General features: G+C 59.4%; 63 protein-coding genes (2 of these 63 running past the window's edge). 7 read left to right on the top strand and 56 right to left on the bottom strand.

Annotated elements, in window-relative coordinates:
* From H6M51_RS02865 to H6M51_RS02830, 8 genes are all read right to left on the bottom strand, one after another.
* Positions 1–90, bottom strand: partial view of a DUF2778 domain-containing protein gene (locus tag H6M51_RS02865; protein WP_185808355.1) — the start only. It extends 1242 nt beyond the left edge of the window; the window shows 90 of its 1332 coding nt (coding positions 1–90); it begins with the start codon at positions 88–90; its stop codon lies off the left edge, out of view.
* Positions 91–275: 185 nt separating this feature from the next.
* The gene (locus tag H6M51_RS02860) at positions 276–980 is read right to left on the bottom strand and encodes an SDR family oxidoreductase (RefSeq protein WP_185808354.1); all 705 of its coding nucleotides are present in this window, start codon (positions 978–980) and stop codon (positions 276–278) included.
* Between the two features lie 122 nt (positions 981–1102).
* A complete protein-coding gene (locus tag H6M51_RS02855) occupies positions 1103–1510 on the bottom strand; it encodes a hypothetical protein (RefSeq protein WP_113459857.1) in 408 nt (135 codons plus the stop codon).
* A 152-nt stretch (positions 1511–1662) separates the two neighbouring features.
* The gene (locus tag H6M51_RS02850) at positions 1663–2751 is read right to left on the bottom strand and encodes an ABC transporter ATP-binding protein (protein WP_185808353.1); all 1089 of its coding nucleotides are present in this window, start codon (positions 2749–2751) and stop codon (positions 1663–1665) included.
* A gap of 14 nt (positions 2752–2765) precedes the next feature.
* Entirely contained in the window at positions 2766–4421 is a 1656-nt protein-coding gene (locus tag H6M51_RS02845; RefSeq protein WP_185808352.1) for an alpha-glucosidase family protein, read from the bottom strand.
* A gap of 40 nt (positions 4422–4461) precedes the next feature.
* Entirely contained in the window at positions 4462–5604 is a 1143-nt protein-coding gene (locus H6M51_RS02840) for a carbohydrate ABC transporter permease (protein WP_246780359.1), read from the bottom strand.
* Position 5605: 1 nt separating this feature from the next.
* Positions 5606–6616: a carbohydrate ABC transporter permease gene (locus tag H6M51_RS02835; RefSeq protein WP_185808350.1), complete on the bottom strand. Its 1011-nt coding sequence runs from the start codon at positions 6614–6616 to the stop codon at positions 5606–5608.
* Positions 6617–6738: 122 nt separating this feature from the next.
* On the bottom strand, positions 6739–8097 hold the full coding sequence (locus tag H6M51_RS02830; protein WP_185808349.1) for an ABC transporter substrate-binding protein: 1359 nt from the start codon (positions 8095–8097) through the stop codon (positions 6739–6741).
* A 277-nt stretch (positions 8098–8374) separates the two neighbouring features.
* On the opposite strand from H6M51_RS02830, the gene H6M51_RS02825 reads away from it, so the two are divergent.
* Positions 8375–9400 carry a substrate-binding domain-containing protein gene (locus tag H6M51_RS02825; protein ID WP_185808348.1) on the top strand — a complete coding sequence of 342 codons (1026 nt, stop codon included), beginning with the start codon at positions 8375–8377 and terminating at the stop codon, positions 9398–9400.
* 24 nt (positions 9401–9424) lie between these two features.
* Here the strand turns inward: H6M51_RS02825 and folD are convergent, their stop codons facing one another.
* From folD to flgF, 38 genes are all read right to left on the bottom strand, one after another.
* The gene (gene folD, locus H6M51_RS02820) at positions 9425–10324 is read right to left on the bottom strand and encodes a bifunctional methylenetetrahydrofolate dehydrogenase/methenyltetrahydrofolate cyclohydrolase FolD (RefSeq protein ID WP_185808347.1); all 900 of its coding nucleotides are present in this window, start codon (positions 10322–10324) and stop codon (positions 9425–9427) included.
* A gap of 124 nt (positions 10325–10448) precedes the next feature.
* Positions 10449–11270 carry a WecB/TagA/CpsF family glycosyltransferase gene (locus tag H6M51_RS02815; protein WP_185808346.1) on the bottom strand — a complete coding sequence of 274 codons (822 nt, stop codon included), beginning with the start codon at positions 11268–11270 and terminating at the stop codon, positions 10449–10451.
* Between the two features lie 122 nt (positions 11271–11392).
* Positions 11393–11932 carry a flagellar basal body-associated FliL family protein gene (locus H6M51_RS02810; RefSeq protein ID WP_185808345.1) on the bottom strand — a complete coding sequence of 180 codons (540 nt, stop codon included), beginning with the start codon at positions 11930–11932 and terminating at the stop codon, positions 11393–11395.
* Positions 11932–12297 carry a hypothetical protein gene (locus H6M51_RS02805; protein WP_006726389.1) on the bottom strand — a complete coding sequence of 122 codons (366 nt, stop codon included), beginning with the start codon at positions 12295–12297 and terminating at the stop codon, positions 11932–11934. The genes H6M51_RS02810 and H6M51_RS02805 overlap by 1 nt, the downstream gene beginning before the upstream one ends.
* 29 nt (positions 12298–12326) lie before the next feature.
* A complete protein-coding gene (locus H6M51_RS02800; protein ID WP_185808344.1) occupies positions 12327–12887 on the bottom strand; it encodes a rod-binding protein in 561 nt (186 codons plus the stop codon).
* A gap of 33 nt (positions 12888–12920) precedes the next feature.
* A complete protein-coding gene (locus tag H6M51_RS02795) occupies positions 12921–13274 on the bottom strand; it encodes a hypothetical protein (protein ID WP_407073545.1) in 354 nt (117 codons plus the stop codon).
* A gap of 67 nt (positions 13275–13341) precedes the next feature.
* Positions 13342–14091 carry a flagellar biosynthetic protein FliR gene (gene fliR / locus H6M51_RS02790; RefSeq protein WP_185808342.1) on the bottom strand — a complete coding sequence of 250 codons (750 nt, stop codon included), beginning with the start codon at positions 14089–14091 and terminating at the stop codon, positions 13342–13344.
* Positions 14088–16175, bottom strand: coding sequence for a flagellar biosynthesis protein FlhA (flhA, locus tag H6M51_RS02785; RefSeq protein WP_185808341.1), 2088 nt, complete (start codon positions 16173–16175; stop codon positions 14088–14090). Before flhA ends, fliR begins: the two co-directional genes overlap by 4 nt.
* 108 nt (positions 16176–16283) lie before the next feature.
* Entirely contained in the window at positions 16284–16550 is a 267-nt protein-coding gene (gene fliQ / locus H6M51_RS02780) for a flagellar biosynthesis protein FliQ (RefSeq protein WP_113459870.1), read from the bottom strand.
* 58 nt (positions 16551–16608) lie between these two features.
* On the bottom strand, positions 16609–17067 hold the full coding sequence (gene flgD / locus H6M51_RS02775) for a flagellar hook assembly protein FlgD (RefSeq protein ID WP_185808340.1): 459 nt from the start codon (positions 17065–17067) through the stop codon (positions 16609–16611).
* Entirely contained in the window at positions 17058–17507 is a 450-nt protein-coding gene (gene flbT / locus H6M51_RS02770) for a flagellar biosynthesis repressor FlbT (protein ID WP_185808339.1), read from the bottom strand. Before flbT ends, flgD begins: the two co-directional genes overlap by 10 nt.
* Positions 17504–17851, bottom strand: a complete 348-nt coding sequence (flaF, locus tag H6M51_RS02765) for a flagellar biosynthesis regulator FlaF (RefSeq protein ID WP_185808338.1) — start codon at positions 17849–17851, stop codon at positions 17504–17506. The genes flbT and flaF overlap by 4 nt, the downstream gene beginning before the upstream one ends.
* Before the next feature lie 36 nt (positions 17852–17887).
* Positions 17888–18952 carry a flagellar hook-associated family protein gene (locus tag H6M51_RS02760; protein WP_185808337.1) on the bottom strand — a complete coding sequence of 355 codons (1065 nt, stop codon included), beginning with the start codon at positions 18950–18952 and terminating at the stop codon, positions 17888–17890.
* Between the two features lie 6 nt (positions 18953–18958).
* A complete protein-coding gene (gene flgK, locus H6M51_RS02755; RefSeq protein ID WP_185808336.1) occupies positions 18959–20413 on the bottom strand; it encodes a flagellar hook-associated protein FlgK in 1455 nt (484 codons plus the stop codon).
* 21 nt (positions 20414–20434) lie between these two features.
* On the bottom strand, positions 20435–21664 hold the full coding sequence (locus H6M51_RS02750; RefSeq protein ID WP_185808335.1) for a flagellar hook protein FlgE: 1230 nt from the start codon (positions 21662–21664) through the stop codon (positions 20435–20437).
* A 141-nt stretch (positions 21665–21805) separates the two neighbouring features.
* Positions 21806–22477: a transcriptional activator Rem gene (gene rem / locus H6M51_RS02745; protein ID WP_185808334.1), complete on the bottom strand. Its 672-nt coding sequence runs from the start codon at positions 22475–22477 to the stop codon at positions 21806–21808.
* A 280-nt stretch (positions 22478–22757) separates the two neighbouring features.
* On the bottom strand, positions 22758–23339 hold the full coding sequence (locus tag H6M51_RS02740) for a transglycosylase SLT domain-containing protein (RefSeq protein ID WP_185808333.1): 582 nt from the start codon (positions 23337–23339) through the stop codon (positions 22758–22760).
* Positions 23263–24702 (bottom strand): flagellar hook-length control protein FliK, encoded by a 1440-nt coding sequence (locus tag H6M51_RS02735; RefSeq protein WP_185808332.1) that lies wholly within the window; start codon positions 24700–24702, stop codon positions 23263–23265. Before H6M51_RS02735 ends, H6M51_RS02740 begins: the two co-directional genes overlap by 77 nt.
* Before the next feature lies 1 nt (position 24703).
* The gene (gene motC, locus H6M51_RS02730) at positions 24704–26035 is read right to left on the bottom strand and encodes a chemotaxis protein MotC (protein WP_185808331.1); all 1332 of its coding nucleotides are present in this window, start codon (positions 26033–26035) and stop codon (positions 24704–24706) included.
* A 2-nt stretch (positions 26036–26037) separates the two neighbouring features.
* The gene (locus H6M51_RS02725; RefSeq protein ID WP_185808330.1) at positions 26038–27366 is read right to left on the bottom strand and encodes a MotB family protein; all 1329 of its coding nucleotides are present in this window, start codon (positions 27364–27366) and stop codon (positions 26038–26040) included.
* A complete protein-coding gene (locus tag H6M51_RS02720) occupies positions 27363–28016 on the bottom strand; it encodes a GTPase (RefSeq protein ID WP_185808329.1) in 654 nt (217 codons plus the stop codon). Before H6M51_RS02720 ends, H6M51_RS02725 begins: the two co-directional genes overlap by 4 nt.
* Before the next feature lie 263 nt (positions 28017–28279).
* Positions 28280–29242 carry a flagellin gene (locus H6M51_RS02715; protein WP_185808328.1) on the bottom strand — a complete coding sequence of 321 codons (963 nt, stop codon included), beginning with the start codon at positions 29240–29242 and terminating at the stop codon, positions 28280–28282.
* A gap of 304 nt (positions 29243–29546) precedes the next feature.
* On the bottom strand, positions 29547–30503 hold the full coding sequence (locus tag H6M51_RS02710) for a flagellin (RefSeq protein WP_185808327.1): 957 nt from the start codon (positions 30501–30503) through the stop codon (positions 29547–29549).
* A 224-nt stretch (positions 30504–30727) separates the two neighbouring features.
* Positions 30728–31642 (bottom strand): flagellin, encoded by a 915-nt coding sequence (locus tag H6M51_RS02705; RefSeq protein ID WP_185808326.1) that lies wholly within the window; start codon positions 31640–31642, stop codon positions 30728–30730.
* A 406-nt stretch (positions 31643–32048) separates the two neighbouring features.
* Complete coding sequence (locus tag H6M51_RS02700; RefSeq protein ID WP_185808325.1) at positions 32049–32957, bottom strand: flagellin; 909 nt, start codon at positions 32955–32957, stop codon at positions 32049–32051.
* A 237-nt stretch (positions 32958–33194) separates the two neighbouring features.
* The gene (gene fliP, locus H6M51_RS02695) at positions 33195–33932 is read right to left on the bottom strand and encodes a flagellar type III secretion system pore protein FliP (RefSeq protein ID WP_185808324.1); all 738 of its coding nucleotides are present in this window, start codon (positions 33930–33932) and stop codon (positions 33195–33197) included.
* Positions 33929–34450: a flagellar basal body-associated FliL family protein gene (locus H6M51_RS02690; RefSeq protein WP_185808323.1), complete on the bottom strand. Its 522-nt coding sequence runs from the start codon at positions 34448–34450 to the stop codon at positions 33929–33931. The genes fliP and H6M51_RS02690 overlap by 4 nt, the downstream gene beginning before the upstream one ends.
* A gap of 17 nt (positions 34451–34467) precedes the next feature.
* Positions 34468–35187 (bottom strand): flagellar basal body L-ring protein FlgH, encoded by a 720-nt coding sequence (flgH, locus tag H6M51_RS02685; RefSeq protein ID WP_185808322.1) that lies wholly within the window; start codon positions 35185–35187, stop codon positions 34468–34470.
* The gene (locus tag H6M51_RS02680; protein WP_185808321.1) at positions 35184–35720 is read right to left on the bottom strand and encodes a MotE family protein; all 537 of its coding nucleotides are present in this window, start codon (positions 35718–35720) and stop codon (positions 35184–35186) included. The genes flgH and H6M51_RS02680 overlap by 4 nt, the downstream gene beginning before the upstream one ends.
* A complete protein-coding gene (locus H6M51_RS02675; RefSeq protein WP_185808320.1) occupies positions 35717–36838 on the bottom strand; it encodes a flagellar basal body P-ring protein FlgI in 1122 nt (373 codons plus the stop codon). The genes H6M51_RS02680 and H6M51_RS02675 overlap by 4 nt, the downstream gene beginning before the upstream one ends.
* The gene (flgA, locus tag H6M51_RS02670) at positions 36835–37311 is read right to left on the bottom strand and encodes a flagellar basal body P-ring formation chaperone FlgA (RefSeq protein ID WP_185808319.1); all 477 of its coding nucleotides are present in this window, start codon (positions 37309–37311) and stop codon (positions 36835–36837) included. Before flgA ends, H6M51_RS02675 begins: the two co-directional genes overlap by 4 nt.
* A 17-nt stretch (positions 37312–37328) precedes the next feature.
* Positions 37329–38117 carry a flagellar basal-body rod protein FlgG gene (gene flgG / locus H6M51_RS02665; protein ID WP_185808318.1) on the bottom strand — a complete coding sequence of 263 codons (789 nt, stop codon included), beginning with the start codon at positions 38115–38117 and terminating at the stop codon, positions 37329–37331.
* A gap of 15 nt (positions 38118–38132) precedes the next feature.
* Positions 38133–38471 carry a flagellar hook-basal body complex protein FliE gene (locus tag H6M51_RS02660; protein WP_185808317.1) on the bottom strand — a complete coding sequence of 113 codons (339 nt, stop codon included), beginning with the start codon at positions 38469–38471 and terminating at the stop codon, positions 38133–38135.
* Positions 38468–38890 (bottom strand): flagellar basal body rod protein FlgC, encoded by a 423-nt coding sequence (gene flgC / locus H6M51_RS02655; protein ID WP_185808316.1) that lies wholly within the window; start codon positions 38888–38890, stop codon positions 38468–38470. The genes H6M51_RS02660 and flgC overlap by 4 nt, the downstream gene beginning before the upstream one ends.
* Complete coding sequence (flgB, locus tag H6M51_RS02650) at positions 38890–39285, bottom strand: flagellar basal body rod protein FlgB (RefSeq protein WP_185808315.1); 396 nt, start codon at positions 39283–39285, stop codon at positions 38890–38892. The genes flgC and flgB overlap by 1 nt, the downstream gene beginning before the upstream one ends.
* Before the next feature lie 75 nt (positions 39286–39360).
* The gene (locus tag H6M51_RS02645) at positions 39361–39924 is read right to left on the bottom strand and encodes a flagellar protein (protein WP_185808314.1); all 564 of its coding nucleotides are present in this window, start codon (positions 39922–39924) and stop codon (positions 39361–39363) included.
* A gap of 2 nt (positions 39925–39926) precedes the next feature.
* On the bottom strand, positions 39927–41315 hold the full coding sequence (fliI, locus tag H6M51_RS02640; protein ID WP_185808313.1) for a flagellar protein export ATPase FliI: 1389 nt from the start codon (positions 41313–41315) through the stop codon (positions 39927–39929).
* A gap of 18 nt (positions 41316–41333) precedes the next feature.
* Positions 41334–42068 carry a flagellar basal-body rod protein FlgF gene (gene flgF, locus H6M51_RS02635; protein ID WP_185808312.1) on the bottom strand — a complete coding sequence of 245 codons (735 nt, stop codon included), beginning with the start codon at positions 42066–42068 and terminating at the stop codon, positions 41334–41336.
* A 223-nt stretch (positions 42069–42291) separates the two neighbouring features.
* Between flgF and motA the strand changes: the two genes are divergently transcribed.
* The 6 genes from motA (at position 42292) to H6M51_RS02605 (ending at position 47604) form a co-directional block, all read left to right on the top strand.
* A complete protein-coding gene (motA, locus tag H6M51_RS02630; RefSeq protein ID WP_185808311.1) occupies positions 42292–43170 on the top strand; it encodes a flagellar motor stator protein MotA in 879 nt (292 codons plus the stop codon).
* The gene (locus H6M51_RS02625; protein WP_185808310.1) at positions 43167–44120 is read left to right on the top strand and encodes a FliM/FliN family flagellar motor switch protein; all 954 of its coding nucleotides are present in this window, start codon (positions 43167–43169) and stop codon (positions 44118–44120) included. The genes motA and H6M51_RS02625 overlap by 4 nt, the downstream gene beginning before the upstream one ends.
* A 60-nt stretch (positions 44121–44180) precedes the next feature.
* Positions 44181–44825 (top strand): flagellar motor switch protein FliN, encoded by a 645-nt coding sequence (fliN, locus tag H6M51_RS02620; protein ID WP_185808309.1) that lies wholly within the window; start codon positions 44181–44183, stop codon positions 44823–44825.
* A 28-nt stretch (positions 44826–44853) separates the two neighbouring features.
* Positions 44854–45894, top strand: coding sequence for a flagellar motor switch protein FliG (gene fliG / locus H6M51_RS02615; RefSeq protein ID WP_185808308.1), 1041 nt, complete (start codon positions 44854–44856; stop codon positions 45892–45894).
* A 181-nt stretch (positions 45895–46075) separates the two neighbouring features.
* Positions 46076–47158, top strand: coding sequence for a flagellar biosynthesis protein FlhB (gene flhB / locus H6M51_RS02610; protein WP_185808307.1), 1083 nt, complete (start codon positions 46076–46078; stop codon positions 47156–47158).
* Positions 47159–47163: 5 nt separating this feature from the next.
* Positions 47164–47604: a hypothetical protein gene (locus tag H6M51_RS02605; RefSeq protein ID WP_185808306.1), complete on the top strand. Its 441-nt coding sequence runs from the start codon at positions 47164–47166 to the stop codon at positions 47602–47604.
* 116 nt (positions 47605–47720) lie between these two features.
* Here the strand turns inward: H6M51_RS02605 and visR are convergent, their stop codons facing one another.
* The 10 genes from visR to H6M51_RS02555 all read right to left on the bottom strand — a co-directional run.
* On the bottom strand, positions 47721–48470 hold the full coding sequence (visR, locus tag H6M51_RS02600) for a transcriptional regulator VisR (RefSeq protein ID WP_185808305.1): 750 nt from the start codon (positions 48468–48470) through the stop codon (positions 47721–47723).
* Between the two features lie 10 nt (positions 48471–48480).
* Positions 48481–49230, bottom strand: a complete 750-nt coding sequence (gene visN / locus H6M51_RS02595) for a transcriptional regulator VisN (protein ID WP_185808304.1) — start codon at positions 49228–49230, stop codon at positions 48481–48483.
* A gap of 270 nt (positions 49231–49500) precedes the next feature.
* Positions 49501–51195 carry a flagellar basal-body MS-ring/collar protein FliF gene (gene fliF / locus H6M51_RS02590; RefSeq protein ID WP_185808303.1) on the bottom strand — a complete coding sequence of 565 codons (1695 nt, stop codon included), beginning with the start codon at positions 51193–51195 and terminating at the stop codon, positions 49501–49503.
* Positions 51196–51354: 159 nt separating this feature from the next.
* Positions 51355–51744: a hypothetical protein gene (locus H6M51_RS02585; protein ID WP_185808302.1), complete on the bottom strand. Its 390-nt coding sequence runs from the start codon at positions 51742–51744 to the stop codon at positions 51355–51357.
* 13 nt (positions 51745–51757) lie between these two features.
* On the bottom strand, positions 51758–52312 hold the full coding sequence (gene cheD, locus H6M51_RS02580; RefSeq protein WP_185808301.1) for a chemoreceptor glutamine deamidase CheD: 555 nt from the start codon (positions 52310–52312) through the stop codon (positions 51758–51760).
* A complete protein-coding gene (locus H6M51_RS02575; protein WP_006726293.1) occupies positions 52309–52698 on the bottom strand; it encodes a response regulator in 390 nt (129 codons plus the stop codon). Before H6M51_RS02575 ends, cheD begins: the two co-directional genes overlap by 4 nt.
* Positions 52698–53744: a protein-glutamate O-methylesterase CheB gene (gene cheB, locus H6M51_RS02570; RefSeq protein ID WP_185808300.1), complete on the bottom strand. Its 1047-nt coding sequence runs from the start codon at positions 53742–53744 to the stop codon at positions 52698–52700. Before cheB ends, H6M51_RS02575 begins: the two co-directional genes overlap by 1 nt.
* Positions 53744–54646, bottom strand: a complete 903-nt coding sequence (gene cheR, locus H6M51_RS02565; RefSeq protein WP_185808299.1) for a protein-glutamate O-methyltransferase CheR — start codon at positions 54644–54646, stop codon at positions 53744–53746. Before cheR ends, cheB begins: the two co-directional genes overlap by 1 nt.
* Entirely contained in the window at positions 54643–55113 is a 471-nt protein-coding gene (locus tag H6M51_RS02560) for a chemotaxis protein CheW (protein WP_185808298.1), read from the bottom strand. Before H6M51_RS02560 ends, cheR begins: the two co-directional genes overlap by 4 nt.
* A 4-nt stretch (positions 55114–55117) precedes the next feature.
* Positions 55118–55377, bottom strand: partial view of a chemotaxis protein CheA gene (locus H6M51_RS02555; protein ID WP_185808297.1) — the final stretch only. Its footprint extends 2008 nt past the window's final position; the window shows 260 of its 2268 coding nt (coding positions 2009–2268); the start codon falls outside the window, past its right edge; the stop codon is at positions 55118–55120.

Here is a 55377-nt window from a genome sequence, read left to right as displayed (position 1 = left end):
CAGGCTGGAGCCGCGCGTCTTCCTGCGCGACTTCATCGTTTGAACGGCGACGCCATTGCCGCCGGTGACCTTACGGGTCGAGGACGCCATGATACTTGAACTCGCTTACCAAAACTCTGGGAGCCGGCGGCCTAACAACAGAAACCGGCCTTACTGAGACAGGGTTGTGGCAAGGCCGTCCTGTCGACTGCCCTAAAGAATGAAGAAGTTTGGTAACCAAGAGGTTTACACCGGGCGGATTTCGTCACATTCCGAGCGCCCGGCGCAAAATAGTCTCAAACGTGACGGGTTAACCCGCCGTCGACCTTCAGGTTCTGACCGGTGATGTAGGCTGCGCCTTCGGAGGCGAGGAAGGCGATGGTGGCCGCAATCTCCTCGCTGGTGCCATAGCGTTTCATCGGCACGCCATCGCGTCGTTCCTCGGTTGCGGGCAGGCTGTCGATCCATCCGGGCAGCACGTTATTCATCCGGATGTTCTCGGCCGCATAGGTGTCGGCGAAGATCTTGGTGAAGGATGCGAGGCCCGCGCGGAAGACGGCCGATGTCGGGAACATCGATGAGGGCTCGAAGGCCCAGGCGGTGGAAATGTTGATGATCACACCGGATTTTTGGCGCTGCATGATCGGGGTGACGAGACGCGTCGGGCGGATGACATTGAGCAGGTAGACATCCATGCCCTTCACCCACTGCTCGTCGGTGATCTCGAGGATCTGCGCACGCGGCCCGTGACCGGCACTGTTGACGAGCACGTCGATGCGACCGTAGCGCTCCATGGTGCCGTCAACGAGGCGGGCAAGGTCTTCCGGAGACTGATTGGAGCCAGTGACGCCATAGCCTCCAAGCTCGGCGGCAATCGCCTCTCCCTTGCCGGAAGAGGAAAGGATGGCGAGCTTGAAGCCATCGGCGGCCAGCCGGCGTGCTGCCGCCGCCCCCATGCCGCTTCCCCCTGCCGTGACGATGGCTACCTTTTGAGTGCTCATTCGATATTCTCCCTTGAATGTGTCCGGAAGATCGAAGGTCCTGGTGCCGAAGTCCAGTCAGAAATGCTGAAGGCCGGTGCAGCTTGCGCCACACCGACCTTCAGAACGGGGCTCGTCCGATATTACCAGCTGCGCACGTCGAGGACGCGATCCTTATGGGCGGGATGCGTGGAGAACACGAAGATGCGGTCCAACTCCTTCTGCGTCAGCAGGCGCAGGAAGCGGATCTCGGCTGTGTTGTTGGCGAAGGTCTTCATCAAAACCGCGCCTACCTTGTTGATACGGGCATCCGGGATGTCGAGGTAAAACTGCTTGGGGAGATTGACCTGGGTGATGAGACCGATCACGGCGCCGCTGAGCGAGATGCGCAAGACGTCGCAGCGCCGCGCCGCCATGTGTGTCATGCCGTTTTCGGTGTATTCGAGGCGTCCGGCATTCATTGTATCCTCCATGCGATACCGGTTCTCCCGGTCGTACATGAAGGATTCCTCTTTCTTCAGGAAATGAGACCCGCCACTTGCCGTTCTCATCGCTCAAGCCCTCGTCTTTTGTCAGTTGTTATGAGCAAAAGACTAGCAGTGACAGCTTAACAGTCGGTGTTGCGAAGAGGGCCATTCCCTGCCACCAAAAGCCCCGCTATCGGTAAGGATAACAGGGCCTTAAGCAAGTTGATCGAATGCCATCACCGGCGGTAGGTCTGGCCTGCAGCGTCGAACAGGTGGAGCTTGGTCTTGTCTGCGGAGAAGCGCAGCTTCTGGCCCTTCCTGACATCCACGATGCCAGGAAGCTTGACGACAACAGGCTCTTCCTCGACCGGACCGTTGACATAAAGCAGCGTAACTTCGCCCAGCGCCTCGACGATCTCGACATCCCCCTCGAAGAGGAACTCGTCGCCGGTGGCAATCGCCAGATCTTCAGGGCGCACACCGAAGCTTGCGGTCTTGCCCTGTTCGGAGGCTGAGGTGGCCACATCGACCGTGACTTCCGAGCCGTCCTTCAGCTTGATCTTTGTTTCGGCCCCCGTGCCAATGACGGTGACCGGCATGATATTCATGGCAGGCGAGCCGATGAAGCGGGCGACGAAGAGATTGGCGGGGCGCTCGTAGAGCTCGAGCGGCGGTCCGACCTGTTCGATGCGACCGGCCGAGAGCACGACGATGCGGTCCGCCAGCGTCATCGCCTCGACCTGGTCGTGGGTGACGTAGATCATCGTCGTATCGGCCATCTGCTCGTTGAGCTTGGCGATCTCGATCCGCGTTGCGACACGCAGCGCTGCGTCAAGATTCGACAAGGGTTCGTCGAAGAGGAAGACCTTGGGGTTGCGGCAGATGGCACGGCCGATGGCCACGCGCTGGCGCTGGCCACCGGATAGCGCCTTGGGAAGGCGATCGAGATAGGGGCCGAGCTGCAGAATGTTGGCGGCCGAGCGGACGCGACGGTCGATCTCTTCCTTGCTCTCTCCGGCGATCCGCATTCCGAAGGCCATGTTGTCGTAGACCGTCATATGCGGGTAGAGCGCGTAGGACTGGAAGACCATGGCGATACCGCGCTTGGACGGCGGCACATCGTTGACGAGCTGGCCGTCGATATACATCTCGCCGCTGGTGATGTCCTCAAGACCGGCGATCATGCGCAAGAGCGTGGACTTGCCGCAGCCTGACGGGCCGACGAAGACCACGAACTCGCCTTCCTTGATCTCCAGATCGATGCCGTGCAGGACCTTGACCTGCCCGTATGCCTTGCGGATGTCCTTGAGAACCAGACCCGTCATGCTTACCTCCCCTGTCAGGCGTGACGCGCGAAATAGGCGCCCCAAGCCGGCAACTCTACCTTGTTATCGTTGACTGCACTGTCGAAGCCATGGCCCTCAAGGGCAACCCACTCCCCGGCCGGCAGGGCTATCGACGTCGCCCCTGCGCTCATGTTGAAGATGCAGAGCAGCTTCTCGTTGCCGAATGCGCGGGTATAAACCAGCTGGTCCTCGCCGGCGTCGTGGAACACGATGTCGCCCTTGGCGAAGGCCGGATACTGGCGGCGGAAGGCGAGAAAGCGGCGATAGTGCTCCAGCACCGTTTCCGGCTTGCCGACCTGCGTGTTGACGGCGCGCAGCACATGCTCGACCGGGATCGGCAACCAAGTCTTCTGAGCAGTCGAGAAGCCGGCCTGGACGGCATGATCGTCCCAGACCATCGGTGTGCGGCAACCGTCGCGGCCCTTGAACTCCGGCCAGAACTGGATGCCATAGGGATCCTGCAGATCTTCAAAGGCAATGTCGGCTTCGGTCAGGCCGAGTTCCTCACCCTGATAGATGCAAACCGAACCGCGTTGGGTCAGCAGCAGCGCCGAAGTCATCTTGGCGTAGCCGTCGCGATCAAGCACGCTTGCACCCCAGCGCGACACGTGGCGAACCACGTCGTGGTTGGAAAAGGCCCAGCATGCCCAGCCTTCGGGAGCTGCATTGGCGAATGCGTTCTGCGTGTTGCGCACAACTGACGGCGTGAGCGGCTCAGGCGCCAGGAACTCGAACGCATAGCACATCTGCATCTTGTCATTGCCGGACGTGTATTCGCCGACGATTTCCAGACCACGCTGGCTGTCGCCGACTTCGCCGACGGCGGCAATTGCCGGATACTCGTCCAGGAGCGCACGGAAGCGCTTGAGGAAGGCGATGTTTTCCGGGCGGTTCTTGTCGTAGATGTGTTCCTGGAAATTGTAGGGGTTGACGGCCGGTGCGGTCGACGCGTTGCGACGCTCGGGGGCAAGCGGCGGGTTGTCCCTGAGTTCCTTGTCGTGGAAATAGAAGTTGATCGTGTCGAGGCGGAAACCATCGACGCCGCGATCGAGCCAGAAGCGTGTGGCAGCAAGCAGCGCATCCTGAACCTCGGGATTATGCAGGTTCATATCCGGCTGCGATGTCAGGAAGTTGTGCAGGTAGTACTGCATGCGGGTGGGATCCCACTGCCACGCAGAACCACCAAAGATCGACAGCCAGTTGTTCGGCGGTGTGCCATCCGGCCTGGAGTCCGCCCAGACGTACCAGTCGGCCTTGGGGTTGACGCGGCTCGAGCGGCTCTCGACAAACCAGGGATGCTGGTCGGACGAGTGCGACATGACCAGGTCGATCATGACGCGTATGCCAAGCCGGTGGGCTTCGGCGATTAGGCCATCGAAGTCCGTCAACGAACCGAACATCGGGTCGACGTCCACGTAGTTCGAGACGTCGTAGCCGAAGTCCTTCATTGGCGAGGTGAAGAACGGCGAGATCCAGATCGCATCGGCGCCGAGATCGGCGATATGCGCCAGACGGGCGGTGATGCCCTTCAGGTCACCGATACCATCGCCATTGGAGTCCTGGTAGGAGCGTGGGTAGATCTGATAGATCACCGCACCGCGCCACCAATCCTTGTCGGCGACCAGCGTCGATTGCGTCGTGGAACTCATTCTTGATCCTCATGCATGTCAGTGTGTTTAAAGGCTCCGCTCAACCACCCTTGACCGAGCCTGCCAACAAGCCTCGGACGAGGTAGCGCTGGAGACCGAAGAAGACGAGGAGCGGAACGATGATGGTGATGAAGGCGGAGGCCGTCAGGATTTCCCAGTTGCCGCCGCGCGAGCCAAGCAGGTTGACGAGGCGACCGGTCAGAACCAGTTCGTCATTGCCTGTCCCGAGGAAGACCATCGCCACCAGCAGGTCGTTCCAGGTCCAGAGGAACTGGAAGATCGCGAAGGAGGCGAGTGCCGGATAGGAGAGCGGCAGGACGATCTTGATAAAAATCTCGAAATCGGAGGCGCCGTCGACGCGGGCCGATTCCATGATCTCGCGCGGCAGGCCGGCGATGTAGTTGCGCAAGAGATAGATGGCGAGCGGCAGGCCGAAGCCCATATGGGCAAGCCAGATGCCGACATAGCCCTTGGCAGGGACCCCGAAGAAGGCGCCGACGTCGTTATACATCTTCAGAAGCGGGATGAGCGACATCTGCAGCGGCACGACAAGCAGGCCGACGATGACGGCGATCAGGATCGAGCGACCGGGAAACTTCATCCAGGCGAGCGCATAGGCCGCGAAGGCCGCAACCAGGATCGGGATGATCGTGGAGGGGATCGCAACGGTCAGCGAGTTGATGAAGGACTGGCCGATGCCTTCGGCCGTCAGAACCGTCTGGTAGTTTTCCAGCGTAAAGCGCGGCGGTGTCTCGGCCGTGAAGAAGATGCGCTGGCCGCGCGATCCCTCAAAGGCTGTCGGCGATTCCAGACGGAAATCGCCATTTTCCTGGACGGTCAGTTTCTGCCCGTCGCGGATATCGGCAGTCGCACCCGCTTCGAAAGCCGACGGCTGCTGGCTGGTCGCACCGAAGGCGGAGACTGCACCAGGTCCGCCTTCAAAGACATTGCCCTTGATGACGTAGACGCCATTTTCCTGGACCTGGGCTTCCGGGCCGGGGGCACGGTAGATCTCGTTGCGGGTCGAGGACGACAGGGCCGTCCACCAGCCGGAGGCGACGATCTGGTCCTTGTCACGCAGGGACGAGATCAGGAGGCCTGCGGTCGGCAGTGTCCAGAGAGCAACCAGGACGAGGACGGTGAGGTTGACGACAATCGTCAGCGGCGAAAGCTTGCGCGTCATGTCAGCGTCCTTCCATTTCCCGGCGGGCATTGCGGATGTTCCAGATCATGATCGGGATGACCATGACCATGATGACGACGGCAATCGCCGCGCCACGGCCGAAGTCACCGCCGCCGCGGAACATCCAGTCGAACATCAGGTTTGCGAGAACCTGGCTCTGCCACTGGCCGTTGGTCATCGCCAGAACGATGTCGAAGACCTTCAGGACGAGGATGGTGATGGTGGTCCAGACCACCGCAATCGTATTCCAGATCTGCGGCACCTTGATCTTGATGAAGATCTGCCACGGATTTGCGCCATCGATGACGGCCGCTTCGATGGTCTCTTCCGGTATCCCGCGAAGGGCGGCAGAGAGCAGCACCATGGCGAAACCGGTCTGGATCCAGATGAGGATGACCATCAGGAAGAAGTTGTTCCAGAGGGGCATGGCGATCCAGATCTGCGGATCACCGCCGAAATAGACCACGAGCGCGTTCAGGATGCCGATCTGGTCGGAGCCGGCGTCACGGTAGTCGTAGACGAATTTCCAGATAACCGATGCGCCGACAAAGGAGATCGCCATCGGCATGAAAATCAGAGACTTGGCGATGTTGCCCCACCAGATGCGGTCGGTGAGTGCTGCGATGATCAGGCCGAAAAAGGTGGAGGCAGCAGGCACCACGATCAGCCAGAGCATGTTGTTGAAGATCGACTGGCGGAACTCCGCGTCATTGACCATCCAGCGATAGTTCGCGAGGCCGACGTAGTTCTGACCGCCTCGGTCCATGACCGAGTAGAGGACCGAAGAGAACAGGGGGTAGATCAGGTAGATCGTTAGTGAGATCAGTGCCGGACCAAGAAAAAGCCAGGGCCGGATCAGGGCTGCGCGCCTCAAGTTCCTCGAGGCCTTTTCCGTATCGGCGATGCGGGACGGGAAAATCAGGTCCAGCAAATAATTCGAGCCGAAAAAATATCCGATCGCTGCCGCAACGCCGACGATGATCGTCAGCAAGGCAAAGAGTAACTGCTCCAAAGACGTCCCCTCCCTGTCGATTGCTCCGGATCACTGGAAAGCGCCGGATGCATTTTTTCTTCTTCATCGACGTCCGGGCCGCATCCTGTTGAATGCGGCCCGTCATGCATTTCGGGAAAAGCTTACTTCAAGCCGTCCCAAGCCTTCTGGATGTCGCCGGCGACGTCAGCCGCAGCCTTGCCACCGGAATAGTCAACCATACCCGTCCAGAATGCACCAGCGCCGATCTTGCCCGGCATCAGGTCGGAGCCATCGAAGCGGAAGGTGGTCGCATTCGTCAGGATCTCGCCCTGCTTGCGCAGTGCATCGTTGGCATAGGTTTCCGGCTTGGCAGACTTGAACGGTGTCAGGAAGCCCGACTGTGCCATCCAGACTTCATGGGCGATCGGGGTCTTCAGCCATTCGATGAAGGCTCGGGCGGCAGGCGTGTCCTTGGTAATCGAGACCAGGGTGCCGGCGCCGAGAACAGGGGTGCCCAGGTCCTTCTCGGCATAGGCCGGGAAGTAGAAGAAGTCGGCATCCACGCCCAGCTCAGTGCCTTCCGGGAAGAAGGACGGGATGAACGATGCCTGGCGGTGCATGAAGCACTTCGGCGGCGAGGAGAACAGACCCTTCGGGCTGTCGCGGAAGTCGGTCGAGGCTACGGCCTTGGAGCCGCCATCGACGAACTTGTCGTTGCGGGCGAACCAGCCGAACTCTTCGATCGCGCCGACGACGGCCGGATCGTTGAACTTGATCTCGTTGGTGACCCACTTGTCGTAGACGTCGGGAGCCTGCGTGCGCAGCATCATGTCCTCGACCCAGTCGGTGGCCGGCCAGCCGGTTGCACCACCCGAACCAAGGCCGATGCACCACGGCGTACCGCCGTCAGCGACGATCTTCTCGGTCAGAGCCTTCAGCTCTTCCATGGTCTTGGGGACTTCATAGCCGGCGTCTTCAAAGTTTTCCGGCGAATACCAGACCAGCGACTTCAGGTCGGCCTTGTAGGGGAAGGCAAAGAACTGTTCGGCGCCGTCCTTGTCCTTGTACGTGCCAAGGCTGACCCAGCTATCGCCTGCAGCATAATTGGTCTTCATCCAGTCAGCCGATTCAGCGCCGAGCGGAACGAGGAAACCCTTGGAAGCGAGGTCGGCGAGCAGACCCGGCTGCGGCAGGACTGCGATGTCCGGCGGGCTGCCGGCCTGGGTGTCGATGACGATCTGCTGTTCGTAGTTTTCCGAGGACGAGTAGTTCACGTCGATGCCGGTGGCATTCTCGAAGTAGGCAAGCATGGATTCGACCAGAACCTGGTCGTCGCCGCGCCACGGTCCGAAGATCTTCAGGGTCTGACCCTTGAGGTCGCCGTGCGCCTTCTTGAAGTCTTCGAAGGTCGACCAGCTGAACTTTGCATCCTCACCCGGAGCAAACTTCAATTCCTGCGCGCCAACCGAGCCAGCCACAAGCGCGGCAGCGGCCACGGTCATCAAAAACATTTTCTTCATGTGATTTACCTCCCATCACATCGGACGGCCAATCGTCCTTGGTCAGCGCGTTTTCCTCAAAGCGCTTTGGCCCCTATTTCATCACATTGGGTTCCATCCCGAGTCAAGGTCTTTTCTGCGTCTGCTGCATTTCGTTGCAACGGCAGGCCCAAAGCTGAGCAAATGCCTCTTCAGCGGTCAGATTCCACTTGTCGCCGAGCGCCGGTCTGCTGCATATTCGAAGCGCTTTGGTCGTTGGCGGGGAGGTCTCCGGCCGGGTGAGGAGAGGAAATCCGCGGTGAATCTGAAAGAATTATCAAAGATGCTCGGTCTGTCGCAGACGACCATCAGCCGCGCGCTGAACGGTTATCCCGAGGTCAACGAGGAGACGCGGCTCAGGGTTCAGAAGGCCGCCAAGGAGACCGGCTACCGGCCGAACCGTGCCGCGCAACGTCTGGCAACCGGCAAGGCCGGATCGATCGGCCTGATCATGCCGATCTCGCCCGACCACAGCTCGGACATGCATTTCGCCGAATTCCAGAGCGGGCTTGCCGAGGCCTCGATCGCCCAGGATTTCCACTTCGTCATCATGCCTTCAAAAGCCGAGGACGAGGAACAGGCCATTCGATGGCTGGTCGCAAGCGGTAGTGTCGACGGTTACTACCTCGCTTATGTACGGGAAAAGGACCCACGGATCGCGATGGCAAAATCGCTTTCGCTGCCCTTCATCGTCCATGGCCGCTCCTTCGGGATCGACCTCGACTACCCTTTCCTGGATGTCGACAACGAGGGCGCCTTCTTCGATGCCACGCGCTTCCTGCTACAACTCGGGCACAAGCGCATCGCATTGCTCAACGGTCAGGCCGACCTGGACTTCGCGCATCGGCGGCGGCTTGGGACCGAAAAGGCGCTGGCCGAAAAGGGCCTGTTGCTCGACCCACGCCACACCAGGCACAGCTTCATGGGAGACGAGCAAGGCTATCGAGGCATGAAGGAGATCCTTGCCGGCCCCGAGCGACCGACGGCCGTACTCTGCGCCAGTACGGTGCTTGCGCTTGGTGCCGTCAGAGCCATGAACGAGCTTGACCTGAAGCTTGGCGTGGACATCTCGCTGATTGCCCATGACGACGAGCTTCCACTTCTGAAGCCCGAGAACTTTTCCACGCCTCTGACAACCACACGCTCTTCCCTGCGGGCTGCCGGCAAGCGCATCGGCGAGCGGCTGATCGCGATGATCAACCAGAGCGAACCGGCGCCGCCGGACCAGGAACTCTGGAAGGTGGAACTGGTCGTCAGGGCATCCACGGGACCGGCACCCGCCTGAACCGGCTCCTCGCGGCGGTGGCCATCAGAAGCGCGGTGCAGCCAGCCCCGCGCGGCGATGCGCGGCAATGACCGTGTTGGCCATCAACATGGCGATCGTCATCGGACCGACGCCGCCCGGAACCGGAGAAATGGCCTTGGCAACTGGCTTGCACTCGGCGAAGGCGACATCGCCGACGAGCTTGAACTTGCCCTCGCCCTTTTCGGGCGCTGCCACGCGGTTGATGCCGACATCAATGACCGTGGCGCCCGGCTTCAGCCAATCGGCCTTGACCATTTCCGCACGACCGACAGCGGCAACCAGGATATCCGCCTGACGGGCGAGCTCCGGCAGGTCGCGGCTGCGAGAATGGCCGATCGTGACGGTCGCGTTGGCATTGAGCAGGAGCTGCGCCATCGGCTTGCCGAAGAGATTGGAGCGGCCGATGACGAGTGCATTCAGGCCAGACAGGTCGTTGCCGTGGATCTGGCGGACCAGGATCATGGCACCGGCCGGCGTGCAGGAGAGAAGACCCGTCTTCAGATCACCGGTCGCCAGCTTGCCGGCATTGACGATGTGCAGACCGTCGACATCCTTTTCCGGCAGGATCGACTGGATGACCGGCTCGCTGTCGAGATGTTTGGGAAGCGGGAGCTGGACGAGAATGCCATCAACTTCAGGATCAGAATTCAAGGACGCGACGAGCGCCATCAGTTCTTCCTGCGAGGTCTCTTCGGGCAGGGTATGCTGAATGGAATTGAACCCACACTGCTTGGCCATGCGGCTTTTCGCGCCGACATAGGCATGGCTCGCCGGATCGTCTCCGACGATGACGACTGCGAGACCAGGCTTGCGGTGGCCGGATGTCTCAAGCGTCGTTGCTGCTGAGGTTACCGCTTCGATCACCGAAGCAGCGGCTGCCTTTCCATCGATTACCGTGGTCACTGTGCTCAATCCCCGTCTTCAACTGGCAGCAAGCTAGCGCCTATAGCGCGGCGCCATTTGCCTGTTGCCGTCCTATGCTGTCAAATTGCGGCATATTGCAAGGCAGGATTTCAAAGGGCTGGCTTCAAGTGGCAGGGGCGTTTGACTGACGCAGACGGTGGCGGAGCACATGTGCCAGGAAGACGGGGATTCCGAGAACGTAGCGTCGCCAAAGCCGCGAGGGCTCCAGCCACAGTCGGAACAGCCATTCGGATCGCAGATGTCTGATCCATGGAGGGGCGCGCCTGATGCGGCCCGAAACGAAATCAAGCAGGGCGCCGACACTGATCACCACCCTAGCGTGATCCGCAGTCAGGTGCTTGTCTACCCATTTCTCCTGAAGCGGCGTGCCCATCGCGACCAGGAGAAGGTCGATGCGCGCATTCTCAATGCGCTTGAGGATCAAGCCCGGATCGGCACGATCGAAGTAGCCGTCCGAGATCTCGACGAATTCATGCCAGGGCGTATGTTTCCGGAAGTTGACAGCCGCATCGCGCAGCACGTCGGACGAGGCTCCGAGCAAGCCGACACGAAGGGGCTTGGTGATGAAGCTCAGAGCGGCCGGGACGAAGTCGGTGCCGTTCAAATTGGCCGTGAAGCGGCCCCCATGCAGAAATTTCGCTGCGATATCGACACCGATTCCATCCGGCAGGATCAAGCAACGCGCAAGAACGTCACGATAGTGGCGGTCGCGCATCATGACATTGGCATTATGCGCATTGAGAAACGCTATGTGGGTCAGGCCCTGGCCCGCAACCAGCTTTTCCTCAAGCAAATCGAGCGCCGGCTTCCAACCCATGTCGTGGACGGGCAGGTCAAGGATCGGCAGAACGGGGACTGCGCTTCGCCCGGCCCTGCGCTCATCGTGGTCCGCGGCTCTGAATGCTGAAGAAGGCGATGCTGGCATGAAGCGGGTCCCGAGGGTCGATGCCCGAAACCTATCAGTCACAGCTAAAATTCCAGTAAAGCGTGGTCCGAAAAGTAGCGCCTTCAGGACAAGGCTTTGGTTACCATGTCCGATAAGAGATCTCAGTGTCCGGACGAGGCCGGTTTTTCCTCGACCTTTTCGCCTTCGACCACGGTTGTCATCTCCAGCGGCTCGGAACCACCATCGGCGGCCTTGCGCGCGGCATCCTTCGAGACATAGTCGAGCTGTTCGATCAAGACCTGGGCAACCATGCCTTCACCCAACCGCGCGTTCATCTCGGTCTTGATCTTTTCGCGAAAGCCGTTGACGTCGAAGGCGGAAACATTGGCGATGTCGACCATTTTGTTGCCCACAAGCAGCGTGAACAACTGATCGGTCATCAATTCCGTCGTCGGAAGTGCCTGCCCCTTGACCTTCTCCTTGTCCATCATGAAGGAGATCCGGGTCAGAAAGTATCCGGTGACGTCGCCTCCCCCGATCACAGGAATGGTGATCGGCTCGCCGCGTATCAGTTCAAGTGCAGCCTGCTGCTTTTCTTCCTCGCTCGGACCGGCAGGGGCTGTCGCAAGGTAAATCGAACCGTAGACGGCCCCCAGCGTGACAATGCAGACCCAGAGGCCGATTCCGAGGATCTTGCCCATCAGAACTCGCTGAACTGGAACTGTTCCTGGGAATAGGTGCCGTCGCCGTCAGCGTCGCGAACCGCGTTCTTCAGAATGTCGGCAACGGCGCGAACGGCCGCCAAATGCGCCTCGACGCGACGAGCGTTCAGGGCCAGCTTCTCCTTGAGAACATGGAGCTGCTCCACATAGTTTACGGCGAATTCGCGCGGATCCGTATCCCGGAACAGCATTGTCAGTTCGTAGAGGCAGCGGCTTTTGTGCGCGTTTGAGACCTTGAAATCGAATTCGGGATCCTTGCCGATCCGTTCATTCTCATTGTCAATGATCCGCTCAAGGCGGCTCAACACCGTCTTCACACGATATTCGCTCGAAACAACTTCCATGAAACTCTGCCCTGCCTTTAGAAAATCAATCAGTTCTTGGTATCAGTGTCGCTGGCGGCACCAAGAGTGCGTCGTTCGAGGTCGGTGACCCAGCTCATGGCGAGCCCGCGGTCGGCCTCGTTGGTGGCAGCGTTGACGCCATCTTCACCGCGCACACGCGAAAGAGCCTGATCGTACATCTGCTGGGCAATACCCACGCCGCCGGATTCGGCGATCGTCGTCCCCAGCTGCTCGGCCATCATGCTCTTCCACATCTCACCCGCATTGCCCTTGCCGTAGACTTCCTCACTCTCATCCGGCAACATGCTCTGGACGAAATTCGTCAGGTAGACGGCTTCGAAATCGCGATAGACTTTCGACGGCTTGCCGGCCTCTTCAACCTTCTCCGCCGTCGCTTCGATGCGGGCGGCATTGGCCGTACGATTCAGAATGTCGACGGTGGCGCTGAAACCGGCGCCCTTTTCGGCGAGACTGGTAGCCATGAAGCTGGCACGGTTGGTTTTCAGCTGTTCCTGGGCTGCTGCGACTTGCGCCGGATCAGCGGCGCGGATCACGTCCAGTACCAGATCGCTCGGGGGAGTAATGGCCATGGTGACATCCTCGATTTCGGTTCGAGGGGACTATCACTCCTGAAGCTTGCTGGAGGCTGGTGTGGCGAACTTGATGTCGATCAGGTCATAGATGGCGTCGTCATCGCGCTCGCGCTCCTCGTGATCGCGGGCTTCCTTCATGTTCTCCTCTAGGCGGTCGCCCTTGGCGCGCTCGCGCATCAGCTTCATCTCCTGCACCTGCTGGAGACCATGGAGCTGCTTGTCGGTATTGGAGAGCCGGTCGAAACGGTCGGCATAGTTCTGCGCGAAGAGCCGGTGCAGCGGATCGAGAGAGCCGATCGCCTCCATGACCGTTTCCATGGAGCGCGCATTTTCTTCTATGCGTTGGGCGGTGATACCCAGATCGCTCTCGGCCATTCGCTCCATGTGGCGCTGGACGGCCACCAAACGCTTCAGCTTGTCGGATTTCTTCTGCGGCCCCAAGGCATCCTCCTCAGAAGTTGAAGATCATCGGAAAATACTGGGCGAACTGCATGACCATCGCTGAAATGGTGAAATAGACCAGCAACAGACCGCCCAACAGCAGATAGGGCGTCGAGATGTAGAAGACCGGCACCTGCGGCGCGAGCTTGTTGACCAGACCTACGGCGACGTTGAACATCAGCCCGAAGATCAGGAACGGGCTTGCGAGACGCAGCATCAGAATGAAGGTCTGCGCCAGCGTATCCGTCAGGGTGATCAGCATCTTCTGGCTGTCGGGCATGCCACCCAAGGGCATAACGCCGTAGGAATCCACCAGGGCGCGGAAGACCACGTGGTGGAAATCCATCATGAAAAGGATCAGCAGACCGCCGAAGGAGATCAGGTTGGTCATCTGGTTTTCGGGCGTGTCTTCCAGAATATCGGAAGCGCCGGGCGTGTTCAAACCGATGGCCATCGATATGGCCGACCCGGCAAATTGCAGGCCAAGCACGAAGAGCCGGGGCACCAAACCATACATGATCCCGATCAGCAGCTCGCCGACAATCACGGCGACCAGAGACGACCCGCCTCCCTGAACGCGCGGATAGATCGTGTCGAACAGCACCGGCGTCATGGCCATGGAGATGGCAAAGGCGAGGAAGAAGCGCACCGTCATGGAGATGCGGGCAGACGAGAAACCCGGCAGTGTCATGATGCAGGCGCCGATGCGACAGAAGATCGCAAACAGCACGAGCACAGTCCCCTGCGGGTCAGCAATCATGAAATGGAGCCCAAAATCTTGATCTCTATGCCCTTGGCGAGCTCCACATGGGACAGGACCGGCAAGGTGGCGAAGAGTCGTTCTATGATCATGCGCACATAGGACCGCGTTTCTGGCGATGTGACAAGAACGAAGGGCAGTCCTCGGTCCATGAATTCACGGATAACGTGGCTTGCCTGCTCGGAGAATTCCTCAAGGCTGCGCGGATCAATGTCGAACTCGACGATTTCGCCTTTCGCATCGCGCTTAAGCGCCTGGTGGAAGACCAGGTCCCACTTGGATCCGAGACGCAGAACACGCAGGACGCCGTTGTCGGTCAGATCACCACAGAGCTGCTGGGCCATGCGGACGCGCACATGCTCAACGATCTGCTCTGTCTTGCGGACATGCGGGGCAAGTTCTGCGACCGCTTCCAGGATGAGGTGCAGGTTGCGGATCGAGACGCGTTCCGCCAGGAGCAGCTTCAAGACCGCCTGCAGGCCGGAGTAAGACATGTGTGAGGAGCAGATTTCGTCCGCGAGCTTCTTGTATTCCGGATCGAGGCGATCGATCAGAACCTTGACGTCCTTGTAGGACAAGAGCTGCGGCAGGTTGTTGCGGATCACCTCGCTCACGTGGGTGAGAACGACGGACACGTTGTCGATCGGGTGGAAGCCTTCACGTTTCAGCTCTTCGGTGAATGTCTCGAGGACCGATACCGCCGGCATGCCGAAGGCGGGTTCGCGGATCTCGTCTCCCGGTACGTTTGGCTTGCGACCCGAACCGGTTACCACCAGAACTTCGCCGACACGCAGGTTGTTCGACGCGACTGTCGTGCCGTGAATACGGATCTGGTAGGCCTTTTCCGGAATGGCGATGTCGTCGGTGACCTTGATTTCGGGGACGACGAAACCGTACTGGCTGGCGAATTTCTTGCGCATCTTGCCGACGCGGAAGGCGAGCTCCTGGTGAGCGCCCAGAAGACGGGTCGACACGAGCTTGCCCAGTGCGAGTTCGATTTCCGAGGTCTTCAGGACAGACTTGACCGAGTCCTTCTCGGCTTCCTTGTTCTGAATGACCTTCTTTTCCTCCTGCTCACGCTTCAGCTGGTTCTCGGCCTCAAGCTGGCGCGGAATGAACCAAGCACCGAAAGCCATCAGGCCACCGAGAGCGACGAAGGGGATGAAGGGCAGACCGGGAACGAGCGCGAGCGCGCCCATCAGACCGGCAGACACAAACAGGGCACGGGGATAGCCGCTCAGCTGATCGACAACGGCCTTGTCCGTGGAACCCGGCGTCCCGCCACGGGAAACCAGAAGACCTGCGGCAAGCGAAACGATCAGGGCCGGAACCTGGGAGACAATACCGTCACCAACGGAAAGCTTGACGAAGACATCAGCGGCCTGACCAAGCTCCATGTCATGGCGGAAGTAGCCGATGACGATGCCACCGAAGACGTTGATCGCCGTGATGATCAAACCGGCGATGGCGTCGCCGCGAACGAACTTGGAGGCACCGTCCATCGCACCGAAGAACGAGCTTTCCTGCTCCAGTTCACGGCGTCTGTGCTGTGCTTCCTTCTCATCGATGATACCGGCGGAGAGGTCGGCGTCGATCGACATCTGCTTGCCGGGAATGGCATCGAGGGTGAAGCGGGCGCCGACTTCCGCGATACGGGTGGCACCCTTGGTGATGACGATGAAGTTGACCGTGATCAGGATCAGGAAGACGATCAGACCGATCACGAAATCGCCGCCCATCACCAGGTTCGAAAAGCCCGCGATCACTCCGCCAGCAGCTCCATGCCCTTCGTGACCATGGGTCAGGATCACGCGCGTCGTCGCAATGTTGAGCGACAGGCGGATCATCGTTGCGATCAGCAAGATCGTCGGGAAGGACGAGAAGTCGAGAGGGCGCTGGATCCAGAGGGCAACCATCAGGATGAGCACGGAGAGTGCAATCGAGAAGGCCAGACCGATATCGATGAGGAACGGTGGTATCGGCAGGAACAGGATGCACAGGATCATCACGATCCCGAACGCAAATCCAATGTCGCGTCCGTTCGGTGCTACCTTCGGAATTACCAGTGCAGGTGGTTGCGCCATGTCCGATCCATCTCTTCATGAGAAGTCATCCGGAAAGCCATGCTTCCGGCAGTCTGCTCGCGAGAGATAGACGGCGAAGCTTGCGCGAGGATGGCACTAACGATGCCGCTAGAAGCCGGACTGTATTCGCGAAAAGACCAGATTGGTGAACAGGTTGATCTGGGCGCCGACAAACGGGGCGGAAATGCCGATGGTGATCATGATGGCCAGGATCTTCGGCACGAAGGTAAGCGTCATTTCCTGAACCTGGGTCAGGGCCTGGATCAAGGCGATGACCACACCGACGATCATACCGGCCGCCACGGCGGGGCCGGAGGCGATGATGATCGTCCAGATGGCAGCCTGAAGAATGTCGAGAGCATCTGCCTCATTCATGAGACGGTATCCTTTCGGAGCGGCGAATCATGCCTTCCACTCCGAATGGCGTAGCATGTCAGGAGCCGGTCGTCGTCCCGGTTGTTGGCTTTGTACCGACACGGACACCGACAGCGATCGGGATTTCCTTCCCGTCGGTCGTCGTTGCGACCATCGTGTCACTGTAGACGCGAACCGATGCCACGATACCGGTCGTCTTTTCATCAGCGCTGGTGATCGACTTCCCGATATAGGAGGAGGCGTTGGTCAGGGCATTGCCGGTGATCAGCGTCTCCAGGTTCGAGTTCGTCTTGATCGTCTGCTCGACCTGAGAGAACGTGGCGAGCTGGGCGATCTGCTGGGTCGCATCCATGGGATTCGTCGGATCCTGGTTCTTCATCTGAGCGATCAGAAGCTTCAGGAAGCTGTTGTAGTCCAGAGTTGCCTTGGCTTTCGCCTGGGCTGCAGTCGTGTTGGCTGCTGACGGCGCCGGTGTCTTGCTGGCCGCCGTCGTGGCTGCGGTGGCATCTACCGCCATGGTGCGATCTCCTTGCGGATCTGCTCGATCGTTGCCGGTGCCATTTCCTGATTGTTCAGGATGCGATCTTCAATCGGGTAAAGCTGGCGGATGGCCTTCAGCGCATCGAAGGCGCGTCCCGAGGACACCATTCCGTCGATCCGCTTGAGTTCGGCGAGGATTTCCTCGTTTTCAAAGCAGGACAACAGCATGATCACGGACTTGCGGAACATGGCAAGGGACTGTTCCTTGCCCTCCGGATTGATCAACATCATCTGCGCGATGAAATAGAGTTGACGAAGCGGCGTGGTCGCCTGTTCCGGCTGCAGAACGTGGTTCTCGAGAAGAAACGTAACATCATTCAGGAACTCGAGGGCAACCTTGCGATCGACGCGCAGAACCGCTCCATTGATAAAAATACGTTCGCCCGACTTGAGCGAAATGCGCAAAGTGCTCTTCATTTAAGTCCATCCCTGATGATGGTTGTCACGTCGATAATGCCCTGGAAGTTTTCGGATTCCCGTCTTCGGATCCGCTCACACTCTTTCAAGATCCAGATGGCGATGGAGATCAGATTGGCGCGGACTTCTTCGCCCAACTGGTTTTCTGGGTTTTGCAGATCCTCGATCAGCCGAATCCACACCCGGCGGGTATAGAACAGTGCCTCGATCGCCTCGCGAGAATACCCCTGTTTGTCCCGGGCCGCGCTCAGAAGCTGGATGCAACGGTCAAGGGCCTGCCGTTCGCGATCCTTGGCGTCAGCGACGCCATCTTCCATGACTTCGGCATATGAGAACTGGTACATTCAACTGCCCTTCAGGTTCATTTCACCCTTTGCTCATCAAAGGTAGTTTACAAGTGTCAACTTCTGGATCTTTGCAGTCAGGGTGTAAGATGCTTCAACCATGGAAAGCAGAGAGTTAACGCGAGTCGAAGCTTCGTACGCATCTACTTGAATCTTGGACGACAGGCTTTTCTCGATTATATCCACCTGAACCTTGAGCGAGGCATCCGCCTTCTCAACACGGTTCTGGGAAAGGCCGAGCTCCGAGCGGGTCGCATTGACGCCAGTTATGGCGCGCCCCGTGTAGTCAATCGCCTTGTTGATCGCGACCGTGACTGCATTGGCTGGCGCACCGATCGTCATCAGTTCCTTGGTGACAATTGCTGAGAGCGCAAAGTACCGGAAGCCCTTTTCATTGGCGGAAGCCGATGTCTTGACCGTTTCCGATTGCGTGATCCGGCTAGACATTGATCGATCGGTCGCACTGGACCAATTGGTATTCCAGTCAGCTCCCGTGAACATGGGCTCCAGCACGGACGTGATGAAATCTTCCATGCTGGGCGCCGCACCCTTTGCGGCAATCGTTGCGGTATTGGCCGTATCCGTTGGTGGAAAGCCGAAGTAACCGGTGAACGCAGCGTCGAAGGCGACCTTTGCCGGGGATGTCGCGGTATACTCGGTAAGCGGCTTTACATCCGTGTTGATGCCGGCGAACAAAAACTCACCGTTGGCCGTCTGATTGGCCATGCTGGTCATGGTCGACAGTGAGTTGGAGACTGTCATGACAGTCGTATTGATCGTGTCGGTGTTCGACGAACCGGAGATCGTGATCAGCGCGTTGTTCATCGCCTCAGCTGCAGTCGCGATCTGCTTCAGGGCCTCCTGAGAGGCCGACAGACGCTGCGTCGCGATCGAATTGTTGCTGATCATCGAGTTTAGCCTGAGGCTTTCCCGGTTCAGGTCAACGACCGTCGACGTCTTGCTGCCAAGTTCGGCGCCGACATCCGCAAAGGAGCCGGTGCTGACTTCCTGCTGCGACTTCAGAAGTTCATTCTGTGCCTGGCGGATGGTCAGGCGCATCGACGTCTGGGTCGAAAGATTGGAGACGCTGGCTGTCGACATCAGGGATTACCCCACCATTTGGAGTACGGCCTTCAGCATCTCATCAACTGTCGTGACGAGCTTGGCCGCGGCCTTGTAGGACTGCTCTACATCGAGCAGCAACGATAGTTCTTCATCGAGACTGACGGCCGTCTTGGACGAATAGGTCTGGAAGGTCCGCTCGTAGAGCGCCTGCTTGTTTTCGTTTGCCGTTGTCGCGTTCGAACGCAACTCTTCGAGCCAGCCGATCGAGTTGCTGGCGAAGGACAGAACGCTCGCATCCGTCTTCAGATCCGCATCCGAGGAAAAGCTGCGGTTGGCTGCCAGCCCGTCGACATACTTATTGATGAGGTCGGTGAAGCCAGACGAATTGTCGGTATTCTTCACATAGCCGGCACCATTGATGCCACCATCGCGGATGAGCATCGGGTCACCGCCCGCATCCGAGCGAACCGCCGGATTGACACGGATCAGCGCGGCAAGACCAGGTTGGACAGTGCCTGTCGGCGGCACCGTGCCGGCCGGCCAGGTGAAGAGGCCAGGCAGTTCGCCACCACCGCCGGCGTCGACCTCCTGGAAGGTCTCCACCAAGCCGCGAGCGATTTCATCGAGCTGCGTCTGGAACGTCGGTGCGATGACGTCACGGACCTGCACCAGCGAGGCAAGCGATCCCTGGCCGTCTGTATTGCCACCGACACCTGCTCGGACCGGCGTACCGTCGATATAGACCGCGTTGCCGCTGACGGTTGAATCATAGGTGTAGGTTCTCACGAAGCTGACTTCGCGCGGATCGGTTTCGAACAGCGTCGTGCCATCATAGGTGTAGAGCACCATGTCGCTGTTTTCACGCATGTTGACCGATACACCGACGATCTTCGAGATGTCTTTCAACAGGGTGTCACGACGGTCGAGATGGTCGTCGGCGTTACCGCCGGTGGCGGTCTGCCTGACGATCGTGTCGTTGACGGTCTTGAACTCGGCAAGCAGCTTGTTCAGCGACTGTACCTGCTCGAAGATCTGAGAATCGGTGTCTTCGCGCACTTGCTGGGTGGTCGCTGTCGTTTTGTTCAGCGAGTTCACGACGTCAATCGCATCCGTGACGACCGTCGATGCCAGCGCGTACTCACCGGGCGCTGCAGCGAAAGATTGCAGGCTGCTCTGCAAGTTTGCGAGATAGGCCGAGGGCGACAGTTTGTATTGGTTGCCGCCAAGCGCGTTGGAGAGGGTTGTCAGTCCGCCCAGCAGCGTCGACTGGGCGCTCTGCTGTCCTGTCGAGGATGCCATCTGCCGCAGCAGAGCCATCTGCTGCGACCGTTCGTTCTGCACCGTCGATGCGCCGTAGACCGTCTGAACGACCTTCGCGTCGCGGCGAACGTAGTTCTGGTTGCCGGTGTTTGCGATGTTTGTCGAGATTACGGACGTCTGCTGCGACGTGTTCCGGAATATCGAATTGGCCGTGTTGAGCGACGATGCAAGCGACATAGGACTAACCTACTCTTTCGATTATCTCTTCAGGTTGACCAGGACTTCCATCAATTCGGAGCCGGTCTGGAAAACCTTGGAGTTTGCCGTGTAGTTGCGCTGGGACTCGATCATCGCTGTCAGTTCTTCGGCGACATCAACGTTGGAGTCTTCGAGCGCACCGGACAGGATCTTGCCGAAACCACTGGAGCCGGCATAGCCGAGGATAACGACACCTGAGTCGTTCGACTGGGTGTACATATTGCCGGCCACGGGATTGAGATTGTCCGGGCTCTGGACGCTGGCCAGCGCGACGCGGAACTTCGGAACCAGGTCGCCATTCTCATAGGCGACGGACACGATGCCCTTGTCGTTGATCTCGTACCCCTTGACCTTGGAGGCGGCGTTACCGTCAACCTTACCCCGTTCAACAGAGAAGGCCGAGGCGAGCTGTGTGGTATCGCCAATGTTGATGACAATACCGTTCGCAGGGTCGCCGACTTCGGCACCGGCAACGGTGTAAGGATCCAGGACGAGCTCTGCCGGGGATGGAGAAATCAGCTTACCGTCCGTGTCAAAATCCATGATCGCAGGCGGGTTGATGAGCGAGGTACCGCCATCCGCTTCAACGGCGGATACCTGCCATTGGTTGTTCGCAAGCTTTTCATAGCTGAAGGTGATCAGCCGGCTGGTGCCCTGGCTGTCGAACACTTTCAACGACGTGGTCTTGATGTCGGCGGCAGCGCCAACGACCGCGGAGTTCGGCAGGTTGACGTTCAACGTGCCGGTCAGCGAGCGCACGGCCGAAATGCCGGAGCCGGACAGGTCGACCGGTTGAAGCCCGTCAAAGCCGTTGACGACGATCGTCGGATCCGCATTGGAATCGTATTCGTAGCCCTGCAGCGTAAAGCCTGCCGTGTTTTTCAGTGTCCCGTCGTCCTGGAGAACGAACGAGCCTGCGCGCGTCAGATAAGGAGTTCCATCACCGCCCTTGACGATGAAGAAGCCAGAGCCATTGATCGCGAGATCAGTCGTCGACGTGGTGTAACTGAAGGTGCCCTGTCTCGAGATCGAGTAGCGGACATCGGTCTGAACGCCGCCCGAATTGTAGGCGCCGTTGGTCGTCGGCAAAATCATCGACGAAAACTGCACCGAGGCCTTCTTGTAGCCAACGGTCGTGGAATTGGCGATGTTGTCTGCGACGGTGCTCAGCCTGTTCGACTGGGCATTCATGCCGGAGACACCCGTTCGCATGGTTCCGTAAAGGCTCATGTCAAAATCCTCGTTTGGTAGTCGATTTGGAGAGTATGAGGTGGGCCTTGCGTGAAGCTGTATGGCCAGAGCGCCCAGTCGTTTTTTCACCTCGCAGCGAGGGAAAAAGATGCGGCCGCTCAAAGGCGGCCGCGGGGTCAATCAGCTCCAGTCGATGCAGTAGCCGAGGAAGCGTTTGGAATCGACCGGGTCGAAACCGAGCTTTTTGCGTAGCTTCTTGCGAAGCTTGGAGATGTGGCTTTCAACAACGTTTTCTTCGACTTCTTCATCGAAGATGCCGTAGATCGCGTTGAAGATCTGCGTCTTCGATACGCGCCTGCCGCGATTGGCAACCAAGTACTCGAGGATGCGGCGCTCACGGCGCGGCAAGGGGAAGACGTCGCCAGCGATTTCAGGATCGCGGCCGTCAGAAAAGACCTTGATCGGACCGATCTCGGTGAAGTTGGTGATCGCCCGCAGACGCCGGCGGATCGCAGCAGCCCGCGCCAGGATTTCGCGAGGATGCACGGGCTTGCGCACGACATCGTCGACGCCGCAGTCGAAGAGTGCTAGCGTTGCTTCCAGGGAAGGTTGATCGCTGACCGCGATGACCGGGGCCTGCGTTCTGTCACGAATTGCCCTCGGCAATTCCAAGGTCGCCTCGCCCTGGCCGAGGAGAAATGCCTCGACTGCTGCGATGTCGGAATCAGCTGCTGTGTTGACCCATTCTCCGAACTCTCTTGGGTCAAACCCCGTCGAGGGAATTCCCTCTCGCCCAAATAGAGATGTGTATCCGTCCTTAACGAGCTCGCGCTCATCAACCACTACGATCATTCGTCCGCCTCCGAATCAGTGTGGTGTTTCGATGCACAATGCGTACGAATCGGAGGATTCCTGAACAACTAGGAGAACTTAACCATAGATATTAACGATTGATTAACCATTTGGTGCCGATTTGAACTAGATCTAGTATGTTTTGTGAGTTTGCGGCACAATTTTTCGGTGGAAAAGTTAACGCAAGTTTCGCGCAAGCTCGCGTCTGGGCTTGCCTCATCGCAGTCTCGCCACAATTCGCAAATCGGCACAATCGTGACTGTCAAACAACTACAGGGTGTTATTCACCGCAAAATTGTCGCGCATTGGGCGTCCAGCTTCCGTAGCCGGTCGCGACCAGATTGGCAATCACGCGGCATACATAACGCTTCTGCGCGGGATCGTTGTTGGGTCCAGCATGGTATCTGGCGACAGCCATGGTCCAGGTCTCGTGGCGACCATGCAGATCGCTCAGGAAACGTGCTGCGTATTCGACGTTGCGTCTGGGATCGAACATCGCTTCAACTGACGTAAAGTGCTCGCCGTGGAAGTGCTGATTGATCTGCATGCAGCCGACGTCGATGAGAACGGCGCCGCCCTCCCTCGCCTGCTGAAAGGCTTCAAGCGCCTCATCAAGGTTGTCGAAATAGTGGGCCTTACCCTCTACATTCATCGCATAGGGCGCGAGGCTTCCCTTCCGACCGGTCTCGGTAAGCCCGACCGAGTAGAGAATTCCTTCCGGTATGCCGTACTTGGCTGCGGCAGCACTGATGGCGCCTTCACAGGCGCCCAAACTGGCCTGCGCCTCAGACGTAAAGCTGATCAGGGCGAGCGCTGCGAGTGCCGGAAGAAGGGATCTCTGCCGATTGAACCATGCGCTCATCCGTCGTCCTCACCACATTGCCGGAGGCGTCGCCCCGCTGCGCCTGCCGTTCACTGCCACTCTGGTTTCCGGACTGGAATGCCTGTTGTCCGGTCTGCTGGCCAGATTGCTGGTTCTGCGAGCCGCTTTGTCCTGAATCGGCGCTTCGATCTGCCGGCGACAACTGCATGGTCACCTGCACCTGATCGACCACCAGACCTTGAGCTCGAAGAGCCTTCAGAATGTCGCTCTGGTCATTCGAGAGTTGGCGATAGGCTGCTGGATTGTCGACAGCGAGCTGAACACTCAACTCTTCACCGTTCAGTCTCAGCGTTGCCGTGACGCTGCCAAGTTCGATCGGCGTCATCTGGAGTTTCAGGGTATGGACCACCTTGCCCTGACTAGAGTGAGCTGCGGCATTTGCGAGTTCAGAGCCCGGCGACATTGCTGTCACCCACTCAGCGTCTCCCAACATGGCAGCGGTGATCGACGCGGCATTGGATGTCGAGGCGGGCGCAATATAGCGACGGCTATCAACCACAGTGACCGTCTCGATTGGTTTCGGCTCCGCCTGCTCGGAACCCGGCGTTTCCTCCCCGCGCAGGAGAAGCGGCTGACCCTTCCCATCCGCTCTGATGAAGCGGAAGTCTCGGTCACCATCAGACTGGCCCTCGTCGGAGGTCGACGCTTCACTCGAGTCTTCACCGATCGCGGCCATGGCAAGCCCGGCAATTACCTTTTGCTCTTCCTTGCCATTCTTCTCACTCTTGGCGACCTCGCCGGTCTTTTCGCTCACGTCAGCCTGAGCACTCGCCAGGAGCTGGAGGACGCCTGCAAGATCTGCCAGAGGCACGTCCGTCTCAAGCAAAACCTCTGAGGGTGTCCCCTCTTCGGCGACCTTGTCCGTCGCGGCTGGACCACCCTCATTCGCGTCCTTGCGTTCCCGTTTAGCCATCATCGCCTTGGCCAGCTGAGCTCTGAGTTCCGGGTCGAGCCCTTCGATTTCGACCAGTGGCTCCTTGCTTTCAGGGCTGGCGCCCTTGCTCTTCGCCTGGGCCTTGGCCAAGGCTTGCATCAGATCTCCGGTCGAGAGATCATCCGGAAGAGCGCCGAGTTCCGCGAGCAGAGCATCATCGATGACCTGGCGTGGTGGCTCGCCTGTACGTGTCATCGAGTTCGACGATGGCGCTTTTTCTGCGCCTCCGTTCTCGATCCCCTCACTGGCGCGCTCCTGTCTTGACGCACCGGGCTCCCGCTCTCCGGACTTCGACAACACTTTGGAGAAGCTGCCTGCCTCATCCGCCTTGTCGCCACGGCTGGCAGCCGGCGAAGTCGCCGGGCCTTCCGATACGGGCAATCTGGGGGCTGAAAGTGCATCCATCATGTCACGGGCCTTCCTTGTTGAGAAGATCGTCAATCGCATCGAGCTTCGAACGACCGGACTCTACGAAGCTGCGAAGCTCCGGATCGATTTCGCCCTGCGGGGCTGGCGCAAGCGCTGAATCAGCCGATGCCGGCTGCACTTCGGCGTTCGGAGCGGTGGTCGACGCCGGGGCTGGCGTTGGCTGAACAAACGGGTCCTGGAGATCCGGGTCGATCACTGCGGGCTGCGCCTGTGCGCCGACTTCCGCCGGCTCTGTCGTGGCGACCTGGGGTTTCTGAACCGGCTCCGGCTCACGCAGAACTTCCTTGGCGATCGTCTCTGCCGCCCGCCGCAAAGCGCGGTCGCGTGGCGATAGCGCCTCTTCCGGCACCTGCATCAGAGCTTCCATGGCATCACCGACATTTTCGGTCGGTACGCGGACCATCGTCCCATAAAGCCTCGCCAGTGCATCTGCGCCCTCTTCGGTTCCGGAGAGAAGCTTTGCCTGTTCTGCAGCCATGGTTGCCAAGGCTTTGCGACCTGCAATGGCAGCCTCGCGCGCAAGCCGAAGGTAGACTTCACGCCGCCGGTCGGTGTCCATATAGCCGAGGGTTGCTTCGATATCCTCAGGCTTCAGCACATCGTAGTGCTCAACGACAAACCGGACGAACAGATCGGCAAACTGACTGGCATAAGGGGAATAGAGGAAGCGGCGTGCATAGCCATTCGCATAGAGCGACGCCTTGTCCACGATCTTGGCGTCAACCGCGACCGCGAGCGACCTGCGCAAGGCAGCTTCCTCGACGATGGTGCCGGGTGCGGTCAGACGCGCCCAGTCGTAGAACTTGAGCGCTGCCGGCGGATCTCTCGTGAGAGTGACATTACCCGCGACCAGCGCTAGATAGGGGCCAATCTTCTCGTTCCTGTATTCCGTGGCGATGTCGCCCAGCGATTTCGCGATCAGCGTTCCCTTGCCACTCAGGTACTTTCGCAAGGCATCACTGACGCGATTGTCGAAATTGCCATCGATATCGCGCGCAACCAGGAACTCCAGGGTCGCGGGATTGCCCCCACTCATGGCGTAGATCAGCGCCGCATCAACATTGCGCGGATCTTGAAACGCCTTGGAATCTGCCGTTCGCAACCGCTCGTCAATGGTGCTGAGCATGAAGCGCTGCATCTCCGCAGCAGAATGGTCTCCGCGCACCACGGTATCCTGGACGAACTGCAAAGACCGCAACATCCGATAGGGCTCAAGCGTTTCATCCACCGACTGTGCGCGGCCGAAGGATGCGACCGACAAGACGATCGCACCGGACAGCAACAGTCGGAAGATGGAACGCTGGATGATCATGATCACCCCTGCTCCGCTTCAATCAGGATCTCGATCCGTCGATTGGCGTCCGCGAGCGGATCATCGGGAACCTGCAGGCGCCGGTCAGCGAAGCCAGACACCTGTTCAACGCGATCCTCACTCAGGCCGCCACGAACGAGCATGTAGTAGGCGCTATGGGCGCGCGCCATGGAGAGACGCCAGTTATCGTTTTCCGTCCCACGGAACTGACGCGCGTCGGTATGACCGCGGATGACGATGCGTCCCGGCTTCTCCTGCAAGATCTGGCCGAGCTTCTCCATCGCGAGCACCAGTTCGCGGCGCGGCACGGCCGAGCCGACATTGAACATGGCCGCATCGGACTGGTCGCTGATCGTGACCAAAAGACCGCCCTCCGCGGGCGTCACCAGAAGCCCCTCCGACAGTTTGCCTGCGGCACCACCGATGGCATTCTCAATCTGTGCCTTGAGTTGGTCTGCCGCGGCAAGCTGCGCCTTGAGCGCAGCATCGGACGTTTCCGGCGCCGTAGCCGACTGTTCCTCCGCTTTGGTGGATTGGCCAGTTTCGGTCTGCTCGGTCGCGCCGTTCTCAGGCTTGGCAGAGGTCATCGCCTCGCCTGGTGTCGTGGGCGTTTCGGGCTTCTGCCCTGGTACGACGAGGGCGATCTGCTGTTCCGGCGCGGCCGGTTGTTCGGCGGGATCCGCCGTTTGCGGCTCGGCTGTCTGCGCCTGTTCAGCCGGGGTCTGCGCATCGGTCGGCTCGCCCGGAGGGCCATTTGCGGTCTGGATCTGCTGCGTCCAGAAATCGGGATCGAAGGGATCGCGATAGGCCTCTCCCCCCTGCGCGCCGGTGGAGGGACCGGAGTCAGCAGCGCCACCCTCGCCCTTGGCACTCACATTGGCCTGCTGGCCGACTTCCTGAGCGATCTCAGCCAGAACGGAATAGGGGTTTTCAAAGAAGTCCGCCTCGGAATAGTTGGCCTCGTCCCCCGAAGATGCCGTCTGATCATCACCCGTTGCTGCAGCCGAACCGACCTTGTCCTGGTCTTCATCGACCTGGGAGCGCTCCTTCTTTTCTTCGCCCTCGCTGGTCTCAACCGGCTTTTCAAGCCCCTTTTCGGTCGGCTTTTCGTCTGAAAGCTTGATGGGATTGAAGTAGCTTGCGACCGAAGCCTTGGTTTCCTCGTTTGCGGCGTTGACCAGCCACATGACCAGGAAGAAGGCCATCATCGCGGTCATGAAGTCAGCATAGGCAATCTTCCAGGCACCGCCATGCGCGCCATCGTGATCACCCTTGTGGCGCTTGACGATGATGATTTCGTTTTTGCCGTGGTGATGATTGTCTTCGCTCATCCCAACACTTTCTTCAGGCTCGCCGTAAAGGCGGATATGCGTGTGACGAGCGCGGCGTCGCCGAATTCAGCCGTCAAATCGAGATCGGCATCCTCGGAGAAGCGCAAGAAGTCACCGTGCTCCGGCATCTCGGCCTGGAGCTTGTCGAAGAGTTGACGTGGCCCCTTGATCGTGATCGCGCCCGCCTCTCCAGCGGATATCGCGGTCTGCAACAGGTCGGCCAAATCCTTGACGGCCTTTTCTACAAGCGCCTCGCCAATGACGGGGGCAAGGGCGATCGCGGCCTGTTCGCTTACGGTGAGAGACAAGGTCCGAATGGCTTCCGGCAGTTTTTCGGCGATTATGGCGGCGAACTCGTCGCGCAGCTTCTGGTCACGTTCAGACAGAGCTTGGGCATGGGCAATTTGCATCGCCTGTCGATCGACCTCAAAGCGCTCCATGGCCGCCTTTTCGCCTGCCTCGTGACCCTCGGCATAGGCCTCGCGCCTTAACGTTTCGACGTCGATTGCTTGAACCTCCGGCTCCGGGAGTGCTGGAAAATCCAGGTCGAAGGCATCCCCTGCTGGCATCTCGAATGTCGCTGGGGGCGATGCCGGTGGGGGCACCGAGGTTGAGAAGTCCTTGAGATATCGGGCCAGAGGCATGCTCATCGGCAGTCGCCTCCATGGGCGAAGCAGGGAAACCGGCAGGCGCATTCATGCGCGTGAAGACGATCAAGCATCAGCATGTTGGTACGCGTTCTCTCATCTTCCTGGATCGATCGAAGTTCACTCGGCAGGGACTGGCAGCGAGGCCCACGTCCTTTCGATGAAGCTAAGGGTTCAAACTTGCGCGAAGATGAATGAGTCCTGCGACGGCCTGCTTCAAAGCGGCACAGGCATGCCGGGTGTCGAAACACCCGGCGTTTCAGGCGTCAACGCTGGAAGAGCGTGAGGAGCTTCTCGGCACTGGTATTGGCGATCGACAGCGCCTGGATGCCGAGCTGCTGCTGGGTCTGCAAGGCCTTCAGACGGGTCGATTCCTGATTCATGTCAGCATCCACCAGGCGTCCGATACCCTTGTCGATCACGTTCATGAGGTTGGAGACGAAGTTGTCCTGCATCTTGATGCGCGAGGTGATCGCGCCGAGCGTTGCTGCGGCGTCCGTCAGCTGCAGAATCACATTATCGACAACCGCGATCATGTCATCCAAGGTGGCCTTGTCGGTATTGGTGTTGATGGCGATTTCCTGGGCCCCGGCAGGGGCTGCGCCCATGTCGAGAAGAAAATATTCGCGCGTCCCGGTGCCGGTCCCGCGAAGGGCATCCGCATCGATTGCCTTCGTGAGAAACCCCTGCGACGGGTCCTGGATATCGATCAGGACGGAGTCGGCAGTATTGAAATCAAGCGTCGTGACCTGAACGCTGCCATCGGCACCGCGCACGAAAGATGAGACGACCTGCTTGGTGCCCAATGGCGCAGCATTGGTGTTGTACAGCCAGTTTTCGCCCGAGAAGGAAGCCGATTGTGCAGCAGAAATCAGCTGATTCTTCAGCTGCTTCATTTCCTCGTTGATCTTGTTCTTGTCCACGCCCGGCTCGCTGGCCGCGACCAGCTTCGCTTTGATTGACGACATGACATTCACGACATTGTCGAGAGACGTGTAAGCGGTATCAACCGTCGCCGCACCGAGGCCGAGCGCGTCGGAAACCGTCGAGAGCGCAGCATTGTCGGAGCGCATCGTCGTTGCGATGGACCAATAGCCCGCGTTATCGGCTGCCGTTTCGACCCGGTAGCCCGAAGAAACACGACGCTGGGTCGTTTCGAGGTTGGTGTCGATCGTACGAAGCGTCTGCAGCGCCGCCATTGCGGCCGCATTGGTCATAATACTGGTCATGCTTGGTGCCCCTAAGCGTATCGGACTGCTCATCCGGCAGCTTGCCGGGAAGACGGGTGGGCATCATGCTGACCGCGCAGTGCGTGGTCCCCGTCGCAGTTAACAAATCGTTAACAGCGGCAGTTAACAAAGCGCTGCGGCATCTGACAAGGGTAAGTCACCGCATTTGTCCAGGAAACGAAAACGTGAAAAGCTTCGCGCAAGCCCCAAAGGAAAATCCGCGCCTCTTGCGAGGCGCGGATTCACACCGAGCACATCCGACACCGTCAGGGCGGGACGAAGTCGCCCCTAGCCAGGGCGCCGCTTACTGACGGAAGAGTGTCAGGATGCTTTCGGAAGAGGTGTTGGCGATGGAGAGCGACTGGATGGCCAGCTGCTGTTGGGTCTGAAGGGCCTTCAGGCGGGTCGATTCTTCGTTCATGTTGGCGTCGACGAGACGACCAATACCGCTGTCGATCGAGTCCGTAAGGCTGGCAACAAACTTTTCCTGCATGCCGATGCGCATCGAGATCGAACCAAGGGCAGCGGCGGCACTGGTCATGTTTTGCAGAGCCCCTTCAACCAGATCCAGGGCCTCCTTCATGTTTGCCTGCATGTCGGCAGTCGCATAAAGGGTGATATCAAGAGTATCGACAGACTGGGCCGCGACGTTTGTGAAGGTGCCCGTTGTGCCGAGGATGCCGGTGGTGAACTCTATACCGCCAGCACCGTTTGAGCCGTAGAGAACGGTCATCTCGCCCGGGGTGCTGGCATCCAGCTTGTATCCGGTCGTGGAAACGGAGACCGCGCCGGTGGAGCTACGCAAGAACCCGGACACGACCGTCACATTGACGGGTGTGGCGGCATTGTCACCACCGGCGATCCAGTTCTGACCACTGAAGCTTGCGGACTCTGAGATCGAGCGGAGCTGTTCCTTGAGCTGGTTGATTTCTTCCTGGATCTTGCTCTTGTCGACGCCCTCTTCAGTCGCAGCGACGACTTTCGCCTTGATCTGCTTGACGACGTCAATGGCGCTCGACATCGCGGCATAGGCGGTGTCGATCTTGGCAGCACCGAGGCCCAGCGCATCCTGGACCGCAGAGAGTGCCATGTTGTCCGATCGCATCGTCGTCGCGATCGACCAATAGGCGGCGTTGTCGGAGGCTCCACCAACGCGAAGACCCGAGGATACACGTCCCTGAGTATCCTGCATCTTCGAATCGAGCGAGCGGAGAGTTTGAAGTGCAGCCATCGCTGCGTTGTTCGTCAAAATGCTGGTCACGGTCGTGTCCCTTAAATGGCTAGTTCTGGGGACATCCCGGTCTTTCCGGGAACGATGACTCGGCCTAATGCCCTTAACCACTTCTTCGTCTTGGTTAACTCATCGTTACATGAGAGCCATGTAACGGGCTTATGGTTAACGGATGGTTAAGCAGGTACAAAAAAATCCTTAATGCGCAAAAAGCCGCCCCGGAGGGCGGCTTTGATCGTGGCGCTCTGTTCGTCTTAGCGGAAGAGCGTGAGGATGACGTCCGAAGAAGAATTGGCAATCGAAAGCGACTGGACGGCCAGCTGCTGCTGGGTCTGCAGGGCTTTCAGGCGGGTCGATTCTTCGTTCATGTTGGCATCGACGAGGCGACCGATACCGGAGGACAGCGAGTCAGACAGTTTGTCGGCGAAGTTTTCCTGCAGTTTGATGCGCATGGAGATCGAGCCAAGCTGAGCACCCGCACTGGTCATGGAGGCAAGTGCGGAATCGACAAGGGTCAAAGCTTCTGCCATTTCGGTACCGCCGAAGGCCGAAATGTTCAGATCGTTCACCGAAACGTTGATGGTGGCGCCACCGGCAGTCCCGAGAATACCGGAGGTGTTGACGATGCCGCCTGCGCCGTCACCACCGAACAGCAGCGTGCCGTTCGCAGTATCCGTGAGAGCGTAGGTCGTGGTCTTGACGGAAACGGCATTGTTTGCGTCACGGACGAAGCCGGATACAACCGTCACGTTGCCAGCATCACCAGCAATCCAGTTTTCGCCGCTGAAGGAAGCCGATTCGGCGATCGATCTCAGCTGTTGCTGCAGCTGCGAGATTTCTTCCTGAACCTTTTTCTTGTCAACGCCTTCTTCCGTGGCGGTGACAAGCTTCGACTTGATCTGCTTCACCACTTCGATGGCCGATTCCATACCGGCATAGGCGGTGTCGATCTTCGAAGCGCCGAGGCCGAGAGCGTCCGAAACGGCGGAGAGTGCCATGTTGTCGGAACGCATGGTGGTGGCGATCGACCAATAGGCGGCGTTGTCGGAGGCTTCACCGACGCGGAGACCGGACGATACGCGGCCCTGGGTATCTTGCATGCTGCTGCCAATCGAGCGCAGCGTCTGCAGTGCCGACATCGCGGCGACATTGGTAAGAATGCTCGTCATAGTAGTGTTGCCCCTTGAATGGCTGACTTAGAAGGGACATTCCGGGCCTGCCGGTAACGGCGCACAGCATCATGCCTGCTAACTGGCTGATTCTAAAACGTTAGCTCGCCGCTTCGATAGGCTTAGATAAAACTATCAAGGTTAACGAAGGCCTAAACGGGCTCCCTGGACCGAGTTTTTGTGAAATTTTTCGACAACCTTCGCGCGTGTGCGCGCGTGCCAGATCATGATTAATAAAACGCAAAGACCGCGTCCGTTTCCGAACGCGGTCCTTGTGTAGCTTCCGCCCCGGTTCAGCCTCCGAGGGGTCAAGCTCTTCCATCCACACAGACCACAGGTCAGCCACCAGGGTCGATCGGCGATGGAAACTTCGGCCGGCCCTGGGGGACCGGCATCACGCCTCCGATTAACGGAAGAGCGACAGGATGTTCTGCGAGTCGTTGTTGGCGATCGACAGAGCCTGGATTGCCAGCTGCTGCTGGGTCTGCAGGGCCTTGAGGCGGGTCGACTCTTCGTTCATGTTGGCGTCAACGAGGCGGCCAACACCCTTTTCGATTGCGTCGGACAGCTTATCAGCGAAGCCAGTCTGCAGATCGATACGGGACGAGATGGAGCCGAGAGTTGCTGCCGCGGTGGTCATGTTGCTCAGCGACGTCTCGACGTCGGTCAGCAGGTTTGACAGGTCGGTGGCAGAGGTCGAGTTGCTGATCGAGAAGCCAAAGATGCTCTGGTTGCTCGCAGCGCCGGTGCTGCCGAGGATGCCGCCGGTGGTGTCAATCGCGCCAGTGGCTGCATCTGCGGTGAACAGGGTGTTGGTGGCGCCCAGCGTGATCGAGGTGGTCTTAACCGATACAGTGTTGTCGGCTGCCCGAACAAAACCGGTCACGACGCTCACGTTACCGCCCGCGTTGGCGAGCCAGTTTTGGCCGTTGAAGGATGCCGATTCAGCGACGGACTGGAGCTGCTCCTGCAGCTGGTCGATTTCGCCCTGGATCTTGGTCTTGTCCACGCCCTGCTCCTGGGCGGCGACGAGCTTCTTCTTGATCTGCTTCACAACCTCGATCGCAGAATCCATACCTGCGTAGGCGGTATCGACCTTGGCAGCGCCCACGCCGAGCGCGTCGGTGACGGCGGACAGAGCCATGTTGTCGGACTTCATGGTCGTGGAGATCGACCAGTAGGCGGCGTTGTCAGAGGCCTTGGAAACCTTCATGCCGGTCGAGATGGCGCTCTGTGTCGATTCCATATTGGAGGCAATCGAACGCAGGGTCGAAAGCGCGGACATCGCGCTGGAGTTGGTCAGAATGCTGGCCATGTCAAATTGTCCCTTAAACGAGATACAAGAGGGGACATACCGGACTTACAAAACTTACCGGTCACGAGCGTGCGGCATCATGCCATTTGGTATCTTACTTCCTACCAGACCCGTCGTGCGAGGACCAAACTCGCAGCCATTCGTTGCCAACACCTTAACCCAGGAGGGTGCGCCCCGGGTTGAACTAACCCATGGTTAACAACGGGCAAACGGTTTACGTAGAAAGCCTCCGGATCGCTAAGCGAACGATCGGACAAGACTACCCACCAACAGGTTCCAGCCGTCAATCAGGACGAAAAACAAGATCTTGAACGGCAGCGAGATCGAGGTGGGCGGCAGCATCATCATACCCATGGCCATGGTGATCGTAGCCACCACCATGTCGATCACCAGAAACGGCAGGATGATCAGGAAGCCGATTTCGAAACCGCGACGGATCTCGGAGAGCATGAAGGCCGGGATCAACACACGATAGTCGATCTTGCCGTCAACGATGGTCGCCTGCCCCCGCTCGTTGGCGATATCGACGAAGAGCGCCAGGTCCTTATCGCGGGTATTGGCGGTCATAAACTCGCGGAACGGTTCCGCGATCAGGGCAACGGCCTCAGCCTCGGTGACCTGGCTGTTGAGCAGGGGCTGGACGCCCTCGCGCCACGAGCGATCCATGGTCGGCGCCATGACATAGAAAGTCATGAAGAGCGCCATGCTGGTCAGGATCATGTTGGACGGCGTCGTGGCGAGGCCCATGCCGGAACGCAGGATCGAAAAGGCGATGATGAAGCGCGGAAAGCTCGTCACCATGATCAAGATGCCCGGCGCAATCGACAGCACCGTCAGCAGACCAAAGGTACGAATGATCCAAGCCGCCACCGATCCATCGATCGGGGTGTTGAAGATGTCCGTCGGCAACTGCTGGGCCACAGCCAGTTGCGGCGCCATCATCATGACGGCGACGATGAGTAGAAACCGAATCATTCGATCACGAGGGTTCTGAACATCACCTTGGATACGCGGCCTTCGGAGCGCAGGTCAACTCGCTCCTGAAGGTCATCCTTGAGATATTGAAGGCCCCTCGGCCCTTCGACCTGCTGCAGCGACACGGTGCGCATATAGGCCAATATGTCCTGGTGGACGGCCTCCGCAATCTGAACGTCCGGGGGGCCGTTGAACAGGAGGGCGACCTCGAGGCGGATCCAGTTCTCCGAGGGGTAAGCGAGGTTGGTGGTGATCGGCTCCAGGGCCACCACGCCATTGGCCTCGGTGGAGATCTTGGGGAGCCCCTCCTCCTCCTTTTTCGCCTCGCCACCATGATCGCCGGCAGCCGCCTCTTCCGCTGCCTTGGCTGCGTCTGCTGCCTGCTTCACCTGCGGAGCGAGCATGTTGCCGATGACCCAGCCACCCCCACCCCCGACGGCGGTCAGCACCACCAGCGGGATCACGAGCGCCATGAGATTGGACTTCTTCTTGGCTTCGCCTTCCTGGCCTTCTTCCATATCTCTGCCTCCTCGCGTCAGAACGGCGAGTAGATGTCGACCACCTGCTGGCCGATCGGCGGCTGCTGGACTTCCGTCAGGCGACCACGGCCGCCGTAGGAGATCCGCGCCTCGGCGATGCGGTCGTAGGAGATTTCGTTGTCGGCGTTGACATCCTGGGGACGCACGATACCGGCGACGTTCAGGATGCGGAGTTCATGGTTGACACGAACTTCCTGCGAACCGCTGATCAGCAGGTTCCCGTTCTCGAGTACACCTGTGACCACGGCTGCCACGAGCAGGTTCAACCGCTCGGAACGCTCGGTAGAGCCCTCGCCCTTCGTACTGGTGGTCGAATTCGTCGACAGATTTCCCGTAGTCCCCGTCTCGGTCGAGAAACCCAGGAAGTTGGAAATCGAGGCGCCCCACTTCAGCGATGTACCGTTGTTGCGCTTTCGATCGGTCTCGTTGCTGAACGATGCCCGATCGTTGATCTCGATATTCACCGTCAGAATATCTCCGACATTGAGCGCGCGTGCGTCCTTGAACAGGGCTGACTGGCTGTCACTCCAGAGCGAATAGCCGCTTGCTGTCTGTGCCTGCTGCTTGGGATACATCGCCATCTGCGGGGTCTGGCTATATCGCAACCCGGACCCGATCGGACTCATGGAAGGCGCATTGCCAATTTCCTTGATTGTCTGGCTCTGGCAGCCGGCGAGGAGGAGAACGGCCAGCAGTGCCGGATAACGCTTCATCATGATGGGTCCTTCGAGGTATTGGGATCGCCGGCGCTCGACATGATCGAGGCGACCTGGGCCGCTTTTTCAGCGCTCATCTCCGTGAGGATGAGGCTGGACTGGCGGGGAGGGAGTTTCATGATGATGGCCGCCGCGAGGAGCACATTGGTCTCCTCAAGCTGTGGAGCGGCCGCATCGGGCGCCATCTTCCGGTAGATTTCGACCAGTTGCCCTTCAGCCTGCTTCATGAACTCGTTGCGACGGGTCAGCCAGTCCTCATACTCCGCGCGGCGCTGTTCGAGGATGGCGATGCGGCCGTCAACATCGGCTTGCAGCTTTTCGAGTTCCTGCTTCTGCAGCAGATAGCGCTGGTCACGGGCAGCATCCGCGATGCCGGTGCAAAACTGGCGGATCTCCGCCTCGGTCGGGCTCTCGGCCGCCTGCTGCTGACCAACGGCGGTTTGCGCAAAGGCCGGGAGCGTCGCGATCGCCGCAACCAGCACGGTATTGCGCAGAACGGTACGTGAGAGGCTGTGGAAAGAGATGCTGATCATTGCAGGACAAGCTCCGCTTGCAGTGCTCCGGCAGACTTGATGCCCTGGAGAATTGCGATCACACCGTCCGGCTTCACGCCGATACTGTTCAGGCCACTGACGAGTGTTCTCAAATCCGGGCCATCGACTATGGCGATCTGGTCGCTTTCCTTGCGGATGGAGATGTCTGTCTGTGGCTGTACGGCCGTTTCCCCTCGCGAGAAGGGCTCTGGCTGGATGATCTGGGGGGTTTCCTGGACCTGAACCGTGAGGGTTCCGTAACTCACCGCCACGCGGGATACCCGGACATCGGCGCCAATGACAATGGTTCCGGTGCGTTCGTTGATGACGACGCGCGCGGGCGAATCCGTGGCGACCACAAGATTCTCGATGTCCGCCATCAAGCGAGCAAGATCCGCCGTGCGAGGCTTTTGGACAACGACCTCCTGGCTGTCGCGGGCTTCAGCGATCGGTGCGCCGTAATTGGCTGCCGCGTAGGCGTTGATCGTATCGGCAATGCGCAGGGAGGTGGTGAAGTCCGGGTTACGAAGCTGCAGGACCAGGTTGACGCTGTCCTTGAACTTGGATGGCAGTTCTCGCTCAATGATCGCGCCGGTCGGCACCCGGCCTGACGTCGTGATGCCTTCCTGAACGCTGGCCGCGGCACCTTGAGCGCTGACGCCCGAGACGACGACCGCCCCCTGGGCTACCGCATAGATCTGGCCATCTGCGCCGGTCAGTGAAGTCATGACCAGCGTACCCCCGCGCAAGGACGTCGAGTCGCCAAGCGAACTGACCGTCACGTCGATGCGGCTGCCGGGACTTGCGAAGGGCGGAAGGTTGGCGGTCACCATGACGGCAGCGACATTGGTCGAGTTGGACTGTCCGCCCTGAGTCGATATGCCCAGATTCTGCAACATCGCGCGCATGGATTGGTCGGTGAACGGGGAGGAACGCAGGCTGTCGCCCGTGCCCTGCAGACCGACGACGAGGCCGTAGCCAATCAACTGGTTGTCACGCCCAGATTGCAGTGATGCGATGTCCTTGATGCGCGAATTGGCGCTGATCGCCGGCTGCAGCGGAGCCACGATCATCGCCAGCGCGCAAAGCGCGATCCGCATGGGAGCAATCATTCTCATTTTGCCATCACCTGTACCGTGCCGTCGGCCATGACCGTGCCAGAGACGATCGCGCCGGAATCGATGTTGCGGACCTTCACGACTTCGCCGACGGACGCGTCAGTCAGCGGCGTTCCACTTGCACTGATCAGCATGTTGCCGATGGCGAAGGTCAGTCGAACGCTGGTCCCGCGCTTGACCGCAAAAGCCTCCCGCAAGCCATGAACCGGGATGGTGCGGCCGGGCAGCAGCGTGCGCTTTGTCACCATGCCAACCACCTCTTCCTTGGTGCGGGCATAGCCCCCAGCGAGATTGGGGTTGGTCACGGCGACCACGTCGACCTGTTCGGAGGAGATGGTTTCGCCGGGATAAATCACCTGCTTGGGGATCACGGCCGTGTTCTGCGCCAGTGCGATGCTGGTGCCGAAGCCAAGCACGGCAGCCGCGAAAGCGGCGGCGCGCAACGCAAGTCCGAAATTCCGGCGAAACCTCATGTTTGCCTCCAGTTGCCTTACTTGAGGTTCTTGCTGACGATCTGAGCCATCTCGTCGGCGGTGGTGATAACCTTGGAATTCATCTCGTAGGCGCGCTGTGCGGAAATCATGTCCGTGATTTCCTTCACCGAATCGACGTTGGAGGCTTCCAGGTAGGACTGCTTGATATAACCGAAGCCAGGATCCTCGGGGGCTGCGACAATGGCGGCACCTGAAGCCGTTGTCTCGGCAAAGAGGTTGTCGCCCAATGGCTTGAGACCGGCTTCGTTGACGAAATTGGCGATCGTCAGCTGACCAAGATCCGTATAGTTGGCCTCATTGCCGATGCGCGCCTGTACCTGACCCGTGCGGCTTACGATGACTTCGCTGGCGTCCTGAGGAATCGTGATCTGTGGCGTGACGAGATAGCCGTCGATCGTCACCAACTGGCCCTGGGCATTCACGTTGAATGCTCCGGAGCGGCTATACAACGTCGCGCCATCAGGGCTTTGGATCTGGAACCAACCGCGGCCGATCAGTGCAAGATCGAGTTCGTTGCCCGTCTGGGTGAGCTGACCCTGTGTGTGAATGTTGCGGACGGCCGCCGTCTGCACGCCGAGACCGATATTGGCACCCTCCGGCACGATGGCCTGGTTCGCACGGTTCGGCACACCCTGGGCACGCTCGGTCTGGTAAAGCAGGTCGGAGAACTCAGCACGGGCACGCTTGAAGCCTGTCGTGTTGATGTTCGCGATGTTGTTGGCGATGACCTCGAGATTGGTCTGCTGGGCGTCCATACCCGTGGCTGCGATGGCGAGCGCTCTCATAGTTCGGTACCCCTGTCAGATCTGCATCTTGGTGATTTCGAGATAGGCGTTGACGATCTTGTCGCGGAACGCGATCGCCGTCTGGAGCGATTGCTCGGCCTGCATGACGGCATCGACCACCTCACGGGTATTCGCCTTGCCCATCAGCCCGTCGAAGGAGGTTTGCTCGGCCTGCTTGAGGTTGTTGGCCGCATCGGTGGCGATGTTGCTCAGCGCCGACAGGAAAGTCTCGCCCGTCATGGCGCCGGGTGAAGTAACTTCGTTGGCGAGGCCACGCGTCGACATGGAACTGGATAGCGAATCCAGTCCGTTCACGCTCGAGAGCGCACTGGTCTTGGTGACGGATTCGATCATTGCGAGGCCCTCAGCAGCGCGATTGTCTGGGAAATCATGTCTCGGGTCTGCTTGATGGTCTGAAGATTGGCTTCGTAAGTCCGATTGGACTCGCGCATGTCGGCCATCTCGATCAGAATGTTGACATTCGGCATCTTGACGATGCCGCGTTCGTCGGCGGCGGGGTTGCCCGGATCAAACTCTTCAATGAAATCACCCTTGTCGACGCCGAGCTTCTTCACCTCGACGGTCTGGGCACCGGTTGCCCGGTCCAGTTCCGCGCCGAAGGTGATCGTCTTGCGGCGATAGGGGTCGGCGCCCGGCGTGTCGCCCGTGGTGCGGGCGTTGGCGATGTTTTCCGATACGATGCGCATGCGGGTCGATTGGGCTTCAAGCCCGCTTCCTGCAACCCGTAACGTTGCCAGCAATGGATCAGTCATCAGCGTTTCACCGTCATTAGCATCATGCGATGGAAGGAGGACACGAGCGAGGTATTCAGCTCGTGGTTCCGCTTGTTTTCGCCGGTCTTTCTGAGTTCCTGGGCCAGGGCCACGGTATTGCCCGACTCCTGGATGCCGATCTCGTTGTTGAGATCCTCGTCTTCCACGGCGATGTTTTGATCACTGAAGTCGGCAGACGCCATGTGGCCAGGCTGGGTCACGGCCATGCCCTGCACGGTGCCCGTCTTTTCCAGCACTGCGCTGAAGGGCGTGATATCCTTGGCCAGGTATTTCGGCGTATTGGCGTTGGCGATGTTGGTCGCGACGACCTGCTGGCGGACCGAAAGCCATTCGGCCTGTCGAGATGCCAGCTCGAACAACTGGATGGGATTCATTCACATCACTCCGTCTATAACTGATCGGAGCCTAGGCCAGTAATCTTGCGTGGGACTTGCCCGCCCCTCGCGGCCTCAATTGTTTTGGACTATGTCCCCGGCGGAGGTCACGATGACCCATTTGCCATCGCGCTGCTCAAGCGTTGCAACGCGGCTGTTGTCAGGCAGAATCGATCCGACGCGCACGAGATACATGCCGGCCTTGTCTTCGATCAGGGCACGACCATTTGCGACATGCAGCAGGCGAAAGCCCGTCTTGCCAGGGAACGGCTGGGAACCGGCCACGTCCGGCGGCTCGGGTGGCTCGATTCCCAGGGTCGGAACAGTGGCGGTCACGATCTGATCGACGCTCGCCGGCTCTCCGTCGCCACCATCATCATCCCGGTCGACGAGGGCGAGAGGCGACACGCTGAATACATTCTTGCCAGGTCCTTCCGGCAGGTCACGCGTCCGCTCCCAATCGGCCACCCGAATGCCGAATTTCTCTTCGTTGAAGAAGACATACCAGGGAAAGAAGGCTGCACCGCAGGCGAGCGCGATCCCGGTTACGGCCAAAATCCGGTCAATGGTCGGGACCTTGCGTCTCTTGAGGACCGGCCGCAGCGGAGCAACAGGCTCGTCAGCATCGAAATCGGTCATGGTCAGCCCCTTTGTCTCATGCCTTGCCCACCCGCAGCCGCCTTCAAGGCGTTGGCCAGATCCGCATAGGCATCGAGCGCCGGCTTTTCACCGGGCGTCTGCTTCAGAATGTCGTAGATGACGGGTACCTGCTTGATCGCCATATCGAGATCGGGGTCGGAGCCGTTGCGGTAGCCGCCGATCAGGCGCAGGTCGCGCGTTTCCTCGAAACGGTGGATCAGCGCCTTCAGGCGCGACACCAGCTTCTCCTGTTCCGACGTCCAGGCCTTGCGCGCGAGACGGGAAATGGAGGTCAGCGGATTGATGGGCGGGTAACGCCCTTCGTCGGCCAGCGCACGATCAAGAACAATATGGCCGTCAAGAATACCACGCGTGGAGTCGGCGATCGGGTCGTTGTGATTGTCGCCATCGACCAGGATCGAGATGATCGCGGTAATGGTGCCCGCCCCTTCCGCGCCTGGACCCGCGCGCTCCAGCAGACGTGGCAATTCGGTGAAGGCCGAGGCGGGATAACCGCGGGCGATCGGCGGCTCTCCCGCAGCTGTCGCCACCTCTCGGATCGCATGGGCAAAACGCGTCACGCTGTCGACGATGAAGAGCACGTTCTGGCCCTTGTCGCGGAAGTGCTCGGCAATGGTGATCGCCGTCAGGGGCGCCATCTTGCGCAGCATGGGGCTCTCGTCGCTCGTGGCCACGACCGCGATCGACTTTGCCATGTTATCACCAAGCGTATCCTCGATGAATTCCCTGACTTCGCGACCACGTTCGCCCACCAACGCAATCACAACCTTGTCGAAGGCGTCGGCTCTTGCGAGCATGGACAGCAGCGTCGATTTACCAACACCAGAGCCGGCGAAGATGCCGAGACGCTGGCCAAGGCAGAGCGGCGAGAAGATGTCGATGGCGCGGACCCCGGTTTTGAAACCGCTCTCGACGCGTCGCCTGGTCATCGATGGCGGCGCCGTGGTCGAGATGGGGCGTCGTTCCGGTCCCGGCGCGAGTGCCGGACCATTGTCGATCGGATCGCCCAGTGCGTTGATCGTTCGACCGCACCAGCTGTCGTCGGGCGCGACACGGAAAGCGCCCTTGCGGATCACGACATCATGGATTCCGATGGGTTCGCCGGGCTCGATCGGGCAGACGTAACAAACATCAGGCTCGACACGCACGACTTCACCGAGATGGATGCCCGTGGCCGAGCGATGAGCGACAAATTCGCCGAGGCGGACGTGGCGGGACAGTCCCGTCACCGTATAGTGCCCGGCGGCAATGGTCCGGACGTGGCCACCCTGCGTCACTGAATTGCTGGATTTCGAATACCGCTGCGCCAATGCAGCCAACTGTCCGAGCTTCGGTGAAAGCGGAAATTCGTCAGGTCCCGGCGTGCTCATGATGATCCGATCTCAGGGTCAGTTGCCGCCGCCAAGAACCTTGATCGCTTCGCTCATCGTGCTTTCGCTCGAACTGATCAGGGAGCTGATTGCTTCGAAGGCGCGGTTGACCTGAATAAGCTGGGTCATCTCGCCAATGCCATTGACGTTGGAGTTTTCGACATAGCCCTGAAGCACGGAGATCTCAGGGTTGTCGACGACGGCTTGCGGGTTGTCGACGGTGGTCACGCCGCTGTTTTCATAGCGAAGGAAGCCATTGCGCACGTCTGCCGTGAAGATGCCGAGCGTTGCGACCAAGCGACCGTCCTGGATGATCTGACCGCTTGCGCCGACTTCCGGCGGTCCGCCTTCGCGGTTCAGCTGAATCGGAGCGCCACCAGCATCGAGAACGGGATAACCACGGGTCGAGACCAGCGCGCCCGTGTCCGTCATGGTGAAACGGCCATCGCGTGTGAGAACCTGACCAACGGGGGTGTCTATTGCAAACCAGGCCTCACCCTTGATCGCGAAGTCCAGCACATTGCCCGTCTCGATGAGTTCGCCACTCTTGGTGGAGAGATAGTCGTTGCCCTGACTGACGAATGCAATCTTTGCGTTGAGGTCGTTATTCGTCTTGCTCAGCACCTCGTCGAACTTCACCTCCGTCGACCGGAAACCGACGGTGTTCACATTGGCCATGTTGTCGGCAATCGTGGTGAGACGGCGCTCAAGGGCCATCTGCGACGACAGGGACACATAGATACCGGATTGCATCGCTTTGCCTCCGCAGGTGAAGAAGATCAGTAAATCATAAATTAACGCAGGATAGCCTACGCTTGACCCGCTCTTCTTGCGGCAAAAGGCTTGCGCGAAACTGTCGGAAAGACAGCGTGATTGAGGGCCAGGGCGCAGCCCAAAATTGGCACCGTGATTCAGCCTCACGCAAGGCAGGAGCTCTATCGCTTACAGTGAATAGTAACGTTCGGGTGCGGGCAAAATGAACTTAGTTGTCGGTTTCATCATCACATTGGGCTGCGTGCTTGGCGGCTTCATGGCCATGGGTGGCCACCTGGACGTGCTGTTTCAGCCGTTCGAGCTGGTGATCATCGGCGGTGCCGGCGTCGGCGGCTTCATTATGGCCAACCCGATGAAGGTTATCAAAGATACCGGCAAGGCCATGGGTGAGGCCTTCAAGCAGACGGTTCCGAAAGAACGCGACTATCTCGACGTTCTCGGCGTCCTCTACTCTCTGATGCGCGACCTTCGCACCAAGTCGCGCAACGAGATCGAAGCGCATATCGACAACCCGGAAGAATCCTCGATCTTCACGGCTGCTCCCAACCTTTTGAAGAACAAGGAGCTGACCGCCTTCATCTGCGACTATGTGCGTCTGATCATCATCGGCAATGCCCGCAGCCATGAAATCGAAGCGCTTATGGACGAGGAAATCGAGACCATCCACTATGACAAGATGAAGCCCTACCACGCCATGACAGCCATGGGTGACAGCTTCCCGGCGATCGGTATCGTCGCGGCGGTTCTCGGGGTTATCAAGGCGATGAGCAAGATCAACGAGTCGCCAGAGGTTCTTGGCGGCCTGATTGGTGCCGCTCTCGTCGGGACCATGCTCGGCATCTTCCTTTCCTACTGCTTGTGCAACCCGATCATTGCGCAGATCAAGGCGGTCCGCACCAAGCAGCATCGCCTCTACATCATCGTGAAGCAGACACTGCTTGCCTACATGAACGGCTCGGTCCCGCAGGTAGCCCTCGAATATGGCCGCAAGACCATCTCCTCGCACGAGCGTCCGTCCATCGACGCCGTCGAGCAGGAAATGATGAACCCGGGCGGCGGCGGTGAAAGCAAGGCAGCTTGACCATGACGGAAACGATAATCGAAAAAGCTCCCGGTATGGACCGTGCACTCCTCGCCAAGCTGACCGGCGGGCTGGGTGATTCCAAGACGCTGCAGCGTCTCTGCGCCGACTTCGGCCAGCTCTATGTCGAGTTTCTGCCCGACGTGTTTCACAGCGAAACGGGCCTTACCATGCAGGTCCACTACAACGGCCACGAAAGCGGGTTGATGACCGACCTGATCGCCGATCTCGGCGATAATGTCTCGCTCACCGATGGACAGTTGCGCAATTGGTCGCCGAACTTCGTTCTGGCCTGCGGCAATAGCTTCGTGATCACGCTGATGGAGAACCTTCTCGGTGCTTTGCCCGAGACCATCCAGGAGCCCATCGAACGTCCCCTGTCGCAGATCGAGCTCGATCTCGCGGTGATGATCTTTGACAAGATCGCGAACGTATTGCGGTCCGGCGTCAATGCTCCCGGAGGGTTCGAGCCTTTGCTGGAAAAGGCGCACAATGCCGAGGATCGTCCGAAGCCGGACGAGGACCATGTCGATGAATACGCGGTGACCGTGAAGCTTGGCATTACCCTCGGTCCGGTGACCTCAGAATTCTACCTCGTCATTCCGCAGAAGGCGCTGCTCAAGACTGTGGTCACAATGCCGAAGTCTAAGAGCCAGTCCGGCAAGGCGAAGAAGGAATGGCAGGAGCAGATTGCCGAGCAGGTTCGCCGCTCGCAGGTGACGCTCGAAGCTCGCATTCGGCTTGAAACACTTACCCTTGCAACTGTTTCACGCCTGATCGCCGGCGATGTCATTCCGTTTCGGGACAAGGGTGATGTGATGGTCGATGTCAGCGCCAACGGGAAAAATCTCTACCGGTGCGAGTTCGGCCGCGCCGGAGACCGATACACGGTTCGGGTGAAGGATAATGTGAGCAGTGAAGACGAAATTTTAAAGCATTTGATGAGCTAGCAGTTTACCGGGCCCGGCCCACGGCAGCTTGAGGCAAGTTTCAAGAGGAATAATCACCCCATGGCAACGAAGAAGACACCACCGAAGGATGACGACGCGCTGGCGATGCCGGGCGCGAGCGACATGGACTTCGACCAGGCCGTCGATGACCTGCGTGGCGTTCTGAAGGCGGACGCTGAAGGCGGGCTCGGCGATTTTGGCTCCGATCTCGGCATCAAGGACGACCCGCTGGCAGCCTTCGAATCGGATTTCGGCGGCGGCGCAGCAGCATCACCAAGCGGTGATTTCGGTCTTGGCGATTTTGGTGGATCCAGCGATCTGGGTGGTGGCGATTTCGGCGGATCGGGCGACTTCGGTGGGTCGAGCGATTTCGGAGGCTCGAGCGATTTCGGCGGTGGTGCCGATTTCGGAGGCTCGGCCGGTACGCAGCAGGAGCCGGGTAGCGGCCTGAGCGCCAATCTCGACCTGATCATGGACATTCCGATCGAGGTCCAGATCGTGCTGGGTTCCAGCAAGATGCAAGTTTCAGGGCTGATGAGTCTCGAGGAAGGCGCCATTATCGCGCTCGACAAGAAGATCGGCGAGCCCGTCGAGATCATGGTGAATGGCCGGCGCATTGCACGCGGCGAAATCACGGTCCTCGAAAACGACGATACGAGATTTGGTGTCAAACTGATTGAAGTGATGGCGACCAAGACATCCTGACCCATGACGGGCCAGAGAGGAAAAGACCATGATGGACTTTGACGATTTTGGCGGACCCTTAACCGGAAAACCGCTTTCCCAGGCCGATAAGGCAGCCGCCGTGCTGCTGGCCATGGGAAAGGGCGTTGCCGGCAAACTGCTGAAATACTTCACGCAGGCGGAACTGCAGACGATCATCGCATCGGCACAGACCCTGCGGACGATCCCGCCGGATGAACTGACAGAGCTCGTTAACGAGTTCGAAGACCTGTTCACCGAGGGTGCGGGCCTCATGGACAATGCCAAGGCCATCGAGAGCATTCTCGAGGAGGGCCTGACACCCGAGGAGGTCGATGGACTTCTCGGGCGTCGTACGGCGTTCCAGGCCTACGAAGCTTCCATATGGGACCGTCTGCAGGATGCCGATCCCGATTTCATCGCCAGGTTCCTGATGCGAGAGCATCCCCAGACGGTTGCTTACATCCTCTCAATGCTGCCCTCCTCCTTCGGCGCCAAGGTCCTCCTGAAGCTGCCGGAAAGCCGACGTGCCGATATCATGAACCGCACGGTCAATCTGAAGAATGTCAGCCCCAAGGCTGCCCAGATCATCGAGAATCGTGTTCACGACCTGATCGCCGAAATCGACGCCGAGAAGAACTCGACCGGCTCGGCCAAGGTGGCGGAACTGATGAACGAACTAGAGAAGCCCGAAGTCGATACGCTTCTGCAGTCGCTCGAATCGATCAGCAAGGAATCGGTCAACAAGGTCCGTCCGAAAATCTTCCTGTTCGAGGACCTGCTTGCAATGCCGCAACGCAGTCGCGTCATGCTGCTCAACGACATTTCCGGCGAAATCCTCACCATGGCGCTGCGTGGTGCCAGTGCCGAGATCAAGGAATGCGTTCTGGCCTCCATCAGCCCACGTTCACGCCGCATGATCGAATCCGATCTGCAGGCGGGGACCGCAGGCATCAATCCCCGGGAAATCGCCATTGCCCGTCGTGCCGTCGCCCAGGAAGCCATCCGACTGGCCAATGCAGGACAAATCCAGCTCAAGGACACCGAAAGCGGCGAAACGCAGGCCGCCTGACCGGCCGCCCCTGTTGAAAACCCAGACCATTGTGCGCCCGCCGATTGAACCCTGATCGGCGGGCCTCTACGTTCCTGGTACCGGGTGCATCCCGGCGGCCGTCCAGAAGTATTGCGCGCGGCTCTATTGACCGGGACCAGACTGAAACAACCCGGTTCAGCCTGCGAGGATGTCAGCGGCCATGGCCGAAGATGACGACAAAGACAGCAAGACCGAAGACCCAACCGAGAAAAAGCTTCGAGACGCCATAGAAAAGGGCAATGTGCCCACATCGCGGGAGGCGCCGCTGTTCGCGACTGCGCTCGGCTTCTACCTCTATGCCGTCTTCTTTCTTCCCGGAGCGGTGACGCGGCTCGGCCAATCATTGAAGGATATCTTCGAGCGACCCGATCAGTGGTATCTCGGGACCGCCGTCGATGTGGTCTCGCTGTTTACCCATCTCGCTTGGGAGATCGGAGTCTTTCTTGCACCCATGCTGATCATGCTGATCCTGCTCGGTGTCAGCGCCACTGCGGCCCAGCACATGCCCTATTTCGTCCTGGAACGCATCAGGCCACAGGCGAACCGGATATCGATCGTCAAAGGCTGGAACCGCATCTTCAGCGCCCATGGCATGGTCGAGTTCGCCAAGTCAATCTTCAAGATCGTCGTTCTCTCGGTCATCATGGTGTTTGCGCTGCGCAGCGATTACTTCGCCGTCATCGACGCGATGTTCTCCGATCCGCAGGTCATCTTCGTCAAGATGGCGGGGATCCTGAACAAGATGATGATCATCGTCGTGCTGGCAACGGCCCTTTTGGCGATCGTCGACGTGTTCTGGACGCGGTACCATTGGTACGAACAGCTGCGCATGACGAAGCAGGAGGTCAAGGAGGAATACAAGCAGGCCCAGGGTGACCCGATCGTCAAGGCACGTCAGCGTTCGATTGCCCGTGACCGTGCCCGCAAACGCATGATCGCCAGCGTGCCTCGGGCAACTCTGGTCATCACGAATCCAACCCACTACGCTGTGGCTTTGCGTTATGTGCGCGAGGAGAACGAGGCGCCTGTCGTCGTTGCCAAGGGGCAAGACCTTGTCGCACTCAAAATTCGCGAGATCGCTCGGGAAAACAATATCCCCATTTTTGAGGATCCGCCGCTCGCCCGCTCCATGTTTGCGCAAGTCTCGGTGGATAGCGTCATTCCGTCAATATTTTACAAGGCAGTCGCAGAGCTCGTTCACCGAGTCTATGCGTCCAAGGCCCCCAAGAGACGGATACGCTAGGCCCGATGAAGAAGTGCTCCTATACGAATCAGCGTGAACGCATCGTGGCCGAGGCACTCAGCCCGGTTGCGAGCGAATTGCGCCTTCTCGACGCTGCCGACCTCATTTCACTGCTACGATTTGAACTTTACGGAAATCTCTCTGACCTCGTTTCCTCCGCCGCCGAACTCTATTTCCATCCGGGCACGGTCGTCTTCGGCGCCGGCGGAGATTTTCGGTTGGACTGGGGAGGCCCTCCGGAAGTGGTGCTTGATCTCGAAATCAAGCCTCGCGGCATCACCATCTATTCACAACTCACGCTGACCAACGATCACGCTGGTCTCGACATCAAGCATATCGCATTTCACGAGACGTCCGGCGATCCGGATGGCAATACACGCATGCTGGAAGACCGCCTCCAGGAAGCGCGCTTCATCAAGGGACAGGCGTCCCCGCTTTACGGATGATTTCCAAATCCCGGTAATAGGATCCCGCAGCATGGCTCAAGGCGGGTCGCCGGCTGGCCGCGACGCGCCGTACGATGCTGTCGCATCGGCCAAGCGGCACAACTACGCCAGAGGCCTCAGGTGATGTAGCCAAGGCGGATCGCCTTGGCGATCGCCTGGATGCGGTTGACCGAATCGAGCTTGATGGTGGCCGAACCGAGATAGGCGTTGACGGTGTGTACCGACAGACCCAGTCGCTCGGCGATTTCTTCGCTGATCCGCCCGTCACCTGCTAGCTGCAGGCAGGCAATTTCACGCTCGCTCAGGGTCTCGGAGGGAGCTGCGCGCCGCTCGTCCAGCGACAGGATGTCCGTCATCACCTTGTAGCACCGGCTGTGGACTGCCAGAATCAGCTCGCCTGGCAGATCGGCTCCGCCGATCGTGGGAAAAACCACGTAGCCATTGCCGACCGCGCCGAGGCGAACGGGAAAAGCGATGCCGGAATAGGGTAGCAGTCGCTCCTGCAATTGAATCCCGAAGGGCGTGAAGTCGGAGGCGTCCAGGAAGCTCGTCTTCTCCTCTGCGCTCCAGAGGATCGGCAGCGTCGATGTTTCGATGTGAGCCAGAAGGATATCCCCATAGGCCGCGACAAAGGCCTCGCGGCTGCCGCTCAAGCCACTGCTCCAGTTCTCGAATTCCGGATCCAGGCGACGCTTGTGCGGAAGGCTGGCGCCTGTCACGCGAAAGGCCGCAAAGCCACGCGCGTTGAGCGATCTCTGCAGCGAAACGAGCTTCGGAAAAATGTCCGATCGGGATGTGACAGGACGCTGGCCTGACCAAGTTGCATCTTCGAGGATGGATCCGCCCGGTCTGGTATTGGTGGCCATTCCTGCTCCCTCAAACGAGATTGTTACGCACCGCATAGGCGATGGCTTCGGAGCGTGTCTTCGTCGCGGTCTTGCGCATCACGCTCGTGATGTAGTTGTTGATCGTGTTGCGCGAGATGCCGAGGATCGTCGCTATCTCGTCGCTGGTCTTGCCCTCCGCGATCCAGAACAAGCATTCCAGTTCGCGGTCGGTCAGATCGAAATCTCTGTCGTTCTTCTGCCCCTTGTTGGTCGAGAGGCTCAGCGCATAGGCCGCCAGGAGACCCACCTCCCTGAGGCGCTCGGGAGACAGCACATAGTCCTGTGGAAACAGCAGGAGCAGGGCCAGACGGGTGCGCCCGACGTTCAACGTCACGGTGCAATACTGGCGGCTGGTGCCCACCGGCACATGCGCGTCATCTGGGAGAATGGCATATTTGGGCTGCAGGACCGACAGGCACTTTTCCAGTTCGGTCGACTGGGAGTAGCTCGTGGCCAGTTCGCTTTCGAGGCGGCGGACCAGATCGAACGGCCAATCGGCAGCCACCACGAAGTCCAGCCCCTCTTCCTGCACGAGATCGTAGCGGGCGAGCAGGTGATGAGACGCGCCGACATATTCACACAGCACACGGAGGCAGTGGCCCATGTCTCCCGAAAGCGCCGGCGTGGCAAGCTTTCGGATGAGAACATCCTTCGACGAAGAGCCTGTCTGCAGAGGCTCTGTCGCAGGAGCAGCACGGGTACGCCCCTTGTGCCCCTCTGTTGTCAGCTCGGCATCCATTCAATGTGCCCCTTTGAAGTGACAGCCTAGCATTCTCGCAGATTCCCCCGCGATCAAACCGCGACCGACTCATACACGCCCGCGATTTCATCCTAACGAATCATGTTCACTGTAAAATATAAAGTGGCAAAGGTCACAAGCATTTGCGGTATTGCGTGCGAGGCACAAGCATGGCTGCGCCGGGCTTATGGTGCAAAGCGCTATCGTAATGACAGTACAATGCAAAACCGCGCCCAAAGGGCGCGGTCGGTACTGTCTTCTTCTTTGCAATCAGGCGGCGTTGTCCACAGCCCATTTGCGGAGGATCTTGGCGGCACGCTCTTCGGAGATTTCCACCATGCGCGAGAGGCGCCGTTCCGGTCCTTCCTTGACCCGGCGGTTGAAGCCGCCGTTGGGGTCGTCATCCATGGTGAGCAGATCGTCAGTTGAATCGAAGCCGAAGTCGGAGCCGAAGCCTTCCATGAGACCACCCCCTGCCCCACCGCCGATGGCGGGCGAGAAGTCGGGGAGCTCGAGACCCGCCGCCTGCTCGCCGATCCCACCGGCCAGCGCCGTGTCCGCACCACCGCCACCTGCGGTGCGGATCATCGGACGGATGCCCATCCAGATGATCAGGAAGGCGACGGCGACGAAGGCCAGCGAGTTGATGATTCCACCGATGTTGCGGCTCAGGATCTCCATGAAACCCGGGCCGGTCGAAGCTTCTTCCAGAAGCTGGTTTTCCAGGAAGTCCATGGCAGTCAGCGTGACCACATCACCGCGTTCCACATCCAGACCGGCTGCCGAGGTCACGATCTTCTGCATTTCGGCCAGATAGGCGTCGATCTTGGCTTGATCGACAGGCTCTCCGACCATCTGCGCGACGCGGCCGCGGTTCACGACAACGGCAACGGAGAGCTTCTCGACCGTGAAGCTGTTCTTCACGGTTGCGACCGTCTTGCTGTTGATTTCGTAGTTGGTCTGCTCTTCCTTCTTGTCCTGTTCGTCGGACGATTCAGGACCACCGCCGCCTGCGTCGGGTGCAGCCTGGGGAATGTTCTGCTCAACGGTCGCAGCGGTGTCGGACTGACGCTGCAGGGACTTCTGCTGCTCCTTGGTTACGCGGACCGACCGCTCGACACGCGATTCCGGATCGTAAATCGTCTCCTGGATCTGTTGACTGTCGGTGTTGATCTGGGCCGTCACGCTGGAACGGAAATTGTCCATGCCGAGGAAAGGCGCGAGTGCTTTGTCGATGTTGGTTTCAATTTCGCGCTGGACAGACTGTACGACGCCGAGCGAGCGCGTTGCTTCGCCGCCCGTTTCGTCGCCCGCAGCGAGCAGCTGACCGGTTGAATCCAGAATGGTCACGTCCTCAACATCCAGACCCGGGACGGAGGAAGCAACGAGCTGGCGGATCGAAGCAGCAGCCTTGCGACCGGCATCCGTCGAAGCGCGGATCATGACGGAAGCGGTCGGCTTCTGCTCACCCCGGCGGAAGTTGCCGATATCAGGCATGACGATGTGGACGCGGGCGGCAGCGATACCTGCGATCTGCTGGATGGTGCGTGCGACTTCACCTTCCAGCGCGCGGACACGCGTGACTTCCTGCATGAACGAGGTCAGGCCCAGCGAGCCAACATTGTCGAACAGTTCATAGCCAGCATTGGCACTGTTGGGGAGGCCACGCTCTGCAAGCAGCAAGCGGGCCTTGCCGGTCAGGCCTGCACGAACGCTGATGCTCTGGCCATCGGCACCTGTCTCGAAATCGATACCGGATTCGGCGAGCGCAATGCTGATCTGGTTGAGGTCGACCGGTTCGAGGCCAACATAGAGCGTCTCATAGGAGGGTTTGTTGACGAAAAGAGCGCCGGCGATGATGATTGCGAAGGAGATGACCGCAACGCCTGCCATGGCGAGAATCTTCGCCTGACCCATGGCCGCGAAATTTTTTGGTATCTGAACTAATTGATTTAACAGATTCATTCTGTCTCGCACCATCTACACGGAGGGTCTGGGCGCTTTTGCCCTTGGCGCGACAATAGAAATCGAAACTTGTGCGAACGTTTCGCGGGGCCGGAAAGCCGAATTCATTTCGGCAAATAGCAAAGCCGGCGAAGCTGCGGAGCTTGCTCCGTCGGAGCGTTAGAAAAAGTCGAAGTCGCCGGCCGCCTTGACCAGCGGCTGGGAGTGCCCGTGCCGAAGGCCGGCGCCCAAAGCCTTCTGCATGTCGGCAAGCTTGACGAGACTGAGCGCCGTCGTCATGTCGATCATCCAGTCAGACGGGATCGTGCCGGTAATGGTATCCACGAACTCCGCGAGGCCACGAGCCTTCTGTACCGCAAGGTCGATCCCCTGCAACACTTTCAGACTGTCCGGATGCTCGAGGACCTTGGGTCCACCAAGCTCAAGAAGATGCGGCTCAACGCGCTCGATCAGATAAGCCACGTCGTGCAGCTCACTGACAATGCGCATGAGGATCTCCGGAAGCTCTTCCAGTGTCCCCTGATTACCCGCCAAATTTTCGTTTTGCATCCGTTGTCCAGTACTAGAAGAACTCGATTGATGTTTCCACCGGCTTCGAAACAGGAACCGGACGCTGCTCCAGCGCCACCGTCTTCTGTGTTTCTGCACCCGTGAGCGGATACTGTCTCGCCCGGCCGCTGACCGGCCAGAATTCCAGTTTGCGGCCGTGTTCTCCGCCCGTAGAGGCCCCGACCACCTTGATGCCTTCGTCCCGCAGGAACTGCTGGGCGAAGGCTGCGTTCTGCTCGCCGACATTTGAGAATGTGGCGATCGTCTTGGCGCCACCAAAGATCTTCGCTTCCAGGCGATCCCTGCGGGCGCCCGACTTCAACAGACCGTTGATCAGCAATTCCATGAGGTGAACGCCGTAGCGGGTGGCGTCGCCGCCCCCTGCGCCCGGCACCGCCGACCCCGGCAGCAGGAAGTGGTTCATGCCACCTACTCCTGCAATCGGATCCCGAATACAGGCAGCAACACACGAACCGAGGATGGTCGACAGAACCACATTCGGGTCCTTGCTGACTTTCCACTCCCCTTGAATGATATGGACGCGCTTTGCTGCACTGTCGTCGATCATTTCAGTGCTCCGAATACAGCCTCGATGGCCGCCTTCATCTTCTCGATCGTGAACGGCTTTGCCAGAACGTTGTTGGCGCCAAGCTGTGCGGCCTTCTGCACCAGAGCTCGGTCACCCTGGGCAGTGAGGATGATGAACGCCGCCTTCTTGGTGTTCGGGTTGGTGCGCACGGCCTGCAGAAGGCCCAGCCCGTCCATCTTCGGCATGTTGAAGTCCGAGATGACCAGGTGATGGGGCTGCTGCTCCATGATCTTCATGCCCTGCTCGCCGTCACCGGCGGCAGTGATCTGCTTGAAGCCGAGCTGGGTCAGCGCGTCGCTGAGCAGCAGGCGACTTGTGACCTGATCATCGACGATCAGAACTTTGATTTTTTCAGCTAGGGACATTATTCGATACCTTCTTTTCGGGCAGCAGTGAGTTTCAGGATTTCCTCGCCAATGGAGGTGAGAGGCAGTTGATGCTCGACAGCGCCCAGCTCATAGGCGACTCGTGGCATCCCGTAGACCACACAGGTCTTTTCGTTCTGGCCGATGGTGCGAGCACCGGCATGACGCATCTTCAACAGGCCAGAGGCACCGTCGCGTCCCATGCCGGTCAGAATGACACCGACTGCATTGCGGCCCGCGAGTTCGGCAACAGAATCGAACAGGACATCGACGGAAGGGCGATGCCCGTTGACCGGGGGACGCTCGACCAGGCGGCAGCAAGGCGCGGACGCGTTCGACACCTGAAGGTGACGTTCGCCACCTGGCGCCAGATATATCTTGCCGATCTCGAGCCGTGCACCATCCGTGGCCTCCTCCACCACGGGGGCGCAGAGGCGGTTGAGCCGCTCGGCGAAGCTCTTCGTGAAGGTCGGCGGCATATGCTGCGTAATCACCGTCGGCGGGCAATTGCGCGGGAACTTCTGCAGGACCGCGATCAAGGCCTCGACGCCACCTGTGGATGATCCGATCGCCACGATCTTGCGGCCTACCCTGAAGTCGGCGGCAGGGGCGACCGGGGCGGCCGGCATCGGTGCGACAGGGCTATGGCGATGCTGCGAGCGTGCGGCCGCCTTTACCTTCTCGGCCAGTTCGCCAAAGGGACGGGCGTCCCCTGGCTGAGGCTTGGCGACGCAGTCGAAGGCGCCGATTTCGAGCGCAGCGAGTGTTGCTTCGGCACCGCGGTGGGTCATCGTGGACACCATGATCACCGGCATTGGCCGAAGCTTCATGATCTTTTCCAGGAATTCCAAGCCGTTCATGTTCGGCATCTCGATGTCGAGGGTGACGACATCGGGATTGAGTTGCTTGATCGCCGCGCGGGCTTCCATGGCGTCGCCGGCCTGGCCAATGACACTTACATCCGGGTCCTGATTCAGGACAGCCGTGATCAGCCCGCGCATGGTCGGGCTGTCATCAACGACGAGAACGCGTGCAGGAGCCGCCATTATTTGCGCCCTCCGTTCTTGCCGAGATAGCGATAGGTCGTGATGCCGATATTGTCGAAATCGTTCTTGGAGTCGCCTGAGACACGCTCGGAATGACCGATGTAGAGGTGTCCACCGACGGGCAGAAGATCTGCAAACCGGGTCCAGATGCGCATCTGGGTCGGCTCATCAAAGTAGATGACGACGTTGCGGCAGAAGATTACGTCGAACTTGCCCTTGAACGGCCATTGGGCCATCAGGTTCAGCTCGTTGTATGTGATCAGGCGCTTCAGTCGATCATCAACCTGGAACTTGCGGCGGCCGTTGATCTCGACTTCCTTGAACCATTGCTTGCGAATGGCAGGCGATACGGTTTCCAGCGCCTGCTCGTCATAGGCACCCTGGCGGGCGATAGCGAGGATCTTCGGATCAATGTCGGTCGCGAGGATCTTGAAGTCGTAGTCGAGGACGTTCGGGAATGCCTGGAACACCGTCAGTGCGATCGAATACGGCTCCTGGCCGTCGGAACTGGCGGCAGACCAGATCCGGACCCGACCACCGGATTTCGCCCGCTGGACAAGCTCCGGGAGGACCTCGTCACGCAGATGTTCAAAATGATGGTTCTCGCGGAAGAAGCGCGTGAAATTGGTCGTCAGGTGAGACAGCATCTCGCGACGCTCGGCCGCGCCTTCCGGCGATGCGACGAGCTGGCAATAGGCGCGAAAACCCGAAAGACCGAGATTGCGGATGTGCTTCGACAGCCGCGAGTAGACGAGCGAAGCCTTGCTGTCGTTCAGCGCGATGCCCGCATCCGAATAGATCATGGCAGCAATCTCGTTCAGATCCCGTCGGGTCAGCGGGTATTCGCCGCTGGCCAGGACTTCATCGTCCGATTGACGGGATGTACTCATTGCAAAGGTCATGCAGCCTCGCTTTCGGCGGCTTCGTTGAAAAGTGCACCTAGCTCAACAAGACAGATCATCCGCTTGTCGATGGCGAGAATGCCACGGGCATATTGTTTTTCGAGGTCGGACGAGACCTCCGGTGTCGGTTGGATATCCGCGTCGGTCACCGTGAGGATGTCGGATACGGCATCCACAAGCAGACCGACGATCCGAGACTTGACCTGGGCCACGATGATCACGTGGCGGGCAGTCGGCTCGGCGGGCTTCATGCCCAGGCGCAGGGACAGGTCTATGATCGGCAGGACGGCACCACGCAGATTGATGACGCCCATGACATAGTGCGGGGAATGCGGCAGCGGTGTCGCCCGGGTCCATCCCCGGATCTCACGTACCGACATGATGTTTACGCAGAATTCCTGATCGCCGATTCGGAAGGCGATGAGCTCCCGGCTTCCCTGGACCAAGTTTTTGACCGCATACGACATACTATTACCCTGCGACGGCTAACGACATTTCCTGTTTGAGGGACTGACCGCGCGAGGCGGCGACGACGGCATCCACGTCAAGGATGAGAGCGACACGGCCATCTCCGAGGATGGTCGCAGCCGCGATACCCGGAACATGGGTGTAGTTGGCTTCGAGCGACTTGATGACGACCTGGCGCTGGCCCTGGATGGCATCGACCATCAGTGCACGCTGGCCGCCGCCTTCCGACTCCACGAGGAGGGCAACGCCGTCCATCGGGTTGG

Origin of the sequence: Rhizobium sp. AQ_MP (assembly GCF_014237835.1) — a bacterium.
Classification (GTDB): Bacteria; Pseudomonadota; Alphaproteobacteria; order Rhizobiales; family Rhizobiaceae; genus Allorhizobium.
The sequence above is the reverse complement of the archived record's forward strand: the minus strand, read 5'-3'. Positions and strand labels throughout refer to the sequence as shown.

Bases quoted from the DNA above. Each gene is read 5' to 3' on its own strand.
- H6M51_RS02815 (WP_185808346.1), bottom strand. From the start codon at position 11,270: ATGCCAGCATCGCCTTCTTCAGCATTCAGAGCCGCGGACCACGATGAG.
- H6M51_RS02575 (WP_006726293.1), bottom strand. From the start codon at position 52,698: ATGTCCCTAGCTGAAAAAATCAAAGTTCTGATCGTCGATGATCAGGTC.
- H6M51_RS02690 (WP_185808323.1), bottom strand. From the start codon at position 34,450: ATGGAAGAAGGCCAGGAAGGCGAAGCCAAGAAGAAGTCCAATCTCATG.
- H6M51_RS02560 (WP_185808298.1), bottom strand. From the start codon at position 55,113: ATGTCGTATGCGGTCAAAAACTTGGTCCAGGGAAGCCGGGAGCTCATC.
- flgG (WP_185808318.1), bottom strand. From the start codon at position 38,117: ATGAGAGCGCTCGCCATCGCAGCCACGGGTATGGACGCCCAGCAGACC.
- H6M51_RS02660 (WP_185808317.1), bottom strand. From the start codon at position 38,471: ATGATCGAATCCGTCACCAAGACCAGTGCGCTCTCGAGCGTGAACGGA.
- motA (WP_185808311.1), top strand. From the start codon at position 42,292: ATGAACTTAGTTGTCGGTTTCATCATCACATTGGGCTGCGTGCTTGGC.
- flgD (WP_185808340.1), bottom strand. From the start codon at position 17,067: ATGGCGGTAGATGCCACCGCAGCCACGACGGCGGCCAGCAAGACACCG.
- H6M51_RS02585 (WP_185808302.1), bottom strand. From the start codon at position 51,744: ATGCAAAACGAAAATTTGGCGGGTAATCAGGGGACACTGGAAGAGCTT.
- H6M51_RS02800 (WP_185808344.1), bottom strand. From the start codon at position 12,887: ATGGCCATTACTCCCCCGAGCGATCTGGTACTGGACGTGATCCGCGCC.
- H6M51_RS02795 (WP_407073545.1), bottom strand. From the start codon at position 13,274: ATGGAGCGAATGGCCGAGAGCGATCTGGGTATCACCGCCCAACGCATA.
- fliR (WP_185808342.1), bottom strand. From the start codon at position 14,091: ATGATTGCTGACCCGCAGGGGACTGTGCTCGTGCTGTTTGCGATCTTC.
- cheD (WP_185808301.1), bottom strand. From the start codon at position 52,312: ATGATCGACGACAGTGCAGCAAAGCGCGTCCATATCATTCAAGGGGAG.
- H6M51_RS02605 (WP_185808306.1), top strand. From the start codon at position 47,164: ATGAAGAAGTGCTCCTATACGAATCAGCGTGAACGCATCGTGGCCGAG.
- H6M51_RS02845 (WP_185808352.1), bottom strand. From the start codon at position 4,421: ATGAGTTCCACGACGCAATCGACGCTGGTCGCCGACAAGGATTGGTGG.
- H6M51_RS02760 (WP_185808337.1), bottom strand. From the start codon at position 18,952: ATGTCGACAGCCAGCGTCTCCAATCTTTCGACCCAGACGTCGATGCGC.
- fliF (WP_185808303.1), bottom strand. From the start codon at position 51,195: ATGAATCTGTTAAATCAATTAGTTCAGATACCAAAAAATTTCGCGGCC.
- flgC (WP_185808316.1), bottom strand. From the start codon at position 38,890: ATGACTGATCCATTGCTGGCAACGTTACGGGTTGCAGGAAGCGGGCTT.
- H6M51_RS02840 (WP_246780359.1), bottom strand. From the start codon at position 5,604: ATGACGCGCAAGCTTTCGCCGCTGACGATTGTCGTCAACCTCACCGTC.
- H6M51_RS02740 (WP_185808333.1), bottom strand. From the start codon at position 23,339: ATGAGCGCATGGTTCAATCGGCAGAGATCCCTTCTTCCGGCACTCGCA.
- flgH (WP_185808322.1), bottom strand. From the start codon at position 35,187: ATGATGAAGCGTTATCCGGCACTGCTGGCCGTTCTCCTCCTCGCCGGC.
- flgA (WP_185808319.1), bottom strand. From the start codon at position 37,311: ATGAGGTTTCGCCGGAATTTCGGACTTGCGTTGCGCGCCGCCGCTTTC.
- flhA (WP_185808341.1), bottom strand. From the start codon at position 16,175: ATGGCGCAACCACCTGCACTGGTAATTCCGAAGGTAGCACCGAACGGA.
- flgF (WP_185808312.1), bottom strand. From the start codon at position 42,068: ATGCAATCCGGTATCTATGTGTCCCTGTCGTCGCAGATGGCCCTTGAG.
- H6M51_RS02830 (WP_185808349.1), bottom strand. From the start codon at position 8,097: ATGAAGAAAATGTTTTTGATGACCGTGGCCGCTGCCGCGCTTGTGGCT.
- rem (WP_185808334.1), bottom strand. From the start codon at position 22,477: ATGATCGTAGTGGTTGATGAGCGCGAGCTCGTTAAGGACGGATACACA.
- motC (WP_185808331.1), bottom strand. From the start codon at position 26,035: ATGATCATCCAGCGTTCCATCTTCCGACTGTTGCTGTCCGGTGCGATC.
- H6M51_RS02735 (WP_185808332.1), bottom strand. From the start codon at position 24,702: ATGATGGATGCACTTTCAGCCCCCAGATTGCCCGTATCGGAAGGCCCG.
- H6M51_RS02645 (WP_185808314.1), bottom strand. From the start codon at position 39,924: ATGACCGATTTCGATGCTGACGAGCCTGTTGCTCCGCTGCGGCCGGTC.
- H6M51_RS02750 (WP_185808335.1), bottom strand. From the start codon at position 21,664: ATGAGCCTTTACGGAACCATGCGAACGGGTGTCTCCGGCATGAATGCC.
- fliI (WP_185808313.1), bottom strand. From the start codon at position 41,315: ATGAGCACGCCGGGACCTGACGAATTTCCGCTTTCACCGAAGCTCGGA.
- H6M51_RS02680 (WP_185808321.1), bottom strand. From the start codon at position 35,720: ATGATCAGCATCTCTTTCCACAGCCTCTCACGTACCGTTCTGCGCAAT.
- H6M51_RS02715 (WP_185808328.1), bottom strand. From the start codon at position 29,242: ATGACCAGTATTATGACCAATGCGGCCGCAATGGCGGCGCTGCAGACG.
- cheB (WP_185808300.1), bottom strand. From the start codon at position 53,744: ATGGCGGCTCCTGCACGCGTTCTCGTCGTTGATGACAGCCCGACCATG.
- flhB (WP_185808307.1), top strand. From the start codon at position 46,076: ATGGCCGAAGATGACGACAAAGACAGCAAGACCGAAGACCCAACCGAG.
- visR (WP_185808305.1), bottom strand. From the start codon at position 48,470: ATGGCCACCAATACCAGACCGGGCGGATCCATCCTCGAAGATGCAACT.
- flbT (WP_185808339.1), bottom strand. From the start codon at position 17,507: ATGAAGAGCACTTTGCGCATTTCGCTCAAGTCGGGCGAACGTATTTTT.
- H6M51_RS02810 (WP_185808345.1), bottom strand. From the start codon at position 11,932: ATGGGCAAGATCCTCGGAATCGGCCTCTGGGTCTGCATTGTCACGCTG.
- flgB (WP_185808315.1), bottom strand. From the start codon at position 39,285: ATGAATCCCATCCAGTTGTTCGAGCTGGCATCTCGACAGGCCGAATGG.
- H6M51_RS02720 (WP_185808329.1), bottom strand. From the start codon at position 28,016: ATGAGCATGCCTCTGGCCCGATATCTCAAGGACTTCTCAACCTCGGTG.
- H6M51_RS02805 (WP_006726389.1), bottom strand. From the start codon at position 12,297: ATGGAAGTTGTTTCGAGCGAATATCGTGTGAAGACGGTGTTGAGCCGC.
- H6M51_RS02860 (WP_185808354.1), bottom strand. From the start codon at position 980: ATGAGCACTCAAAAGGTAGCCATCGTCACGGCAGGGGGAAGCGGCATG.
- fliG (WP_185808308.1), top strand. From the start codon at position 44,854: ATGATGGACTTTGACGATTTTGGCGGACCCTTAACCGGAAAACCGCTT.
- cheR (WP_185808299.1), bottom strand. From the start codon at position 54,646: ATGACCTTTGCAATGAGTACATCCCGTCAATCGGACGATGAAGTCCTG.
- fliP (WP_185808324.1), bottom strand. From the start codon at position 33,932: ATGATTCGGTTTCTACTCATCGTCGCCGTCATGATGATGGCGCCGCAA.
- H6M51_RS02850 (WP_185808353.1), bottom strand. From the start codon at position 2,751: ATGACGGGTCTGGTTCTCAAGGACATCCGCAAGGCATACGGGCAGGTC.
- flaF (WP_185808338.1), bottom strand. From the start codon at position 17,851: ATGTACCAGTTCTCATATGCCGAAGTCATGGAAGATGGCGTCGCTGAC.
- H6M51_RS02700 (WP_185808325.1), bottom strand. From the start codon at position 32,957: ATGGCCAGCATTCTGACCAACTCCAGCGCGATGTCCGCGCTTTCGACC.
- H6M51_RS02725 (WP_185808330.1), bottom strand. From the start codon at position 27,366: ATGAGCGAAGACAATCATCACCACGGCAAAAACGAAATCATCATCGTC.
- fliQ (WP_113459870.1), bottom strand. From the start codon at position 16,550: ATGAATGAGGCAGATGCTCTCGACATTCTTCAGGCTGCCATCTGGACG.
- fliN (WP_185808309.1), top strand. From the start codon at position 44,181: ATGGCAACGAAGAAGACACCACCGAAGGATGACGACGCGCTGGCGATG.
- flgK (WP_185808336.1), bottom strand. From the start codon at position 20,413: ATGTCGCTTGCATCGTCGCTCAACACGGCCAATTCGATATTCCGGAAC.
- visN (WP_185808304.1), bottom strand. From the start codon at position 49,230: ATGGATGCCGAGCTGACAACAGAGGGGCACAAGGGGCGTACCCGTGCT.
- H6M51_RS02675 (WP_185808320.1), bottom strand. From the start codon at position 36,838: ATGAGAATGATTGCTCCCATGCGGATCGCGCTTTGCGCGCTGGCGATG.
- H6M51_RS02705 (WP_185808326.1), bottom strand. From the start codon at position 31,642: ATGACGAGCATTCTTACCAATGTCGCCGCGATGTCGGCACTGCAGACG.
- H6M51_RS02855 (WP_113459857.1), bottom strand. From the start codon at position 1,510: ATGAGAACGGCAAGTGGCGGGTCTCATTTCCTGAAGAAAGAGGAATCC.